Raw genomic sequence first — 57,671 nt, forward strand, 5'->3', positions numbered from 1 at the left:
TTGATCACCACCTCCTATGTGCTGCTGCAAGGCGTGTTCGATGCGCTACAGCCGCAAGCGGCGCTGCGCCTGGGTACATTTGGCGACACCCAGTTGCTGGACTTTCTGCCGCTGCCGGTCAATGCCATGGCCCAACAGCATCAACTGATTGCCGACACCGCCCTGGAACTGGCGCTGGCCGCCATCGAGAACACACAGTACCAGCCCGGCGTGCATGCCCTCGCGCGCACCTTCAAGCAGCGTATCGGCGAGGCATGACGTGAGGCTGATCGACACCCACACGCACCTGGACTTCCCGGATTTCGACGCCGATCGCACACAGGTGCTGGAACAGTGCCAGGCCTTGGGCGTGCAGCGCATGGTGGTGTTGGGCGTCTATCGGGATAACTGGCAACGGCTGTGGCAACAGTGCCTGGACAATCCATCGTTGTACGCAGCCTTCGGCCTGCACCCGGTGTATCTGCAGCAGCATCGCCCTGAACACTTGCAGGATCTGGGCGACTGGGTGAGCCGCCTGAAAGGGCACGACAAATTGTGCGCTGTGGGCGAGATCGGTCTGGATTACTACTTGCCGGAGCTGGACCGTGAACAGCAACAGGCATTGTTCGAGGCACAACTGGGGCTGGCGGCGGATGTCGACCTGCCGGTGCTGCTGCATGTGCGGCGCAGCCACGCCGAAGTGATCGCCACGCTCAAGCGCTACAAGCTCAAGCGCAGCGGCATCGTGCATGCCTTTGCCGGCAGCGTCGAACAGGCCCGCGAATACATCAGGCTGGGCTACAAACTGGGTCTGGGCGGTGCGGCGACCTGGCCGCAGGCGCTGCGCATGCATCGGGTGCTGCCACAGTTGCCGCTGGACAGCATCGTGCTGGAAACCGACGCACCGGACATGGCGCCGGCCATGTACCCCGATCAGCGCAACAGCCCACAACACTTGCCGGACATCTGCCGGGCCTTGGCGAAGCTGATGAACATCAGCCCCGAGCGACTGGCCGAAGCCTGCACAGACAACGCCCTGCAGGTGTTCGGCTGGTCGTGAGGGCCCTCAGAACAGCAGCGTCCACAAGGCAAAGCCTGCGTACCAGACGATCGCCGAACGCACCAGCAACTCCCAGATCAGGTTCAGGCTGGTCACCGCATTGGCACCGACTACCGGTATAGCCTTACTGGCCACTTCACTGGCTGCGCAGCCAGCACGGGCAATCAGTTGCGCGGCACTGATGTTCCAGTTGAGCAAGTCGTGCAGCAGTTCACGGTTGACGGCGGCGAAGTTGCCCACCAGCGCAAAGCTGGCGGCCAGCAGCCTGACCGGTACCCAGTCGAAGGCATGCCGCAACTGGCTGGCGCGCTCGGCGATGGCCGGGGTTGTGCTCCGCTCGGCGGCCAGCGCCAGCAAGCGATACGCCAGCGCTGCCACTGGCCCCAGCAGGAAGTACCAGAAGATCACCGCGAAAAAGCCCTGATAGGCCTGCCACAGCAAGTGTGCCTGCACACCGACCAGCAACTGCTCACTGTCGTCGGCCTTCACGCCCATGTCGCGCTCCGCTACATGCACCGCCGCTTGCGTGTCGCCACGCCGGCAGGCATCGCGAAACGGCCCTAAGGCGGTGATGACATCGCCACGCCCCAGGCTGTAGATCAGCACCAGCAGGTGCACCGGCAACAGCAGCCAGCCATACGCCACAGACCCGACGATCACCAGCGCCAGGTGCAACACCAGCACCGGCAGCACCACCAGCAGTGCCAGGATCAGCCAGGGCCGTGAGGCGGTACGCGGCGAAGCTTGCAGCCGGGCCAGTTCTTTCAGCCACGGACCGTCACGCTGGACCCGCTGGCGCAAGGCCGAAAACTTCTCGACCGCGATCAATAGCAACAACACCAGAAAACTCATTGCTCAACTCCCGTTTGCATCCTGCACAGTCAGTCGGAAACGCGCCCAGTCAAAGCACGGCCCTGGATCGGTCTTGCGTTGCGGGGCAATGTCACTGTGCCCGCAAATACGTTCTGGCGTGATCGACGGCCATGCCTTGCACAGCTGGCGAGTCAGCTCGCCGAGCGCTGTGTATTGCGCATCGGTGAAGGGCTGATCGTCAGTGCCTTCCAGTTCGATGCCAATCGAGAAATCGTTACAGCCCTCACGGCCCTCGAAGCACGAGACACCGGCATGCCAGGCACGCTCCAGACAAGAGACGAACTGGGTGACCTCGCCATCACGCTCGATGAGAAAATGCGCCGACACGCGCAGTTCGCTGATGCCTTCGAAATAAGGGTGGGCGCTGATGTCGAGGCGATTCTGGAAGAACGCCTGAACCTGCCCCGTCTTGAAGGTGGCCGGCGGCAGGCTGATGTTATGGATCACCAGCAACGAAATCTCCGCCGCCGGTCGCGCATTGAAATTGGGCGACGGGCAGTGCGCTACGCCGGCACACCAGCCGCTTGCAGAGTCGAGCTGCATGAGCACTCCCCGATGGACATTTGAATGGCCGCCAGTATGCCCGCGCCGTCAGGCAGCGCAACAGCGGCAAAACGCCCTTGATTTGTGCTCAAGCGCCCTTGCAGGCTCAGGCACCTTTGACCCGCCGCAGATTACCCATCACCGAGGCCAGTGCGCGATCGAACAGCAGCGCGTCGTCGAGCACCCGGATCGAGCCGCGACGAAACTCCACGGCCAGGCCCATGCGGGTTTTTTCCAGCACTTTCATGCCGGTGCGGTTGACGAAGATGTAACGCCCGCCCGGCTCAACGATGGCGGCCAGTTTGCAGCGCAGCTTGTGCTCTTCGTCTTCCTGAAGCTCGACCCAGCGGCCGACGCGCAACTGATCGACCTTTTGCAGGCCGCTGTCGTTTTCGGGCAAGGGCGACGTCGGCTCGTTGAACAGCTGCTCCTCGGGGGTAATCAGCACGATTTCTTCGGCGACATCGACCATCGCCGGGCGCTCGCCCTCCTGCTGGCGGGAGAAATGCTGGAAGGCCTGTACATGCAGCACCTCCAGCTGACTGAAGAATTCACTGGTGGCGAACGGGTCGAAGGCCGCGCTGGACAGGCCGTCACGCAGCACTTTGAGCAAGCCTGGCACACGCTCCAGCAGACGCTGGCGGGCTTCGGGCTCTTCATGCAGTTCGACGCTCCAGATCAGGTCGTCGACCGCATCGAGCCCGGTCTGCCACTCAGGCGAGGTGTCGCCATGCTTGAGGCAGATCAGCAACAGCACCTTGCTCCAGGCTTGCTGCAACAAGCGTACGACCACTTGCGGCAGGGTCTTGCCCACCAGGCGGCTGTTCAGTTCCTGCTGCACGCGTTGACGGGCAAGCTCGGCCCGCGCCCGGCCTTCTTCGGCGTCGCGGGTACGTTGTTCAAGCAATTCGCTGCGCCGGCGCTCGTCGCTGGTAAATGCAAGGAAATCGGCGAGCAGTTCGGAAAAGATCGCGGTGTCATCGACAAAATCGTTCAGCAGGCGCTGGACGATCTGCTCGACACGCAGGTACAGCGAGTCGCGCTGGTAATCGTCGCGCCCGCCCCACCCCAGCGCCGCGCTGGCAATCTCGTTGAGCAGGCGCCGGGCCGGATGGCTGCCACGACTGAAAAAACTCTTGTCGATGACCGCGACCTTGAGCATCGGAATCTGCAAGCGACCGATCAGGGCACGCAGCGACGGCGGCAGGTTACGGTCGTCGAGAATGAACTCGAAGAGCATGGCCACCAGGTTGATCACATCTTCATCGCCCACACCGACAATGCGCGACTTACCGCTTTTGACGCTGACCCGGGTCAGCAACTGCTCCAGTTGATCGCGCAGGTCGAAATCCTCGACCTCACTGGACGGCGGCACGTATTGCTGCAGGTGCGATAACAGGCGCAACAGGTCCTGACTGGAGATCGGCCGCACTTCGGCGTTGAGTTCATGGCGCGGGGCCAGATTGCCACGCAGTTGTGCAAGCAGTTGCTGCATGGCGCTAAAGACTTCGTGTACACCCTTGTCGAGCTTTTCCGTGGCCTGCGCCAACGCCGGATCGTCGAGTTGCGGTGCCGAACGCTGGCGTGGCGGGCGGTCGCTGACCCGGCGGGCCGGCAACGCTTTCATGTCGGGCAGGATGCCGGTGGCAATCAGCAAGCGATTGGCCTCGCCGTACAACTGGTCGGCATCGGCCAGCACATATTTCTCGAACAACTTGAGAATGATCAGCTTGACGCGAATCTCGACACCCAGGCTACGCCCGGCCTGCAAGAAAAAATCGCACAGCAGGGTCGGCCCCAGCGGGTTGCTCTGGTCCGTCAGGGTATGGGGCACCAGTTCATTCAGGCGCAGGGTCAGTTGACCCAAAATCTGCCCGTCACGACTCATGACCTTGGCAACCATGGCATCGACTGCCACGGTTTTTTCCAGATCGTCGTTGTGCACCAGTTCCAGTTTGTCGAAAGACACAGGCCCCGGCAGCACCGGCTCATCGGCGCGGTACTGGCCCAGAACCAGAAAGGCTTCGTAAAACTTGTCGATAAAGGCCCGCTCGATGCTCTTGCGCTTGAGACGCAAGTCGCGCATGGCTTCGAAAAAAGTGTTTTGCTCGGTGTTATTGCGGGCGCGATCGGCCATCTCGAAAAGGGTGTCGTCGGCATTGTCGAACAACACCTGCAAAGCATCCTTGAGCTGCTGGGCCGCCTTGTCGCGCACCTGCAACAAGACCACCGGCAAGCGTGCCAAAGGAGTTTGCGTCGCCTGCAAAGGGACGGCCCTGCTTAACGGCACAACTTTATCGTCGTTTTGCATCACACCTCCTGACAGGAAACAGCGCTATCCCGTCACAGGTGCGGCACAACCCCCCACCTGTGAAGCGACCGCCCGGGCAACGAACGTCAATCTCATGACGTCAATTACAAGTCGGATTATCTTGCAAAACATGTTTGCAATTCCAGTAGGAGTCCTTGCCTGTTTGCATAGACAGCAAGATTGTTGATCTGTCGCAAATAGCACGCTGAAACCGACAAAGTGTCGAGGGTAAAAATGGGCTTCAACCTGGCCCGGCGCCTGTAGAGGTGGCTTATACTCGGCCGACTTTGTAGTGGAGCTTGCTATGCCGAATGTACGACTTGCCGCCCTGACAGCCGAAATCGAAGCCAATGTGCGCCGCGCGCTGCTTGAGGATGTCGGCAGCGGCGATATCACCGCCCAGTTGATCCCCGAGGCGCGTCTGGCCAAGGCCACGATCATTTCCCGCGATGCCGCCGTGATTGCCGGCACCGCTTGGGTCGATGCAGTTTTCCGCCAGCTTGACCCGCGCGTCGCCGTGCACTGGCAGGTGGCCGATGGTGACCGGGTCAAGCCCGATCAGGCGCTGTTCCATCTTGAAGGGCCGGCCCGCTCATTGCTGACCGGCGAGCGCAGCGCGCTGAATTTTCTGCAGTTGCTGTCTGGCGTCGCCACCCGTGCGCAGTTTTTCGCCGACCTGGTGGCGGGTACGCAGGTGCGGCTGCTCGACACGCGCAAGACCCTGCCTGGCCTGCGCCTGGCGCAGAAATATGCGGTGACCTGCGGCGGCTGCGATAACCATCGCATCGGCTTGTACGACGCTTTCCTGATCAAGGAAAACCACATCGCCGCCTGCGGTGGCATTGCTCAGGCGGTGGTTGCCGCGCACCGGATCGCTCCCGGCAAGCCGGTGGAGGTCGAAGTCGAAAGCCTCGACGAACTCCAGCAGGCGCTCGATGCCGGCGCCGACATCGTCATGCTCGACGAGTTGAGCCTGGACGACATGCGCGAAGCGGTACGGCTGAACAACGGCCGGGCCAAACTGGAAGCCAGCGGCGGCATCAGCGAACAAACGCTGCGCACGATTGCCGAAACCGGTGTGGATTACATTTCCATCGGCTCGATGACCAAGGATGTGAAAGCGGTCGACCTGTCCATGCGCCTGAGTCTCTGACACGCGATGCCTGATAGCCGGGAAGGAGTAGCCAATTGCAACAATGGTTCGTAGTGAATGCCGGTAAACAGACCGGCCCGCTGGACGCGGCTGCGGCGCGCCTGATTGCCCGTGAAGCACCGGGCGCCTGGTGCTGGCGCCAAGGCATGGCCGACTGGCAGCCGATCTATCAGATCCCCGAGGTGCGGGCGGTGAAGAAAGACGGCGTGACGCCCTTTCCCGACCCCACGCCGGACATGATCCAGCCGCGCCCCGGTGCGCTGCCGCCCGGGGCTGCCCCCTCGCCTTCGCCCGCAGCCAATCCGCTGCCGCGCCCGTCATTCAGTCCCGATCCGCCGGCCTCCGGCGGTTATGGTTCGGCGGCGGCCACCGACGGGGTGGATTTCAAGCTGTTTGGCACCGAAACCCAGTTCGTCGAGCTTGAGCTGGACCGTGGCGAAAGCGCCGTGGCCGAAGCCGGGGCCATGATGTACAAGACCTGCGATGTGCAGATGGAAACCATCTTCGGCGACGGCAGCAGCCAGTCTTCGGGTCTGCTGGGGTCACTGTTCGGTGCCGGTAAACGCATGCTGACCGGCGAGAGCCTGTTCACCACGGTGTTTTCCCAACAGGGCTCGGGCAAGGGCCGCGTAGCGTTTGCCGCGCCCTACCCCGGCACCATCCTGCCACTGAACCTGCGTGATTTCGGCGGCAGGCTGATCTGTCAGAAAGACAGCTTTCTGGCCGGCGCCAAGGGCGTTTCGATCGGCATCCAGTTTCAGAAAAAGATCCTGACCGGCCTGTTCGGCGGTGAAGGCTTCGTGCTGCAAAAACTCGAAGGCGACGGCTGGGTGTTCGTGCACACCGGCGGCACGGTGCGCAAGATCGAGCTGGCGGCCGGCGAGTCGCTGGATGTCGACACCGGGTGCCTGGCGGCCATGACCCAGACGGTCGATTACGACATCCGCATGGTCGGTGGCATCAAGTCGATGCTGTTCGGCGGCGAAGGCGTGTTCTTCGCCAAGCTGACCGGCCCCGGCACTGTGTGGCTGCAAAGCCTGCCCTTCTCGCGACTGGCCGGACGCATGCTGGCGGCCCTGCCTAACGGCGGCGTAGGCCGTAGCGAGCGCTGATAAAGGCAATCAACTACAAGGAAAGACCATGCTGATTACCCAAGGACAACGCGTCCCGCTCTCGACCCTGATGACCGGCCAGGCACTGAACCTGACCATCGCCATCGACGCCCCGCACGTGATCGACTACGTGTGCTTCGGCGTGGATGCCAATGGCAAGCTGTCGGACGATCGCTACATGATCTTCTTCAACCAGCCGAGCAGCCCGTGCAACAGCCTTCAGCAAGTGCAAGGTGGAGAATTTCGCATCAACCTGGCCGGCCTGCCGGCCAGTATCGACCGCCTGGTGTTCACCGCCTCGATCGATGGCGCCGGGACCATGAACGATATCCGTGCCAGCCATTTCAGCATCAGTGAATCCTGCAGCGAAAAAGCACGCGGCGAGTTCTCCGGCGCCAGCTTTGCCGCCGAGAAAGCGATCATGGTCATCGACCTGTACCGCAAGAACGGCGAATGGCGCCTGGCGTCCAACCTGCAAGGCTACAACGCAGGCCTGGCCGCCCTGGTGGTGCACTTTGGCGGCGAGGTGGCCGACGAACTGGCGCCAGCGCCCGCTCCGGCAGCCGCGCCGTCCAGAATCTCGCTGGAAAAGAAAATCGCCGAGGCAGCACCGCAGTTGGTCAATCTGGCCAAGAAGGCCCAGATCAGCCTGGAAAAGGCCAAACTCACCGAAACCCGCGCGCGGGTCGGCCTGGTGCTGGACGCTTCCGGCTCCATGAACGGGCAATACTCCCAAGGGCACGTTCAAGAGGTGGTCAACCGGCTGCTGCCAATGGCGGTGCATTTCGACGATGACGGCGCGCTGGATTGCTGGGCCTTTGCCGCGCGCTCTGCGCAACTGACGCCGGTGACACTGAGCAACTTCCGTGACTACATCAAGACCGACCACGGCGGCTGGCGCGATTGGGAGTTGGGTTCGCGGATCAACAACGAGCCGGAAGTGATGCGCAAGGTCATCGACTTCTACAAGCGCTCGGACGACCGTACGCCGGTGTACATCCTGTTTATCAGCGACGGCGGCGTGTCGCAGAACCGCGAGATCATCAAGCTGATGACCGAGGCTGCGAAGCTGCCGATCTTCTGGCAGTTCGTCGGGCTGGGCGGGCGCGGCTACGGGATTCTGGAAAAGCTCGACGACATGGAAGGCCGGGTAGTGGATAACTGCAACTTCTTCGCCCTCGACCGGCTGGACGAGATTTCCGAAGAGAAGCTCTATGACCTGCTGATGGAAGAGTTTCCCGACTGGCTCAAGGCGGCCAAGGTGGCCGGGATTCTTTAAACCGACCGGCATAAAAAACCGCCATCGATGATGGCGGTTTTTTTTGATGCGCAATCAGCGTTTAGCCGATCGAAACACCGTGTGCTTCAGCCAGTGGCTTCAGGCCGCCGGCAAAGCCTTGGCCGATGGCCTTGAACTTGAACTCTTCGCCATGACGATACAGCTCGCCGAAGATCATCGCGGTTTCGGTCGATGCATCTTCCGACAGGTCGTAACGGGCGATTTCCTTGCCGTCGGCCTTGTTCAGGACGCGGATGTAGGCGTTGCCCACCTGACCGAAGCTTTGCTTGCGGGCTTCAGCGTCGTGGATGGTCACGGCGAACACCAGCTTCTTCACAGCAGCGTTCAGGCCGGTCAGTTTGACCTGTACGGCTTCGTCGTCGCCGTCGCCAGCGCCGGAGCGGTTGTCGCCCAGGTGCTCGACCGAACCGTCGGCAGACTTCTTGTTGTTGTAGAAAATGAAGCTGTTGTCGTCCAGCACCTTGCCGTTCTCGCCAACGATGAAGATCGAAGCGTCGAGGTCGAACTCGGTGCCGTCGGTGACACGTGGATCCCAGCCCAGACCTACAGTGATTTCGGTCAGGCCCGGGGCCTCTTTGGACAGGGAAACGTTACCGCCTTTACTCAGACTTACAGCCATTTGCGTGTTCCTTTGTTGAAGACAATAGGGGCCGAATCAGAAATTCAGACCGTAAGAATTGGCGACAGCGCGCAGACCACCGGCATAACCCTGGCCCACAGCGCGGAATTTCCACTCGCCGTTGCTGCGGTACAGCTCGGCAAACAGCATGGCCGTTTCGGTCGAAGCGTCTTCGGCCAGGTCGTAGCGCACGATTTCAGCGCCGCTTTTCTCGTTGACCACACGGATGAACGAGCCACCCACCTGACCGAAGTTCTGCTTGCGTGCATCGGCTTCGTGGATGGTGACCACGAACACGACTTTCTCGACATCGGCAGGGACGCGGGTCAGGTCGACCTTGAGCACTTCGTCGTCACCGTCGCCGGCACCGGTGCGGTTGTCACCGGTGTGCTCGACAGAGCCATCGGCGCTTTTGAGCTGGTTGTAGAAAATGAAGTCCGCGTCACTGCGAACCTTGCCGCTGGCGCCGATCAGAAAGGCGCTGGCGTCCAGGTCGAATTCCTGGCCATCGGTGGCACGCGGGTCCCAACCCAGTCCGATCAGGACGTTGGTCAGGCTCGGGTCGGTTTTGGACAGCGAAAGGTTGCCACCTTTTTGCAGAGTCAAAGCCATGATGGGTAATCTCCTTTTTCCAGTATTTATGCTTCTTTCGCCGGCTCATCGTCCTTGCCAGGGAACAGCAGGCTGGCAACGATACCGATGGCAAGCACGACCATGACCACGATCAGGCTGGTGTTGGCGCTGATGCTGTAGCCGTGGTGGAACAAGTGGTCGGTCGCATTAAGACCCAGTTTGATCGCGATGAAGAACAACAGTGCGATAACCGCTTTTTCCAGGTGAACCAGGTAGCGCTTGAGGGCTTCAAGCACGAAGTACAGGGTACGCAGGCCGAGGATGGCGAACAACATGGCCGAGTAAACGATCAGTGGCTCGCGGCTCACGGCGATGATGGCAGGCACCGAGTCGAAGGCGAACAGGACGTCGGAGATCTCGGCCACGACCACGCAGAGGAACAGTGGGGTCGCGAACAGCGTGCCCTTGGCAGCCAGGGTCATGCCGCTGTTTTCCGGCTTCTTGATTTCCTCTTCCAGCACCGAGCGGCGTACGAAGAAGTTGTGACCGTGCAGCTTGGGCCAGACCGGGAACAGCTTCTTGGCGAAGCGGTAGGCCATGTGCTGGGAGTAGTCGATCTCTTCGTCGTCGTCATCGCCGGCGCGCAGCATCATCACTGCGGTCCAGGCCACGATCAGCGCGAACACCACCTCGACCCATGGGCCCAGGGCCAGCAGGCCGGTACCGATGGCGACGAAGATGCCGCGGAACACGATGGCGCCCATGATGCCCCAGTACAGCACGCGGTGACGCAGGCCATCAGGGATCTTGAACCAGGCGAACAGGGCCATGAACACGAACAGGTTATCGACGCTGAGAACTTTCTCCAGCGCGTAACCGGTCACGAACAGAGTGGCGACTTCAGAGCCATGCTGGACATACAGGAAACCTGCGAACGCCAGCGAGATGGCCACCCAGAAGATCGACCACAAGGATGCCTGGGTCAGGGTGATCGGCTTGTTGCCCCGGTGCGAGACCAGGTCAATGATCATCGCGCCGATGGCCAGACCGATGAAGACGGCCATTGTGAGTGGAGGGAAGCCGATAGCAGTGCTGCTTTCCATTTAACTGAGTTCCTCAGGGAATAAAATTACAGGTCGAATTCGGAGGGGTTCAGACCCAGTTCCTGGCAGATGAGGCGGCATACCTGACGCTCGCTCTCGTCGAAGCTGCCGTCTGCACCGCCGATGGCGCAGCAGACACGCACCAGCAGGCGGGAAGCGTCTTCTTTTTTCTTGATCTTGCCAATGGTCTTCAGTGCTTCGGCACGGCCGATCTGCACATCGAACTCGAACTTGCTGCAGACATCATTGAAGGCGGTGATGACTTCCTTGATATCGAACGCCTTGAGTTCCTGAGAGTTCTGGATGAAGCCGGCCATTTTCTGCTTTTCGTTGGCGCTGATGTCGCCATCGGCAGCCGCGACCAGCGCGCAACCCGAAACGACCGCATCGAGGAACTCGCGGTTCTTGAACTTCGAGACTTCGGAAGCGAGCTTTTCGCGCGCCGCTGTTGCATTAGTTTTCAACCAACCCAGCATTTAAGACCCCCAAGAGGCGGCCAATGCCGCCCCGGATATTCATGATGAATGTTTATTTGGAACCGGCAGCCCAGCGCATGCCCCATCCGTAGGCCTTGTCCATGTTGCTGTGACCGTTGTGGAAGTCCACCCGGCGGCTCACCTTGACTGCACCGTTGTCGTTTTCAAGCAGCGCGATGGCACACATGCCCAGGCGCCCGCCCTCCTCGTTCAAACGCACCTCGATGGGCGGCTGGCCCGGTACGTAGATGGTGACCACGCCATCGGTCTCTTTCCAGTTGGGCGCGCCTTCATAAATGAAGGCGTAGACCAGGATGCGGCGAATCTGGCTCCAGTGCTGGCCGTTGATGTGCAGCCATTCACCTTCGCTGACGGAACCGGTGCGGTCATCGCCCATCAGCTTGATGTACGGTTCGCCATGCAGGCTGCCGAACGCATTGCCGAGTGCCTGGACCGCGCCCTTGTGACCATCCTGCAGTTCGAACAGGCAGCCTACATCAAGGTCGATTGCAGAGTTCTTGCGCATCGAAAAGAAACCGCCACCCTTGTTGTCGCTGCGACGGTTCCAGTTCAGGTTGACCCTGATCTCACCGAAACCGGCTGCGGTTTTTTCCAGGCTGATCGAGGAGCGGGTCTTGTCGAGGGTGATCTTGCTCAGGCTGACCGTCGATTTGACGGCCGGCGCCGGAGCGGGTGGCGCCGCCGGAGCAGGCGGTGGAACCGCTGCTGGAGCTGGAGCTGGAACTGGAGCTGGCGCAGGTGCCGGCTCGGGGGCCGCGACTTCAACACCGAAGTTCTTTGCCAACGGCTCCAGGCCACCGGCAAAGCCCTGGGCGACGCAGCGAAACTTCCAGGCGCCCTGGCGCAGGTAGAACTCGCCAAGGATCAGCGCGGTTTCCTGCATGCCAGACGTTGAAATAGGGGCTTCGAGGCCGCCAGTGATGGTCACCACCAGCCGCGAGACCTTGTCGAAACTGGCCTTGTTCTCGTAGATGGTCGCCGTCAGGGCGACCTTCTCGATGGCCGGGTCGAGCCGGCTGGTATCAAGGCTGAAACGCGCCTTGCCAGCCGAGCTGTCGGTCAGTTGCACGGCACCGCCGCTGACGCTTTTCTGACCGAAGAAACACATGTCCTGGTCGCCACGCACCTTGCCGGTACTGGTCAGCAGGAATGCAGAAACGTCGATGTCCGCGCCTGTCAGGGGCGAATAGTCGACATCGACCGTCAAGGATCCCGCCGCAACGGGCGCATTGGCACCTGGGACAAGTTGGGTCATGCGCGGATCGCTCCAATCGCCAGGTCGACCAGATCGTCAGCCGTGCGGCCGTTGGTGACCTGACCGACAGCGGTGAAGTCCCAGCCGCTGGCGGTACGCGACAGGTAGGACATGACCACGCCGGTGTGATGGCCTTTTTCCGACAGATCGAAACGGCCCAGCTCGTTGCGCGTGCCGAGGTCGACGATGCGGCAATAGGCGTTGGCGACTTTTTCAAAGGTCTGGCCAGTGAACGAGTTGACGGTGAACACCAGGTATTTCACGGTGCCCGGCAGGCGATCCAGATCGATGCTGATGGTTTCGTCGTCACCAGCGCCTTCACCGGTACGGTTGTCGCCGGAGTGCTGGATGGCACCGTCGCGCGATTGCAACTGACGGAACCAGACCAGGTCCAGAGGCTTCTTGTCGGCATCGAGCACGATGCAAGAGGCGTCCAGGTCGATGTCGCCGCCACCGCCAAGCAGTTTACCGAAGAAACCACTGGCTTTTTCCGGGTCCCAGCCCAGGCCCATGCTGACTTTTTTCAGGCCCGTGCCGGCGGTTTTCTCCAGCGAGATCGTCTGATTCTTTGCCAAAGTGAGTGCCATGTTTTCTCTCCCTGTATGCGGTAGTCGGATAAAAGCGTGACAGCGTTACCGCGTTGGCTCGTCAATGCCATCACGATTGTGTAACTTGGCGTTAACAGGCCCTTTGTAGCGGCCACGTCGCCATGAAGGATGAAAGTGTCGCCAGTGGGCATCCTGAGCGGCAGCGAGCAGCTCGTGATCGCCGCTGGTGTCGCCCCAGGCGCGCACGCGAAACTGGTTCAACGGACCATAAACGCCTTCAAGGCGCGCCACTTTAGAGTCGCGGCGGCAATTGCTGCCTTCGATCAGACCGGTCAGCTTGCCGTCGATGACTTCAAGAGTGGTGCCGATCAGTTGTACTTTCAAGCGGTTGGCGAAGGGCTGCAGGACGATTTCCGGCGAAGCTGAGCACAGCGTCACAATCGCGCCCTTGTCGATCTCGGCGGCCACCGATTCCAGGGCTGCCGGACGCATCAGGCGGTCCCACCAGGCCTGGCAGAAGGCTTCAGCCTTTTCCTGAACCCACTGCACCTCGACACCGCTTAGAAAAGCCTTGATCAAGCGCGCCTTGAGTTCGTCGCGACTGACCCGTCGCGCCAGAAAACCCAGGCTGGGCAGAACCATGCGTGCCATGCGCCGGGAAAAGGTCCGCTGGCCGAAGGCGAATTTGAGGAACGGTACAAAGCTGTCGTGCCGGGTCAGGGTGCCGTCGAAATCGAACACCGCCAGCAGGCGCTCCTGCACCTCAATTTCCAGATCGGGCTCTATCATTTAACTGACTGCCTCCGCGAGTCGAATGCTGGCATCCACGATCGGAGCGGATGCCGGCAGTACGCCATGCCACTTGGCGCGCTCCAGGATGTGGGTTGCCCATTTGTAGTGTGTGGCCGGCTCACACATCGCGTCGTTGTACTTGAACACCGCCGCAGCCGCAGAGTTCAATATCATCCGTGCAGAATTCATGTCATCGAGGCTGACGCGCAAGGCGTTCTGGATGACCGTGATCTGCGATGGATGAATGGCGGTCTTGCCGACCAGGCCATGCGAGATGTCCAGCGCCAGCTCCTGATCGAGAATTTCCGGCGTGGCCAGTTGCTCGAACACCGGCGCGGTGAGGGCAAAACCCTGCGACCCCATGACCCCGGCGAGCATGGGAATCACATAGCCCATGGGCGTGGAATACAGAGTCATGGCCGGGTTGCGGCGCAAGCCCAGACAGCCCATCAGGTCGTTGCCACCGATGCGCAAGGCAATGATGCGCTGATCCAGATTGGCTTTGAGTGCCTGGCCCAGCTCGACCATGGTCACCGGGTTGAATACCTCGGGAGTTTCCAGGGTCGGCATCAAGGCCAGGGCCTGGTTGGTCACCGCCTGCTCCCACTGGCGGATATTGCTCAGCGACAGCTTGGGCACCACAAAACCATCGACATGTTTCATCAGCGGCCAGTCGTTGAGCACGGCCGCCATGTGGGCATCGCGCGGGCGCACGAACAACAGCGGGCCGCCTTCGGGACGACCGCCATAGGCGTCGATGCGCAGCAGCACGTCGCGCAGGTTGTCCAGTGCGGTGTCGACATCGATGGGGGCCACGGCATCTTCGAGGCACACCACCAGCGAGCGCAGCTCGGGGATTCTTTGCGCGACCACCACTTCAAGAATGTCATCCCGGGTGGCCGGCATGTACAAGGTGGCCCCCAGGGCGTAAGGCGAGAATAGTGCCATCAGCTGAGGCTCCGAATGATGGTTGCCGCCCGATAGGGGCCAAGAGCGGCGCCGGCCTGTTCGACGGGGACGCCCGCCTGTTCGGTCAGATGCAGTAGCAATTGCACGTCTGCGTCGCGAAGGTCACGCACCAGCACGTGGTCCGGCACCCGGCGCATCACCGCCCGGGTCGCTTCGGCGATGCCGGGCTTGATGCGGTTCGGGTTATTCACTTCAAAGCGCTCGGCCAGTCCGTCGATGGCCTGGCCCGCTGCCGCTTGCAGTTCAAGGCGTTGGGCCACTGTCCAGGGTTCGACCGCAGCGACATCGCCCAGTTGCCGGCGCACACCGTCGACCTGCTCGATAAACGACCGGGTCACATCGAAAGGCTGCAAATGATCGTAAACCACACACCCGTGCAGGCCGCCGCCGGCCGGCCAGATCGAGCGCGAGACCAGACCGGACACGGTCGCGCCGAGAATACCGGACGGAATCACCCAGTCTTCGGCCGACGCCGCCAGCCACGCCCGACCACAGGGATCGGCGAGCACGACCAAACGTGGTTGCTCGGGAAAACGCGCATCACCGGCCAGGCTGCGGCTGATTTCACCACTGATTGCGCCCTTGCCGGTCCAGCCATCGACGAACACGATGGCCTGCGTACCGTGAGCCCGAATGATTGCATCGAGCGCCGTTTTGTCGATGCCCCGGTCGCGGATGATGCTGATACCGTAGTGATGCACTTCACGACCCAGATCGCGTAACGCCCGGCGCAACAGCACGCCCAACGGCAGGCCGGCGCGCACGAACGACACCAGAACAATCTCGGGGCCGGTGTAAATACGATTCAGCGCCTTGGCCAGCGCCAGCACATCGCTCGCCATGCGCTCGCCGTTCTGTGCCAGCGCACGCTCGAACAGGTCCTGATGCACCGGGCCGGGCGCTTTTTCCTGGCTGATCATTTCCGAGTAGTGCTTCTGTCGGGTCTGAATCAGGCGTTCCTTTTCTTCAACATCGGTCACTTCGATGTCGACGCTGCGCAACAGAAAATGCACGTCGTCCTGGCAATAACTGCCGCTGCCGACCGTGTCCAGGCCCTGCACAGGGCTACTCACCGGCGTGCTCCTGTACCAGCCGCGCCAACTGGCTACGTGCTGGCGTCGCCCACCAGTGGCAATCGTTCATGAAGCCGAGATCGGTAATACTGTCGCCAAAGCCCAGCACCGGACGCTCGCCATTCACGGCACGGTCGCGGCGCAGCAACTCCTGCACGGCGTGGCGCTTGGCCAGGCCATGGGGCAGGAAGGCCAGGTTATTGCCGTTGCCATGAATGTGCAGGCCTTCGAGCAAGCCGCGTGCCTGCACCTCGGCCAGCACCCGGTCGAGCACGCTGTCGTCGTTTTCGTTGTGTTTGGTCACCACGTAGTGGAACAGCCGGGCTTCTTCGACCACCCAGCCGCGCAACGAAATGCCCAGTTCCTGACCGATGGCCAGGGTCGCGGCACTCAGCTCGTGCAACCGCGCCTGGTAAGGCGCCAGGGTGTCCTGCATCTGTGCGTGCCAGTCCTGATCGAGCCGACCCGCCGCATCGAGCATCACCCCGCCATGGGAGCAGATGGCCCCGGCGCTGAACGGCAGCTTCACGCGGCTGTAGGCCTCGACACTACGTGCGGTGACCGGCACCACATCGGCATTGGCCAGCATCCAGTTGACGAACGAGCGCTGCACATTGGTCATGTAGCCGTTGGGATTACCGGTGATGTCCACGGTCGCCACATGCTTTTCGATATCGGCTGCGGTCTTGCGCGCGGTCTGGAACAGGGTGTCGTCCAGATCGACGAGGATCAGCGGGCGTTCGTTACTCATCACAGATAACCTCGGCGTTCAGCGCAGCGATCAGCTCGGCCGATACGGCCTGTGCCGGAGTTTCGGTACAGATCAGCACCCGGTCGAACTGACCGGGTTGCACGTTGTACAGGAAGTTGGGAATGCCCAGCCCGTAATTGTCGCCAAACGACAAGGCATGGCCGATGGCATGCCCCAGCGCAATCGGTGAACGGCTGGTGGAGCTGAAATGCACATCGGCGCCGGCCCGCTCCAGGCGTTCGGCGAGCAAAAAGGGCCGCCAGACGAATTCGCTGGTACCCACCACCAATACCCGCTCGCCCGGCGCCACGTGCAGGTTCGGCGCCAGCGTGTCGGCAACCGAGTACACGCCCAGACGACCCCAGTCGTTGGCAGCAGTCAACGGCCAGTCGCCAGCCGAGACGGTGCCGACTTCGGGCATGTCCGGCAGCGGCGCGCTGACGTCTTCGGCGAAATGGTAAGCGCCCTGTAACAGCGACACCTGATCGGTGGTCACCTCCATGGCGCGGCTGACTGCGCCTGCCGACCAGTCGGTGAGTACGCAGGTGACCACGCGCTCGATGTTGTTCAGGCCGGCATCGACCAGCGCGCGGTGCAGGTTGATGAAGGTCTTGCCGGTCGAGGCCTCGTCGTCGACCAGCACCAGCGAACGGGCGGCCAGCATCGACTCGCGCAGTTGCGCATCGACCGGCAGGTGGATCAGGTGCGCGCTGGCATGGCTGTGTTCTTCTTCGAAGCGGGCGAACAGTTCAGTGCCGGTCGGATGCCGGGTGCTGACCAGATACAGCGCATCGGACCGGGTCTGGCTGTAGGCACGGTGCACGCCGGCACCGAGGCCGACGGCGGTCTCGGCCATGCCGATGACCAGCACCGGGCCCGGCAGGTCGGCGGGAATCCTGTCGGCCAGGTCCTGAAAACTCTGGCGCATGACGCTGGGGCGAACCGGGATATGCCGACCCAGAACCCTGGATACGAACAGAAAAGCGCGTTTTGGATTGCGTCGTTCGGCAAAGCCGAACAGTGCGTCCGGAGCGATGGTCGAGGCCTGGACGGTTACGTCGAGGCGTCCGCGAAGCAGCTCGGCATGCAGCGAAGTCGATTGGGTGAGCGCCTGGCGGCTGTCCATCGTTTGATTCCTGATTGGTAAGGCTGGGTGGCTCGCCCGACAAGGGCGGTCAGCCACGAGACGCTTCGACCAGCCATAGAGACGACTGGGCGACACGCGAGATTTCGGTTGTGGTGTAAGTCTTGTCCGGTTGGCGCAGGGTGGTCGGTATACGACAGGCCTGCAAGAACGCCACCAACAGGGCGGACTTGACCGCAAAGTTCATGTTTTGTGCATCCGGCACGCTGGACGTCACCATCCCGACGACGGCACCGCCACTGTCGAACAGCGGGCTGCCACTGGAGCCTGGCTGAATGGGTGCGGTGAACTGGATCAGGCTGGCATCGCTGTGCAAGCCGAACAGGCTGGAAATACCCCCTTGGGTCACTTGCAGGCTGCCACCGGAAATCGAAGCCAGTGGATAGCCCAGCGCCACCACGTTATCGCCAGCTTCGCTGCCCGGCCCTTCGCGAAACGGCACCGAGGTCAACGGCGAGGCGCCTTGAACGCGCAACAGGGCAATGTCGTTGCGCCGGTCGACCACCACCGGCTCGACCTTGTAGCGCCCTTCCAGCGAACTGATGTACAGCACGCTCATGTCTTCGATGACATGCGCGCAGGTCATCAAGTGCGCAGGGCCTACCACAAACGCGGTGCCAGTGGCCGACTGGTGACGATGCGCGTCCTGGCCGCCGCCGTTGTTGCTGCCACGGCGTGGGTGAAAGTCACTGACCTCCAGGCCGATCTTGCGCCCGAACGCGGCCAGGCCATAGGCCGAGCCTTCGCTGAGGGCACGGAATTTCCATTGATCGTTGCGGCGGTAGAACTCGCCGATGATGATCGAGGCTTCGCCGTAGTCGCGCAGCTCGAGCGAGTATTCGATGTCGCTGTCGACCTGCAGGCTCAGGCTGCCTATTTCACTGATCGGGCCGGTCGCGGCATACACGTACACCATCAACAGTGCGCGGTCGCTGCCGGCCGGCAGGCTATTGAGGGTCAGTGTGCAACCGACGTCCTGCGGGCCACCGCTCCATTGCATCCACGATTGCTCTTCATGCAGCAATGCGGCGGGGCCGGTGGGCTGGCGCTTTTCGTTGACCGGCAGCAGGGCAACGGCTGCATATTCGCCGAAGATAGAGGCTTTGCCACTCTTCAGGTTCCAGGAACAACGTTCAGCAGCAAGGGCAACATTCGCGCCGGGGGCAAGAACTTTCATGCCGGTCCTCCTTGATAGGCTGAAGAGCAGGTTAATAGCAAAAATCTATTATCACGATGAAGCCAAAGCCCGTACAGCGACGGTGATGGCCTTGACGCGGATATTGTCTTGCCAATGTGTTTCCGGTTCTTTCAGGCCAAGACGGCGTGTGGCAAAAATGCCTGGCAGGTTGACCCCGGTTTCGCGTGTATAGCCAATCCCCCCGGAATAGCGCGGGTTGATTTCCAGCAAGTGCGGTGTGCCTTCGTCGTCATCGCGGGTCTGGACATTGACCAGGCCGTCACAGCGAAAATGCTCGGCGGCGCGCATCGCCAACTGCACCGCAGCACTGTCGCGCTCGAAGGTCTGGTGCAAGCCCTGCTTGCGTCGCCCGACAGCGGCAACCACCTTGCCCTGCTCGCACACCATGTCGACCGAGCACTCGCTGCCGGCCATGTACGGCATGACCAGCATGGGTGGCCGCTCGCCGGGCTGGCGATACGCCTGCAGATAGGCCTCGAAGCTGGTTTCGCGGGCATCGGGGTTGGCAAAGCAGCGAAAGGCATCGACCCCTTCCTTGAAGCGCCAGAAACCCTGGCCGAAGATACCGACGGTCGGTTTGATGCACACCTCGCCGCTGGCCGACAGGGTGTCATAGGCCTGTTGCAGTTGCTCGGCGTCGTTCGCCGTGATGCCGGGCACACACGGCAGGCCCGCGTGTTCGGCAGCGGCAGTGAAGCAGCTTTTGTCATCGACCAGGCGGAACGTCTCGGCGGACAGCCCGCCGGTGACCAGGTCCAGGCCGGCATCGACAAAACGCTGGCGATGACTTTCATAAAAACCGCCAATGCGGCCGGCAATCAATACCTTTACGCCCTGTTGCGTGGCGGTATCGAGAATCCACTCAAGGCGTTCGAGGTTGTCACGTGGCTCTTGCAGCGCCAGATCGGCAACCCCGGTAATCTCTTCGCGCGCTTGCCGATGCGAGGCAATAATGCGCACAGATGCCGGCAAAGCCTCGCGTGCGCCCATCATCACTTCACGCTGGCTGGACTGCCCTTCAAGGAACCAGATCATGCAACTCTCCGTCGTTCACAGCCATGCAGATGGCCTTGTCGAATTTTGTAATAACTGTTTTGCTTCAAAATGTTCGGATTAGGGCAAAGTCACGCAATTTTTCATAGGGGACAATGACATGAAGTGGCTCAAACGGTCGATCTGGCTGGTGGTTTTTCTCGTTGTAGGGGTTGGCGCGCTCAGCCTTCACTATCTGTTGCCGCGTCATGACGTGGTCATGATCACCGGCGTCGAGGTCAAGCGCATGGACGCCGACGGGGTGATCAACGCCGAGAACCCGGCAGACGGCCCGACCCGCGATGTGTATTTCATCAATACCGAGCACCCGGACAACAAGCATGTGGTGGTGTATCGCAACGAAGATACCGGTTGGAGCTTCCCGTGGTACTTCAAGTTCGATTCGGCCGATATCCAGGCCAAGGCGCAAGGTTACTCGCGTGACGCACAACAATTGGCAATTATTCGTTACTACGGCTGGCGCATTCAGATCCTGTCGATGTTCCCCAATGTGACCGCGATCGAATCCACGACCAGCCGTGACGAGCCGTTCCCCGTCTTCAACACGATTTTCTTCACCGTGCTGACGCTGCTGGTACTGATCGTTGCCCTGGCCGTGCGTCGCCGCCTGCGCAAGCCGCGTGTCGATGGCGTGGTGCGCTAAGCCCACCGTCACAATGCCATAATTGCGGGCACCGGCCAGCGCTGGGTGCCCGCTAACTGGTAAACTCCCGCGCCTCAATTCTTGCCCGAGGCGCTGTGCATGTCTTCCTTGAATCAGGCGCTCCGCGTCGCCCTCGACCATCGCCAGTCACTGCTGGCCGACCTGCATGCCCAGCATACCGATTGCTATCGCCTGTTCCATGGCAGCCAGGAAGGCGCAAGCGGGCTGACGATTGATCGTTACGGCCCGCAACTGTTAGTGCAAAGCTTCCATACCAGCCTGGAGCGCGATGCACTGCTTGATTTGCATGTGACAGTGCAGGCATTCCTCGGGCTGGAGCTGTTGCTGGTTTACAACGACCGCTCCAAAGGCAATTCGCGTATCGATCGCCAGGACAGCATCTATCAGGCCAGCGACGCGGCGCTGCAAGACCTGATCGGGCATGAATGGGGCTTGAACTACCGGGTACGCGGCCGGCATGCCGGGCAGGACCCGCTGCTGTTTCTCGACTTGCGCAATACCCGCGGCTGGGTAAAACGGCACAGCGCCGGCAAGCGTGTGCTGAACCTGTTTGCCTATACCTGTGGCGTTGGCCTGAGCGCGGCGGCCGGTGGTGCCAGTGAGGTCTGCAACCTCGACTTTGCCGAGGGCAACCTGGCCGTCGGTCGCGAAAACGGTGCACTCAACCCGCAACTGCCGCCCATGCAGTTCATTCAGTCCGACTATTTTCCGGCGATCCGCCAACTGGCCGGCCTGCCGGTGACCGCCCGGCGCTCGCAAAAACTGCCGGACTACCCACGCCTGCAACCGAGTCAATACGACCTGGTGTTGCTCGACCCGCCCGCCTGGGCCAAGAGTGCATTCGGCACCGTCGACCTGCTGCGTGACTACCAGAGCCTGCTCAAACCGGCGCTGCTGGCCACTCGCGATGACGGGGTGCTGATCTGCTGCAACAACCTGGCACGCGTCAGCATGGACGACTGGCGCGAGCAAGTGTTGCGTTGCGCTAACAAGAATGGCCGACCGGTTCGTGAGTGGCAGGTTATCCATCCGGCAGAAGATTTTCCGTCCATGGACCACCAGCCACCGCTGAAAACACTGGTTCTGCATTTTTAAGCCGACAAATATAAAGAATTTTCCTACACCTCTGGACGGCGTCGGCTTGTGAACCCAATGCGCATGCCATACTCCAAGCACCTCCGTTCAGAGAGAGACGTCGCCCCCAATGCCCAAAGTTCTCAAGCGTATTATTGGCACTCTGGTGGCCGTCCTGGTCCTTTACAGCCTGCTGGGCTTTTTCATCCTGCCCGGCATTGCCCTGCGCATCGCCAATCAGAAGCTGGCCGAATACGCCACGGTGCCGGCCAGAATCGAACGTCTGGAGCTCAATCCCTTCAGCCTTGAGCTGAGCGTCTGGGGCCTGAACATCGGCACACCGGGCAAAGAACAGGTAGCGTTTGAAAAACTCTACGCCAACCTGCAACTCGACAGCCTGTGGAGCGGCGCTCTGCATTTGCTGGATGTCGAGCTGGTCAAAGCGAAAACCGAGCTGTTGTTCGATAAAAAGGGCCAGCTCAACCTGAGCCAGCTGTTCAAAATGCCCGCCGCACAACCGGCACCTGAACAGGCGTCCCCCAGCGAGCCGTTCGCCTTGCGCATCGGGCGTATCAAGATGGTCGATGGGTATGTGCACTTTCGCGACGAGCGTCCCGGCGACCCTATCGAATTTTTGTACGACAAGCTGAACCTGGAACTGAAAAACCTCAGCACCCTGCCTGAAGACCACGCCGACGCGACGCTGGTCGCCATCGGCCCCGACGGAGGCCAGATCGATTGGGAGGGACGTATCGGTCTGTCGCCCATCGCCTCCGAAGGCACGCTGAAAATCACCGACAGCAAGATGAAGCTGTGGTGGCCGTATGTGCGCGACGCGGTGCCGCTGGCCTTGCAGGATGGCCGCCTGAGCCTGAGCACGGCCTACACCCTCAGCTTTGCCAAAGACACAGAATTGAAACTGACCAATACCCACGCCAGCGTGGCGGGACTGTCGATCAATGCCGCCGACGGCCGTTCGCTGGTGCGCTTGCAGCAACTGGACATCAGTGACAGCTCGCTGGACCTGGCCCGCCAGCAAGTGGTCATCGGCAAAGTGCGCAGCCAGAAGCTGGAAACCTGGGCCGCGCGCGAAGCCGATGGGCAACTGGACTGGCAGAAGCTGTTCGCCAGCCAGCCGAGCAAAAACGCCCCTGCCCCCGCCAAGCCGGCGGTCGACGAAAAAGCCCCCGAACCGGCCAAAAAGCCAGCACCGACTGCGCCGGGCAAACCCTGGCAAGTGCTGGTGCGCGATGTGCAACTGCGCAATTATCAGGTTCACCTGGCCGACCGCGTACCCGCCGAGCCCGTGGCACTGGAAATGGGGCCGCTTAACGTCGACCTGCAGAATTTCGACAGCCTGAACAAGTCGCCTTTCAAGGTACGGCTCGACACCGGGCTGGGCAAGCAAGGCAAGCTGACCGCCGCCGGCGACGTCAATCTGGCCCCGGTCAACGCCCGCTTGCAGGTCACCACCCAGGACATTGACCTGCGTGTGGCGCAGGCCTATATCAGCCCGTTCATTCGCCTTGAACTGCGCAGCGGCATGTTGGGCAGCGATCTGGTAGTCGATCTGCAAGGCACCGAGCCACTGGCCTTGAGCATCACCGGTAAAGCGCAGGTCAACCAGTTACATACCCTGGACACCCTCAAGCAGCGCGACTTCGTCAAATGGGAAAATCTCACGGTCGACGACCTCAGCTACAAGCATGGCCAAGGCCTGTCGATCGGCCGGGTCAATCTGCAGCAGCCGTATGCACGCTTCATGATCAACGAAGATCGCACCACCAACGTCGATGATCTGCTGATTCCGCAACCGGCCGACGCGAAACCAGAGCCGCGCGATATGCGCACCGTCAGCACCGAGAAGCCATTGGGTATCCATGTCGGCGAGGTGAATATCAAGGACGGCTCGGCGTATTTCGCCGACTTTACCCTGACCCCCAACTTCGCCACGGCCGTGCAGCAGCTCAATGGCCGCATCGGCACCATCGACAACCAGCAGACCAAGCCTGCGCCGGTCAATATCGAAGGCAAGGTCGACCGCTATGCACCGGTGACCATCAAGGGCGGCCTCAATCCATTCGACCCGATGGCCAGCCTCGACATCGCCGCCAGTTTCAAGCGCGTCGAATTGACCACCCTGACGCCCTATTCCGGCAAATTTGCCGGCTTCCGCATTCGCAAGGGCCGGCTCAATCTGGACCTGCATTACCTGATCACCAAAGGTCAGCTCAAGGCCGAAAACAAAGTGCTGGTCGAGCAACTGCAACTGGGTGAAAAGGTCGAAAGCCCGGATGCCGTGGACTTGCCAATTCGTCTGGCCGTGGCCTTGCTCAAAGATACCGAAGGGCGGATTTCGCTTGAACTGCCGCTTGAAGGCGACCTGAACAATCCGCAGTTCAGCGTCATGCCAATCGTCTGGCAGACCCTGCGCAACCTGGTTCTGCGTGCAGCACAATCGCCATTCAAGTTCATTGGCGGACTGGTCGCCGGCGGTGGCTCGCAGGATCTGGGCAATGTGCTGTTCGATCCGGGTTCCAGTACGTTGACCGTCCAGGCGCAGCAGGCACTGGACAAGCTGGCTGTCGGACTCAGTGAACGGCCGACCCTGCGCCTGGAGATCGAAGGCACCAGTGCTGCCGACAGCGACGGCCCGTTACTGGCCCGCCAGCGCCTGGAGCGCGAATACCAGTTCACCTGGTACAAGATTCTGCAACGCCGAGGTGACAAGGTGCCAGCGCGGGCCGGCTTGCTGGAGGTGCCGGAAGACGAAAAGGCGCCGATGCTCGATGGCATTTACCGCGCGCGCCTCAAACAGCAGCCGCCGGCGCAGTGGGCCGATCTGGGCAAGGAGGAGCGCCAGAACCAGCTACGCAATGCCGTGCTGCAGTTCTGGAGCAAAAATGAGGTACTGTTGCGCGAGCTGGGCCAGGACCGGGCCAGCAGCATCAAGGATTATCTGGTCGACAAGGGCAAGCTTGCAGACGAGCGGGTGTATTTCATCGATGCCCAGCTCGGCAAGGCTCAACCTGATGGCCGGGTGATCACGCCCTTGCACCTCGATAGCGAGTAGCCTCTTTGAACCATCGCCTTGTCCGTTTCGCCCTGTTGAGTGTGCTGGCTGGCGCCGGTATCGGCCAGGCACAGGCCTCGACCATGCGCTGCAACAGTCAGTTGATCAGCGTGGGCGATCATGCGTTCGAGGTGCAGAAGAAATGCGGACCACCTGCCAGCCAGGCGACGATAGGCTCCAGAGAAAACTTCAGCCGCAATTTCCGGCACTCCGAGCAGGTGTTGGTCGAAGAATGGATCTACGGGCCCGATCACGGCATGTACCGCTACCTGCGCTTTGAAGGCGGTCGCCTGACACGGATCGAGAGCAGGCGCGGCCAATAATCCCGCGTCCACAATAGAACAGGCCCCGACTCGAAAGCCGGGGCCTGTAATGACCACATCCATATGGTCGGTCGCATGAACCTTCTCTCATTCAGTCGAACACCTCCCTGGCGCTCGACTGTCTTTCAGAGGGTCATAGTCGATAATGCTTAGTCAGCTTTCAGGCCATCAGCCGATACAGCTGTAACGCCCTTGATGTTCTTGGCGATGCTGACTGCCTGTTTTTTCTGTGCTTCGGTCACTTTCACGTCCGAAGACAGGGAAACCACACCTTTGTTGGTTTCAACAGTGATGTCCGAGCCTGGAATGCCTTTCTCGGTCAGCAGATCGGCTTTGACCTTGGTGGTGATCCAGGTGTCGCTGCCTTCTTGCTTGGCATGATCGACGGTGTCAGCGGCAGCCAGCATCATTGGCGCCTGGGTAGCCTGGTTGGCGGTCTGGGCGAATGCGCCACCGGCCATGGTCAGAGTCAGGGCAGTGGCAGCAGCGATAGCGAACTTCTTCATACGATAACTCCTGTTTTTCTCAAAAACTGCGCTCACGTTGTAGCGCAGGGTTAACAGGTATATCGCAAGCGCTGTGCCAGTTTTAACCAAGGAATAAAACCCTTAAAAATCAATGAGTTGTATTTTTTTAAAAATTTCATCATCGTGCAGTTTGCCCGTTTGCTCTCGTGCACGCATGCAAGATGCAAGTTTTAAAAAGTTCCCTGTTTATCCCTCAAAATCCTGCGCTCAACGACGCCGTCAACGAGGCCGGCTCACCGGCATAGTTACCGGCACTGGCGATGGTTTCGATGTAGTCGCGATCGGTGACGTTGCGCGCATTCAGCGAGACCCGCACCTGATCGTTGATGTCGTAGAACAGGCTCATGTCGATGCGACCGTAGCCGCTGGCGCTGTAGCTGTTGGCCAGATTGCCCTGGCGCTTGCCGGCAAACACCACGCCAGCGCCCATGCCCAGGCCGCGTAACGCACCGCTCTGTAACTGGTAACTGGACCACAACGAGCCGCTGACCACCGGTATGCCTTCCAGCCGGTTGCCTTCTTCGAGCTGGGTGTCCTTGACCAGTTTGGCGTCGAGTACGGCGATGTTGCCGATCACATTCCAGCCCTCGCTTATTTCGCCGCTGACATCCAGTTCCAGGCCGCGCACGCGTTGTTCACCGGTCTGGATCGAATAGCTGCTGTCGGTGGAGTCAGTGGTCGACAGGTTCTGGCGGGTGATTTCGAACGCCGCCAGCGTGGCACTCAGGCGCTCGGGAATCAGGTCGTATTTGGCGCCGATTTCATACTGCTTGCCGGTTTCGGGGTCAAGCACACGGCCATTGCGGGTCAGGCGGTTCTGCGGCGCAAACGAGGTGCTGTAGCTGGCGTACAGGGCCAGGCGCTCGGTGGGCTGATAGACGATGCCGGCACGCGGCGAGGTGTCCGAAGGGTCGATATCGATGTCGCTGTAACTGCCGGTGGCGGTGTAGCTGCGATTACGCTGGTCGACCTTGTCCCAGCGCACGCCCAACAGTAGCTTCCATTGCTCGCTGAGGTCGATCTGGTCCTGCAGGTACAGCCCGTAGCTGCTTTGCCTGAAATCGGTGTCTTCGCCAAAGGTAAACGGGCCGGGTGCGGCGCCGTATACCGGGTTGTAGATGTCCAGCGGTGCCAGGTTGGCGCGCAGCATGGTCACCCGTCGCGTGCCCCTGACCGTCTCGACGCCGCCAAGCACTTGATGCTGCAAACCCAGCGTATCGAAATCGGCGATGGCTTCAAACTGGGCGCTCAGCGATCTGGCCGACTCATCGAAGTCGGTGGCGCGCCGCTGCGTGGTGCGGCCATCGCTCTGCAGGCTTTGCTGGGAGACGTTGAGCATGTCTTTGTTGGAGCGGTCCCAACGAGTCACTTGCCGCAAGGTCAGCCAATCGCTGGCGTCATGTTCGATACGCACCCAGGCGGCAGTCTTGTCGCTTTCGGCACGCGACCAGGGCTCTTCGAGAAACAGTTTCGAGCGCGAGTCGACCTTACCATTGATGGCCAGCAGGCCACGATCGTACTGGGCGTCGGTTTCAGTGTATTCCAGGCCCATTTCCACCCGCGTGTATTCGCTCGGCTCCCAGAGCAGCGTGGGGGCGATGAAACGCCGGTGACTGTCGCGATACAGGTCACGAAAGCTGCCTTCGGTCTGGGTGGCGATGGCCAGGCCGCCGGCCAGCGAATGCCCGGTGTCGAGCGGTCCGCTGACATAGGCCTGCAAGCGCCGAAAATCCCATGACCCCACCTGCGCCTTGACCTGCCCTTGAGCGGTATGGCTCGGTTTGCGGGTTACCAGATTGATCAGACCACCCGGATTGCCGCGCCCGTACAGCACCGAAGCCGGGCCCTTGAGCACTTCGACCCGTTCGATATTGCTCAGGTCGCTGAGGATTTCCGGGCGTACCACCAACGAGTTGGTCAGCATGCCGTCGACCGCATAGGTGGTGTTCTGGAAACCGCGAATGAAAAAGCTCTCGGTGGTGCCGCCATGGGTGTTGCCGCGCTGAATGCTGCTGACGTTGCTCAGCGCATCCCCAAGGCTGGTGAGTTGCTGGTCTTCGATGACCTGACGCGACACCACCTGAATCGACTGCGGGATGTCGCGCAACGGCGTGTCGGTCTTGGTCCCGGTGCTGCTGCGCGACACGCTGTAGCCTTCGACCGGGCCGATGGCGCGGCTACCGTCGTGCAGCCCGGCAATCGTCGTCGCGTCCAGTTGCAGGGCTGCACCTGGAACCGGCAGCGGCCGCAATGTCCAGGTATTGCCGGCCTGTGGCACCGCCTCCAGGCCCGTACCACGTAATAACTGGGCAAAGCCTTGCACGGTGCCCCACTCCCCATGTAAACCGGGGCTGCGCAGGTTGAGCGCCACGTTCGGGTCAATCGGCAGCGTGACCCCGGCCTTGGCGGCGAACGTCGCCAGGGTGTCGCTCAAGGCGCCAGCGGGAATGTCGTAGCTCTGAGTATGAGCCTGGGTTTGAGCCTGGGCCGGCGCGGTCAGGCCAATAGCGACGAGAACGGCCAGGCTAAAGATAGGGGTTGGGGTTGGCATGCAAGGGGTCCTGAGCACGTGATAATCCGGATTCAGCAGGGAGGACACGCCACAGGTAAAAAACACGACAGGGTTTTTCCGGTTTTTTTGCAGAACGTCAGGCAGGTTCCAGCGTGACCCAATAGCGCGTGACATAGCGCACCCTGACCGGCAGGGTCAGGGCAACCGCCGCCAGCGCAGTGTCGGTGTCCTGCAACTGGAAGGCGCCAGAGATCAGTAAATCGGCCACCTGCGACTCACAGCGCGTCCAGCCGCGCCGGTAGCGGCCCAGCTCACTGACGAAGTCGCCCAAACGCATGCGGTTGACGCGCAATACACCCTCGACCCAGTCGATGCCCTGCCCGCCGTCAGACAGCAACTGCACCTGCGTGTCGCTGATGAGTGCCTGCTGGCCGGCCAGCACCTGCAAGCCTGATACCGGGGCCTGATGTGGGACCGCCACGACCTTGCCCTCCAGCACCTGCAACCGGTCGTGATCGTCGAGCTGGCGAACCGAAAAGCGCGTGCCCAGCGGCTGGTAATTACCGCGCACCGACTCGACCGAAAAGGGTCTGGCATCCTGGCTGCCGGTACTGACGAAGAGCTCGCCCCGTCTCAGTACCAGCATGCGTTCGCTGGCGGTGTAGCGGATGTCGATGGCAGTGTCGGTATTCAGGCAAATCTCGGTGCCGTCGCTCAAAGTCATGGTGCGCCGCTCGCCGACGCGGGTGCTGGCATCGGCGGTCAGTGAAATGACTGTCGGGCTGCGCGCAGCAACGAATCCAAACGAGCCAATGACCACCATAGAGGTCAATGCCTTGAGTGCCGAGCGGCGCTTGAGGCTGGTGCTATGCGCCAGCGTCGTACGCCCCAGGGCCGGCGGAATACTGTGCAGTTGCTCGCTGAAACGGCTCGCCAGTTGCCAGGCGCGCTCATGGTCGCTGTGCGCCCGACGCCATTGCGTGCATGCCTGCTGATCATGCTCGGTGGCGGTCGGCGATTGCAGGCGCAGAAACCAGGCCGCGGCCTGTCGGGCGATCTTGCGATCAATGGGGGCGGTGTTGGTGCTCATGCGGCATGACCCGACGCCAGCACGATGCACTCTTCAAAGCCTTGCAGCAGGTAGCGCTGTACGGTGCGCACGCTGACACTCAGCACGTCGGCAATTTCTTCCTGGGTGTAGCCTTCGAGTTGCGACATCAGGAACGCCTGCCGTGCCTTGGCCGACAAGGCGGCCAGCACTTGATCGACTTCATGCAACGCTTCAAGAATGGCGGCCCGGGATTCGGCGCTGGGTGCTTCTTGTTCCGGCATGCTGGCCAGCGCTTCGAGCCAGGCCTCTTCCAGCGAGCGGCGGCGATACAGATTGGCCAGCAGGCGCTTGGCGATGGTCGCCAGGTAGGCACGCGGCTCACTCAGGTCATCGGCCGGGTACGGTGAGGTCAGCAGACGTACAAAGGTGTCCTGGCTCAGGTCGGCGGCATCGCAGCGATTGCCGACGCGACGGCTCAGCCAGCCGGTCAGCCAGGCATGGTGAGCGCTGTACAGCCGTTGAACGGGAGCATGATCGGCAGGCGTCGACATGGCGTGAATAAGCTTGGTGATGAGAATGTATCTCAGTTTATACAGTTCATCATCGTGCCAGCAATCGGCATGCTTCGCATGTGCGCCTGAAGGTGGCGCATAAAAAAATCCGCGACCATCACTGATCGCGGATTTTTCAGGCAACGCGGCGTCATGCAGACGCCGGCTGACGGGGTTACATCAAACGCCGGACGCTTTGGCAGCGGCTACGTCTTTGATCGACAGCTTGATACGGCCGCGGTTGTCCACGTCCAGTACCAGGACTTCAACTTCCTGACCTTCCTTGAGGATGTCGGTCACTTTCTCGACGCGGGCGTCGCTCAGCATCGAGATGTGAACCAGACCGTCCTTGCCAGGCAGGATGTTGACGAAGGCGCCGAAGTCGACGATGCGCTCGACCTTGCCGACGTAGATCTTGCCGATTTCGGCTTCGGCAGTGATGCCCAGAACGCGCTGGCGAGCAGCCTCGGCCGCTTCCTTGGTTTCACCGAAGATCTTGATCGAACCGTCGTCTTCGATATCGATCGAAGCCTTGGTTTCTTCGCAGATTGCACGGATGGTTGCACCACCCTTGCCGATGACGTCACGGATCTTGTCGGTGTCGATCTTCATCGCGATCATGGTCGGCGCGTTGGCCGACAGTTCGCTGCGCGACTGGCCGATGATCTGGTTCATCTGGCCGAGGATGTTCAGGCGAGCTTCCAGGGCCTGGCCCAGGGCGATCTCCATGATCTCTTCGGTGATGCCCTTGATCTTGATGTCCATCTGCAGCGCAGTGACACCCTTGGACGTACCGGCAACCTTGAAGTCCATGTCGCCCAGGTGGTCTTCGTCACCCAGGATGTCGGTCAGAACGGCGAACTTGCCGCCTTCCTTGACCAGGCCCATGGCGATACCGGCAACCGGCGCCTTGACCGGCACACCGGCGTCCATCAGGGCCAGCGAAGCGCCGCAGACCGAAGCCATGGAGCTGGAACCGTTGGACTCGGTGATTTCCGATACCACGCGAATGGTGTATGGGAATACGTCGGCGCCAGGCAGCATGGCCTGGATGCTGCGACGGGCCAGACGGCCGTGGCCGATTTCACGACGACCAGCGCCGCCCATGCGACCACACTCGCCCACCGAGAACGGAGGGAAGTTGTAGTGCAGCATGAAGCTGTCTTTTTTCTCGCCTTCAAGGGTGTCGAGCAGTTGCGCGTCACGGGCAGTACCCAGCGTGGCAACGACCAGCGCCTGGGTTTCGCCACGGGTGAACAGTGCCGAACCGTGAGTCTTGGGCAGCACACCGACTTCGATGTTCAGCGGACGTACGGTGCGGGTGTCACGGCCGTCGATACGCGGCTTGCCGTTGACGATGTTCTCGCGCACGGTGCGGTATTCGATTTCACCGAAAGCGGCTTTGACTTCGCTGGCAGTCGGGCTGCCTTCTTCGGCGGCCAGTTTGGCAACGATCTGCTCGCGCAGTTCGCCCAGACGGGCATAGCGGTCGGCTTTGACAGTGATGGTGTAGGCGTCGGAGATCGCGTCGCCGAACTCGGCACGGATGGCGCCCAGCAGCTCGGTGGCCTCAGCCTTTGGCTGCCAGTTCCACAGCGGCTTGGCGGCTTCGGCGGCCAGTTCCTTGACGGCGTTGATCACCACCTGGAATTCGTCGTGGGCGAACAGTACGGCGCCCAGCATCTGGTCTTCGGTCAGCTCTTTGGCTTCCGATTCAACCATCAGAACGGCTTCGGAAGTACCGGCCACGACCATGTCCAGGCTCGAAGCCTGCAGTTGCTCGTAAGTCGGGTTCAGCAGGTAGCCGGTGCTCTCGTGGAATGCAACGCGGGCAGCGCCGACAGGACCGTCGAAAGGAATGCCGGAGATGGCGAGGGCGGCCGAGGTACCGATCATGGCAGCGATGTCCGGATCGGTTTTCTTGCTGGTCGACACGACGGTGCAGACGACCTGGACTTCGTTCATGAAGCCTTCAGGGAACAGCGGACGGATCGGACGGTCGATCAGTCGCGAAGTCAGGGTTTCCTTCTCGGAAGGACGGCCTTCACGCTTGAAGAAACCGCCAGGGATCTTGCCGGCGGCGTAGGTTTTTTCCTGGTAGTGCACGGACAGCGGGAAGAAGCCCTTGCTCGGGTCCGCATGCTTGGCGCCCACTACGGTCACCAATACGCTGACGTCGTCGTCAACGGTGACCAGTACTGCGCCCGAAGCCTGACGAGCAATGCGGCCTGTCTCCAGGGTGATGGTCGACTGACCAAACTGAAACTTCTTGATTACCGGGTTCACGGTTTCCTACCTTATTTGCGACTTTTGGGGGAACTGGTTTCTTGCGAATTCTTGGGCCTGGCGGGGTATCGGCCCCTTCCACAGTCCAGATAAAACTTGAGGCTGGAAGCCTGCCAGGCTCACCGGTCGAACCGATGAGCCCAGGCAGGCAACCAACCTCAGATTCCTGCTCGCCGATGCGTGTCCGGTCTCATCGAAAAGACCCGCACAAGCCGAAGCAGGAGAAGCGCCACATCGCTATTAGCGACGCAGGCCCAGACGACCGATCAGGGTGCTGTAACGGCTTACGTCTTTGCCTTTCAGGTAGTCCAGCAGCTTGCGACGCTGGTTTACCATGCGGATCAGACCACGACGGGAGTGGTGATCTTTACCGTTGGCTTTGAAGTGGCCTTGCAGCTTGTTGATGTTGGCGGTCAGCAGTGCAACTTGCACTTCTGGCGAACCAGTATCACCTGGAGCTTGCTGGTAGTCGGTTACGATCTGAGCTTTATCTTCAACGCTGAGTGCCATGTGGGCAATCCTTCAAGTCTAAGGAAGCGTCCTGCAACAGACGCATCCAACAGGCCGAGGCTAATACCTCGTATTAAATAATGAGATGTGACCGTGCCTGTTGACAGCCACCCTCGTCCCTCGCTTCAACCGGACAAGCCGGTCGTTGCGCGGGTTTTCGGTCACTCTGACCGAATCAGCCGACGCGGCGCAATGCGCCCGTCTTCGCTCACTTCACCGATTCCGATGAAGCGTCCTTCGTGATCCTGCACCCGCACCATACCGAATTTCGGCGCGTCCGGGGCCCTGACTGGCTGACCATGCAACCAGTAGAACGCACTGTGTTCGGAAAACTTCAACAGTGGCCAGTCCTGCAACCCGCTGTCCGATGGCATCAGGAAGCGATCGATCGCTTCGTTGCCGCCGTCGGCATGGGCCTGTTCGAGCTCTTCCAGCGTGACCGTCTGGGCCAGCGTGAAAGGACCGGCCTGAGTGCGTCGCAGTTCAGCGACATACGCACCACAACCCAGTTGCTCACCGATATCTTCCACCAGGGTACGGATATAGGTGCCTTTACTGCAGTCCACGGACAGCCTGGCGGTGTCGCCTTCGCTCGCCAGCAATTCCAGGCGCGCAATAGTAACAGAACGCGGTTCGCGCTCCACTACTTCCCCTGCACGCGCCAGCTTGTACAGCGGCTGGCCATCGCGCTTGAGGGCCGAGTACATCGGCGGTATCTGGCTGATTTGACCACGAAATCGTGGCAAAGCCGCTTCGATATCCGCGCGACCAACGGTCACAGGCCGCTCCACCAATACGTCGCCTTCGGCGTCACCCGTGGTAGTGGTCTTGCCCAGTTGCATCAGGGTTTCGTAGGACTTGTCCGAATCGAGCAGGTACTGCGAGAACTTGGTTGCCTCGCCGAAGCACAACGGCAACACACCGCTGGCCAGCGGATCGAGGCTGCCGGTGTGCCCGGCCTTCTCGGCATTGAGCAGCCAGCGTACCTTTTGCAGGGCCGCATTGGAGGTGAACCCCAAGGGCTTGTCGAGCAGAATGATCCCGCTGACGTTACGGCGGATACGTTTGACCTGGGCCACCCGTTACTCCTTGGAATCGTCTGAGGCGGCATCGCTCTGATGCTGGCTGTCTTCGGCCACGGCACGCTCGATCAACGACGAGAGGTGAGCGCCACGCACCACGCTTTCATCGTAATGGAAGTGCAATTGCGGCACGCTGCGCAGTTTCATTTCGCGGCCCAGTTGCATGCGCAGGAAGCCGGCGGCGGTGTTGAGCACCTTGATGCTTTGTGCGATGGCTGCGGCATCGTCCTGGCCCATCACGGTCACGTAAATCTTGGCGTGACCGACATCGCGGCTGACATCCACGGCGGTGATGGTGACCAGACCGACGCGCGGGTCTTTGACTTCACGGCGGATCAGTTGCGCCAGCTCGCGCTGCATCTGATCGCCAATGCGTTGGGTACGGCTATATTCTTTGGCCATGCTTGATACCTGTTACTGACCCGGGCACAAACCCTGACGGTCTGAAAGCGGCAAACGCCCGGCCTGACGTAAGTCAGACCGGGCGTTGCGTTCAGCTCGCGACACGGTACAGACGCACCGTGTCCGAAGCCTGCGGTTTAGAGGCTGCGAGCAACCTGGACCTTCTCGAAGACTTCGATCTTGTCACCGACCTTGACGTCGTTGTAGCTCTTGACGCCAATACCGCATTCCATGCCGTTACGCACTTCAGCAGCGTCGTCCTTGAAGCGGCGCAGCGATTCCAGCTCGCCTTCGAAGATAACGATGTCTTCACGCAGTACACGGATCGGACGGTTACGGTAGACCGTACCCTCGATAACCATACAGCCTGCGATCGCACCGAACTTCGGCGAACGAAACACGTCACGCACTTCGGCGATGCCCAGGATGTTCTCGCGAACATCGCTGCCCAGCATACCGGTCAGGGCTTTCTTGACGTCTTCGATGATGTCGTAGATTACGTTGTAGTAACGCATATCCAGACCTTCCTGCTCGACGATCTTGCGCGCACCGGCATCGGCACGCACGTTGAAGCCGAACAGAACAGCGCTGGAGGCCAGTGCCAGGTTGGCGTCGCTTTCGGTGATACCACCGACACCGCCACCAATGACGCGGACCTGCACTTCATCGTTACCCAGACCACCCAAGGCACCTTGCAGGGCCTCGAGGGAACCACGGACGTCGGATTTGAGGACGATGTTGAGCGTCTTCTTCTCTTCCTGACCCATGTTCTCGAAGATGTTTTCCAGCTTGCCAGCATGTGCGCGAGCCAGTTTGACTTCGCGGAACTTGCCTTGACGGAACAGCGCGACTTCACGGGCTTTCTTCTCGTCAGCCAGTACAGTCATCTCGTCACCGGCTTCCGGCGTGCCGTCCAGGCCGAGAATCTCGACAGGGATCGACGGACCGGCTTCCTTCACAGGCTTGCCGTTTTCGTCGAGCATGGCGCGGATACGGCCGAAGTTCGAACCGATCAGGGCCATGTCGCCCTGGCGCAGCGTACCGTCCTGAACCAGAACGGTGGCTACCGGGCCACGGCCCTTGTCCAGACGCGATTCGACGACGACACCACGGCCAGGAGCCGATGGCGTGGCCTTGAGTTCGAGAACCTCGGCCTGCAGCAGAACGGCTTCGAGCAGTTCGTCGACACCGGTACCCATTTTCGCGGAGACCGGAACGAACGGCGTATCACCGCCCCACTCTTCTGACGTTACGCCGTAGATCGACAGCTCGCTGCGAATGCGATCCAGGTCTGCACCCGGCTTGTCGATCTTGTTCACCGCAACCACCAGCGGCACGCCAGCAGCCACGGCGTGCTGAACGGCTTCGATGGTTTGCGGCATCACGCCGTCGTCGGCCGCGACCACCAGGATCACGATGTCGGTCGCCTTGGCACCGCGGGCACGCATGGCGGTAAACGCCGCGTGACCCGGGGTGTCGAGGAAGGTGACCATGCCGCGCTCGGTTTCTACGTGGTAGGCACCGATGTGCTGGGTGATACCACCGGCCTCGCCAGCAGCGACCTTGGCACGACGAATGTAGTCGAGCAGGGACGTCTTGCCGTGGTCAACGTGACCCATTACGGTCACAACCGGAGCACGGGAGAAGGTTTCACCTTCGAATTTCAGGGACTCGGCCAGCGATTCTTCGAGGGCGTTGTCGCTGACCAGCGTGACCTTGTGGCCCAGCTCTTCGGCGATCAGGTGAGCAGTTTCCTGATCCAGCACCTGGTTGATGGTCACTGGAGTGCCCATCTTGAACATGAACTTGATGACTTCTGCAGCCTTGACCGACATCTTCGCGGCCAGCTCGCCCACGGTGATGGTCTCGCCGATAGCGACGTCGCGAATGACCGGACCGGTCGGCGCCTGGAAGCCATGCGCATTGCGCTTCTTCAGCTTCGACTTGCCACGGCCGCCACGGCGGAAGCCGTCGCTTTCTTCATCGGTGGTACGCGGTGCAACACGCACTGCTGGCGCCTTGTCCTTGCTCGACGGACGATGCGGGGCGCTTTTGCGCTCGCCATCGCCACGCGGGGCACGGTCGTCGCCACCACGCGAAGGAGCCTTGTCCGGACGACGCTCTTCGCGCTTGCGCACTTCGATGGTCGTTGGTGCCGGGGCGCCGTTAGCGTTGGCAGCGCCAGACACATCACGTGCAGGCTCTGGAGCTGCAGCGCGCGGTGCCGGTGCTTCGGCAGGCTTGCTGGCCGGTGCCGGAGCCTGGGCCGCAGGTGCGGCAGCCAAAGGCTGACGACGGGCCTGGTCTTCACCACGACGCTTGGCTTCTTCAGCCTCGGCCTTTTGACGGGCTGCGTTTTCTACCGCACGGCGCTCTTCCAGCTCGCGCTTGCGCTCGGCTTCGATTTCTTCGGCGCTGCGCTGCACGAAGACTTTCTTCTTGCGTACTTCAACGCTAATGCTCTTGCTGCCGGCAACACGCAGGGTGCTGGTGGTCTTGCGCTGCAAGGTAATCTTGCGCGGCTCTTCCACTTTAGCCTTGTGGCTGCTTTTCAAGTGAGTCAGCAACGATTGCTTCTCACTGTCGGACACGTGTTCCTCGGCGGCGGTGTGCGGCAGACCTGCCTCACGCATCTGCTGCAGCAGGCGCTCTACCGGTGTTTTGACCTCATCGGCCAGTTGTTTCACCGTGACTTGCGTCATGCACTTCTCTCCTCAGGCCGCGCCTGTTACTCGAACCAATGGGCTCGGGCGGCCATGATCAACTTGCCGGCACGATCATCGTCAATGCCGTCGATGTCGAGCAGGTCATCTATAGACTGCTCGGCCAGGTCTTCGCGGGTAATTACGCCGCGCACCGCCAGTTCCATCGCCAAATCCTTGTCCATACCCTCAAGCGAGAGCAGGTCTTCGGCCGGATGGGCGTCTGCCAGCTTTTCCTCAGTAGCGATGGCTTTGGTCAACAAGCGATCCTTGGCACGAGCACGAAGCTCATTGACAATATCTTCGTCAAAGCCGTCGATGTTGAGCATTTCTTCCAACGGTACGTAGGCAATTTCTTCCAGGCTGGTGAAGCCTTCATCAACCAGTACCTGCGCCAGTTCTTCGTCGACTTCCAGCTCGTCGATGAAGTTGCGCAGAATGTCACCGGTCTCTGCCTGCTGCTTGGCCTGAATATCGGACTCGGTCATCACGTTGAGCGTCCAGCCGGTCAACTGACTGGCCAGGCGTACGTTCTGTCCGCCACGACCAATCGCTTGCGCCAGGTTGTCCGCGCCAACAGCGATATCCATTGCATGGGCATCTTCATCGACGATGATTGCCGCTACTTCAGCAGGGGACATTGCATTGATCACAAACTGTGCCGGGTTATCGTCCCACAGCACAATATCCACACGCTCGCCACCCAGCTCGCCGGAAACAGCCTGGACACGCGAACCGCGCATGCCGATGCAGGCGCCTTGCGGGTCGATGCGTTTGTCCTTGGAGCGAACAGCGATTTTTGCACGCGAACCCGGGTCACGGGAGGCAGCCATCACCTCGATCAGACCTTCAGCGATTTCCGGAACTTCGATACGGAAAAGCTCAATCAGCATTTCTGGCGCAGTACGCGACAGAATCAGCTGCGGGCCACGGTTTTCGGTGCGAATTTCTTTAAGCAGTGCCCGTACACGAACACCGACCCGGAATGTCTCGCGGGAGATGATGTCTTCGCGTGCCAGCAAGGCTTCGGCATTGTTGCCCAGGTCAACGATGACATTGTCACGCGTCACCTTCTTTACAGTGCCGGAAATGATTTCGCCCAACCGCTCGCGATAGGCGTCGACAACCTGGGCACGTTCAGCTTCACGAACCTTCTGCACGATGACCTGTTTGGCCGTTTGCGCAGCGATACGACCGAACTCGATGGACTCGATTTTTTCTTCGATCACTTCACCGGCAACAGCGCCCGGCTTGTGCGCCTGGGCCTGGTCTACCGCATATTGGTGTGCCGGATCGTCGAGGTCTTCGTCTTCGACCACAGTCCAGCGACGGAATGTTTCGTAATTACCTGTGTGGCGGTTGATTTCAACACGCACATCCACTTCATCTTCGTAGCGCTTCTTGGTGGCTGTAGCGAGTGCCAGCTCCAGCGCTTCAAAAATAACACCGGCCGGTACACCCTTTTCATTGGATACCGACTCAACTACCAGCAGTACTTCTTTGCTCATCGTACGCCTCGCCTTTCGCAAGCCATTGGATCCGCGGGATCCGCAGCATCTGGCACGTTTCAGTCAAACGCGGGAATAATGTTGGCTTTGTCGATCAGGTCGATCGGCAACAGATACTCGTTACTGTCGACCTGCACCACGACATCCTGCTCCTCCACCCCGCGGAGAACGCCTTGAAAGTTGCGCCGTCCCTCAAATGGAGAACGCAGCTTTATTTTCACTTGTTGCCCGGCGTGCGCCGCAAACTGCTCAATGCTGAACAGAGGACGATCCATGCCAGGCGAGGACACTTCCAGGGTGTATTCAGAGCTGATTGGATCTTCTACATCCAACACACCACTGATTTGGCGACTGACGATTTCGCAGTCATCCACCAGAATGCCGTCTTCTTTGTCGATATAAATGCGCAGCAGCGAATGCCGGCCTTGGGAAATGAATTCGATTCCCCAGCATTGATAGCCAAGCGCTTCAACCACTGGGGCCAGTAGGGCCTGCAACTGTTCCAGCTTGCTCGACATCTGAACCCCCTCGTGCATGCTTTAGAAATAAAAAAATGGGCAAAAGCCCATCACTGAAGACGCCGCTGAACACCGGCGTCATGTTCTGTACAGCTAGCAAAAAGCCCCTTAAAAGGGGCTTCGCTAAAACTGGTTGCGGGAGCTGGATTTGAACCAACGACCTTCGGGTTATGAGCCCGACGAGCTACCAGACTGCTCCATCCCGCGACAAAGCTGGGGCCGGATTATACGACTGATACCTTGGCAGGTCAATCGAACATCCGCCCACAAGAAAGCCCGCTAATGCGGGCTTTCCTGCTAATTGGTACCGAGAAGGGGACTCGAACCCCTACACCCTATGGGCACAACCACCTCAAGGTTGCGTGTCTACCAATTCCACCACCTCGGCATAACTCTTTTGGCGATCTCTACAAACACCGCCTGAAATCTGTATTACTGCAAACTTTTACTTCTGTGCTGGAGCGGCAGGAACATCAGCTGGAGTAGCGGCTGGCTTCTGACCTTCAAGCATCGGCACATCATCTGAGGCTGGCTTTTGCTTGATTTCCATTACAGCTGGATCTGGCAAACCGACCTGATCAAACTGCTGAGCTTTTTCTTTAGCAAAGTAGCCTAAGCCCAAGCTAGTTATGAAAAAACATGCAGCGAGTATAGCAGTAAACTTACTCAGAAAGGTAGCACTTCCTTGGCCTCCGAAGACAGTATTTGATGCACCCGCACCAAAAGAAGCTCCAGCCTCTGCACCTTTACCCTGCTGCATCAGAACCAGGGCAACAACACCCAGTGCACCCAGCAGATGAAAAACGACTACGACTGTTTCCAGCATTTTTTCAGTTTCCCGCGGCGCGACAGATCGCACCGAATTCATCTGCATTCAGGGAGGCGCCACCTACAAGCCCCCCATCGATATCCGGCATGCTGAACAACTCGGCCGCATTGGCCGCCTTGACGCTGCCGCCATATAGAAGCCGCACGCCTTGCGCGACTTCAGGATTCTCTTTTGCCAACTGCGCACGAATCGCTGCGTGCACGTCTTGCGCTTGCTCAGGCGTTGCGGTCAACCCGGTGCCGATGGCCCAGACAGGCTCATAAGCGATTACAGCATTGACCAGCGCTTCAATACCAAACGCCTTGATGACACTGTCAAGCTGCTGCCCGACCACTTCAAGCGTTTGTTGCGCCTCGCGCTGCTCCAGGGTTTCCCCGATACACAGCACAGGGGTCAGACCCGCAGACTGAACGGCAGCAAACTTGCGATTCAGCACCTCATCCGACTCACCCAGCAACAGGCGACGCTCGGAGTGCCCAACCAGCACCAGCTTGCAACCCGCATCGGCCAGCTGGCTCGACGCGATCTCACCTGTCAGCGCACCCTGGCCAGCCTGTACGGCTGCGTCCTGAGCACCGACGGCAATCGACGTTTCCCGAAGGCCGTCGATTACCAGACCCACATGCAGGCTCGAAGGGAAGACTGCAACATCGACACTGCCAGGCAGAGTCTGTGCAGCAAGCCCGTCGATCAGCTCAGCGACGCTGGCGCGGGTACCGTGCATTTTCCAGTTACCAGCTACCATCGTGCGACGCATGCTGTACCTCGTCGGTCAAAGTGGGCGCAGATGTTACCCAACACTGCAAAGGCTGGCAAGCCGTATCAAGCACAAACTTCAGCAACCAGTTTTGCCAGCTCTTCGGCATAACCGCGCACTTGCGCTTCATCCTCGCCCTCGACCATCACCCGCACCAGCGGCTCGGTCCCGGACTTGCGCAGCAATACCCGGCCACGCCCCGCCATTTCAGCGGTAACGCGGGCACAGGCGTCCTGTACGGATGGATGGGTAACCGGGTCGACGCCACCAGCAAAACGCACGTTGATCAGCACCTGAGGACACTTGCGCAGCGCCTGCCGAGCCTCTGCCAGGCTCTTGCCACTGCGACGCAGGGCCATCAGTACCTGCAGCGCAGCGATGATCGCATCGCCCGTGGTGGTGTGCTGCAGGCACACCACGTGACCCGAGTTCTCACCACCCAGCTGCCAGTTACGCTCCAGCAGCTCGGCAATCACATAACGGTCGCCGACATTAGCGCGCACGAACGGAATGTTCAGCTCGGCCAGTCCCAGCTCCAGCCCCAGATTGCTCATCAGGGTACCGACCACACCACCATTGAGGCGATCACGCTCATGCAGGTCGCGCGCAATGATGTACATCAGCTCGTCACCGTCGACGACCGCGCCCGTGTGATCGATCATCAAGACCCGATCGCCATCGCCATCGAAAGCGATGCCCAGGTCGGCCTTTTCAGCCACCACCGCCGCTTGCACGGACTCAAGGTGGGTCGAGCCGCAATTTTCGTTGATGTTGAGACCGTTCGGCTGGGCCGCCAGCACAGTGACCTGCGCGCCCAGCTCACGAAACACATTAGGGGCAATCTTGTAGGTCGCCCCATGCGCACAGTCGACCACCAGCTTGAGACCGGCAAAGCTGGTGCTGGTCGGCACGCTGCTTTTGCAGAACTCAATGTAGCGACCGGCCGCGTCGTTGATACGCGACACTTTGCCGAGCTTGTCGGACTCGGCAACGGTCATCGGCGCATCGAGCAATTCTTCGATCATCAGCTCGATCTCGTCGGGCAGCTTGGTGCCCTGCCCCGAGAAGAACTTGATGCCATTGTCATAGTGCGGATTGTGCGAAGCACTGATCACGATGCCGGCTTCGGCATGGAAAGTGCGGGTCAGGTAGGCGATGGCGGGAGTCGGCATCGGCCCCAGCAGCATGACATCAGCGCCCGCCGCAGACAAACCTGCCTCCAGCGCCGATTCGAACATGTAGCCCGAAATCCGCGTGTCCTTGCCGACCAGAATGCGGCAAGCACCCAAGCGACGAAACGCCATGCCCGCCGCCCAGCCCAGCTTGAGCATGAAATCGGGGGTAATAGGGTACTGACCGACCCGACCGCGAATGCCATCGGTTCCGAAATATTTTCTGCTGCTCATGGGTGCTCCACCGTGTTCTTATTCTGCCGATTCGACAGCTGCAATCATGCGCACTACATCGGCTGTTTCAGCGACGTCATGCACACGCAGGATTCGTGCTCCCTTGGTCATCGCCAAGGCAGCCAGGGCCAACCCGCCGTATAACCGCTCACCGACCGGGCGCTCCAGTACGGCGCCGATCATGCTCTTGCGCGACACGCCCACCAACAGAGGTCGACCCAATGCGTGCAAGGCTTCCATGTGCCGGAACAGACTGAGATTGTGCGCTACGGTCTTGGCGAAACCAAAGCCGGGATCAAGGATGATACGCCCGGAATCGATCCCTGCCGCTGCACATTCAGCCATGCGCGCCTTCAGGAAATCACCGACTTCGACCACCAGGTTTTCGTAGTGCGGATTGTCCTGCATATCGCCAGGCTCGCCCAGCATATGCATCAAACAGACCGGCAAACCGCTTTGCGCAGCAGCCTGTAACGCGCCAGGGCGGCGCAACGACCTGACATCGTTGATCAGACCCGCGCCGAGCCTTGCCGTTTCACGCATCACTTCGGGCGTAGAAGTATCGACCGAGATAATGACATCCAGCTCGCGGGCAACGCGCTCGACCAGAGGCGCGACGCGCTCCAGCTCTTCATCGACCGACACCACGGCAGCGCCGGGCCGGGTCGATTCGCCACCGATATCGATCAGGGTTGCCCCGGAACGCACCATACCTTCGGCATGGCGCATGGCAGCATCAAGCTGGGCGTATCGACCGCCGTCGGAGAAGGAGTCCGGGGTCGCGTTAAGGATGCCCATGACATGCGTCCGGGCCAAATCAAGAACCCGGTTGCCGCAAGGCAACCGGGTCGGGTACAGCGCAACTGTCATGTCAGGCCTTAATGGTCAGCAGCAGGGCCGCCGATAGGGGCTTCGGGACGGGAATCGGGAATCGGAGTACCTTTGGTACCCGAACCACCTTCCCAGTCACGCGGCTCGCGAGGCGGACGACCGGACATGATGTCGTCGATCTGATCCGCATCGATAGTCTCGTATTTCATCAGTGCCTCAGCCATGGCATCGAGCTTGTCACGGTTGTCGGTCAGCAACTGCCTGGCCGTGTCGTAGCAGTGGTCGATGATGCTGCGTACTTCCGAGTCGATCAACTTGGCGGTGTCACCGGAGAAACTGGTGTTCTGGCTCGAACCACGCCCCAGGAAACCCGAATCTTCGTCTTCGGTGTACATCAGCGGGCCAAGCTTCTCGGACAGCCCCCACTTGGTCACCATGTTCCGTGCGATCTGGCTGGCACGCATGATGTCGTTGGAGGCACCGGTGGTGACACCATCGAAACCCAGAGTCATCTCTTCAGCGATACGACCACCGTACAACGAGCAGATCTGGCTGTTCAGTGCACGCTTGGACAGGCTGTAGCGATCTTCTTCGGGCAGGAACATGGTCACACCCAGCGCACGGCCGCGCGGAATGATCGAGACCTTGTAGACCGGATCGTGCTCAGGCACCAGACGACCGACGATGGCATGACCTGCCTCGTGGTAAGCGGTGTTCTGCTTCTCTTTCTCGGACATGACCATGGTCTTGCGCTCGGCGCCCATCATGATCTTGTCTTTGGCCAGTTCGAACTCTTTCATTTCGACCAGACGCTTGCCGTTACGAGCCGCGAACAGCGAGGCTTCGTTGACTAGGTTGGCCAGGTCTGCACCGGAGAAGCCAGGCGTACCGCGCGCAATGACTGCAGGCTGAACGTCTTCGCCCATCGGCACCTTGCGCATGTGGACCTTGAGGATCTGCTCACGGCCACGGATGTCCGGCAAGCCAACGACGACCTGACGGTCGAAGCGGCCAGGACGCAGCAGCGCCGGGTCCAGTACATCGGGACGGTTGGTGGCGGCAATGACGATGATGCCATCGTTCATTTCGAAGCCGTCCATTTCAACCAGCAACTGGTTGAGGGTCTGCTCGCGTTCGTCGTGGCCACCACCCATGCCGGCGCCACGGTGGCGACCCACGGCGTCGATCTCGTCGATGAAGATGATGCACGGTGCGTGCTTCTTGGCCTGCTCGAACATGTCGCGGACACGGCTTGCACCGACACCCACGAACATTTCGACGAAGTCGGAACCGGAGATGGTGAAGAACGGCACCTTGGCTTCGCCCGCAATGGCCTTGGCCAGCAAGGTCTTACCGGTACCCGGTGGCCCCACCATCAGCACGCCGCGCGGAATGCGACCGCCCAGGCGCTGAAACTTGCCAGGATCACGCAGGAACTCGACCAGTTCGCCGACTTCTTCCTTGGCTTCGTCACACCCGGCCACGTCAGCCAGGGTCGTCTTGACCTGGTCTTCGGACAACAGGCGCGCCTTGCTCTTGCCAAAGCTCATCGGCCCGCCCTTGCCACCGGCACCGCCTTGCATCTGGCGCATGAAGAACATGAACACCGCGATGATGACCAGGATCGGGAAGCTGGCGACCAGCAACTGGGTCCAGATGCTCTGCTGCTCAGGCTGCTTGCCTTCGACCACGACATTGTTGTCGACCAGATCGCCGATCAGGCCATTGTCCTGAATTGCCGGGCGGATGGTCTTGAAGGTGTCGCCGTCACTGCGCTTGCCGGTGATGACATAGCCATCAACAGCGACCTTCTCGACCTTGCCGTCCTTCACCTGCTGGATGAATTCGGAATAGTTGAGGGTCTGCGGTTCGTTCGGGCTGGAGAAGTTGTTCATCACCGTCACCAGGACAGCCGCGATGATCAACCACAAGATCAAATTCTTTGCCATATCGTTCAATTAGCTACCCTCTGAAGCAAGCTCCACGCCGCAAGCGTGCCTCGCATGATAATCACCGCCCTAACTTACTACAGAACCCCCAATCGTGGCAGGCACCGTCTGTAACCCTTTGTGAAACTTTAGCTACGCGATGTTCGTTCAGGCGGCATTTTCATGCCATTTGAAAAAAGCTATCGCCAGGCCTCAAAAACGCTCGATGCTGGCCGAACCTTCAATACCGCGGAAACCACGGGCCAGCATGTACTGCTCGCGAGACCTGTCGCGTGACGACAGCGGCTTGCGCATCTGCACCTTGTCGAACAGGCGGCGAACGTCTTTGTGATAAACGTCGAAACCTTCGCCCTGGAAGATCTTGATCAGAAAATCTCCGCCGGGACGCAAGATACGACCCGCCAGATCCAGTGCCAGTTCGCAAAGGAACATGGCGCGCGGCATGTCGACCGCACTCAATCCACTCATATTGGGGGCCATATCGGAAATCACAAGGTCTACCTGTGTATTACCGACCGCTTCGAGGATTTGCGTCAGCACGGCGTCTTCGGTGAAGTCGCCCTGAATGAAGGTGACATCGCCGATGGCGTCCATCTCCAGGATGTCCGAAGCGATGAGGCGCCCCTGCCCGCCGATCAGCCGGCTGGTGACCTGCGACCAGCCGCCGGGCGCAGCGCCGAGGTCAACGACGGTCATGCCAGGACGAATGATCTTGTCCTTCTCCTGGATCTCCAGAAGCTTGTAGCTGGCACGCGAACGGTAGCCGTCCTTTTGCGCCATTTTCACGTATTTGTCGTCGAAATGTTCTTTCAGCCAATTCTGGCTGGACTTGGAAGGCTTCACTGGGCACCTCGAAAATAAACGGGTCACGATTAATAGGGCGGTCCCCGACTCGCTCGGGTAAACTGGCCGCCGTTTTTACCAGACCAGACGCAGGGGTCATTATGCCGCTCACTCAAGAGCAGAAGAAACAGTACAAATCCATTGGCCACCATCTGAAACCGGTTCTGATCGTGGCAGACAACGGATTGACCGAAGGTGTGCTCGCAGAGCTGGAGCGCGCGCTGAGCGATCACGAACTGATCAAGGTCAAGCTCAACATCCTCGACCGTGAAAGCCGCCTGCAAGCCATTGCCGGGCTGTGCAAGACAGGTTCTGCGGAGCTGGTGCAGGTCATTGGCAAGATGGCATTGATCTACCGCAAGAACCCCAAGGTCAACAAGAACCTGTCCAACGTTCATCGCGCCAGCTAAAACCGCTTTACGCAGGCTGCATTCGCCGCCTGACACTTGAAAGCAGGCCGCCCACCCGGAGTCTCCGGGCGGGCGGCCAAAGCGTCAGCTTACAGCAGACTCACAAGTCGCCTCAGATGTGGCGAACCTCGATGATCTCGTACTCGATCACACCACCCGGTGTTTTCACGACCACGACATCACCCTCTTCCTTGGCAATCAAGGCACGAGCAATGGGTGAGCCTACCGAGATCTTGCCCAGCTTGATGTCTGCTTCGTCTTCTCCAACGATCTGATAGACCACACTCTCGTCGGTTTCAACATTGGCGATTTCAACCGTCGTACCGAAAATTACCTTGCCGGTGTGCGCAATCGTGGTGACGTCGATCACCACGGCGTTCTGCATACGGCCTTCGATATCGCGGATACGCGCCTCGACCATGCCTTGCTGTTCGCGCGCGGCATGGTATTCAGCGTTTTCCTTGAGGTCACCCAACTCGCGCGCAGTACCGATGTCCTGGCTGAGCTTGGGGCGAACCACCTTGGTCAGGTGGGCATGTTCCTCTTCCAGGGCGCGAGCGCCCTGGACGGTCATTGGGTATTTAATCATCCTTTCAATCCTGCATGCAGGTCCTGCAGGCGACGTACGGTCTTCTCGGGACCGAACTTGAGCGCCTCACAGACAGCTTCGCCAGCCGCAATGGTCGTGGTGCAGTAGATCTTGTGCTGCAACGCATTGCGACGAATGGAGTAGGAATCAGCAATCGACTGACGCCCTTCGGTGGTGTTGATAATCAGCGTGACTTCGTCATTCTTGATCATGTCGACAACGTGCGGACGACCTTCGGTCACCTTGTTGACGCGGCGCACTTTCAGGCCAGCGGCCTCGATCAGCTTGGCAGTGCCTGCGGTCGCGACCACATCGAAGCCCAGACCGATCAGGTCACGGGCAACACCGGCCACCAGTGGCTTGTCGTCGTCACGCACGCTGATGAAGGCAGTACCGCCGGTCGGCAAGGTTTCGCTGGCACCCATCTGCGCCTTGGCGAAGGCTTCGCCAAAGGTATCGCCCACACCCATCACTTCGCCGGTCGACTTCATCTCAGGGCCGAGAATCGGGTCGACACCAGGGAACTTGGCGAACGGGAACACCGCTTCCTTGACGCTGTAGAAGTTCGGAATGATTTCCTTGGTGAAGCCCAGTTCTTTAAGGGTCTTGCCGGCCATGACGCGCGCGGCAATCATCGCCAGGGAAACACCGATGCACTTGGAAACGAACGGCACGGTACGCGAAGCACGCGGGTTGACTTCGATGACGTAGATGTCTTCGCCCTGCAACGCCAACTGCACGTTCATCAGGCCGACAACACCCAGCTCCAGCGCCATTTTCTTGACCTGCTCGCGCATCTCGTCCTGGATGTGCGCCGGCAGCGAATAAGGCGGCAGCGAGCATGCCGAGTCACCGGAGTGAACGCCGGCCTGCTCGATGTGCTGCATGATGGCGCCGATGACCACATCGGTGCCGTCGCAGACAGCGTCAACGTCCATTTCGATGGCGCAATTGAGGAAGTGGTCCAGCAGCACCGGGCTGTCGTTGGACACTTGCACCGCTTCGCGCAGGTAACGCTTGAGTTCGTCTTCCTGGTAGACGATTTCCATCGCCCGGCCGCCCAGTACATAGGACGGACGCACAACCAGCGGGTAACCGATCTTGGCAGCAGCACGAATCGCTTCGTCTTCGCTGCGCACGGTGGCGTTTGGCGGCTGACGCAGGTTCAGGCGCTCGACCATCTGCTGGAAGCGCTCGCGGTCTTCGGCACGGTCGATGGCGTCAGGGCTGGTACCGATGATCGGCACGCCGGCCGCTTCCAGGGCACGCGCCAGTTTCAGCGGGGTCTGGCCGCCGTACTGGACGATCACGCCTTTAGGCTTCTCGACTCGGACGATTTCCAGCACGTCTTCCAGGGTAACCGGCTCGAAATACAGGCGGTCGGAAGTGTCGTAGTCGGTGGAAACGGTTTCCGGGTTGCAGTTGACCATGATCGTTTCATAGCCATCTTCACGCAGCGCCAGGGCCGCATGCACACAGCAGTAGTCGAACTCGATGCCCTGGCCGATACGGTTAGGACCGCCGCCCAAAATCATGATCTTGTCGCGGGCCGACGGGTTGGCCTCGCACTCTTCTTCGTACGTCGAGTACATGTAGGCGGTGTCGGTGGCGAACTCGGCCGCGCAAGTGTCGACGCGCTTGTAGACCGGCAGCACGTCCAGCTTGTGGCGATGCGTGCGCAGGTTCTTCTCGGTCACACCCAGCAGCTTGGCCAGACGCGCATCGGAGAAGCCCTTGCGCTTCAGACGCAGCATCAGGTCACGATCGATGGCCGACAGACCCAGGGTCTTGACCTTCTCTTCGTCCTTTATCAGGTCTTCGATCTGCACCAGGAACCAAGGGTCGATCATGTTCATGTCGAAGATCTCTTCGACGGTCATGCCGGCGCGGAAGGCGTCGGCGACGTACCAGATACGCTCGGCACCCGGCACGGTCAGCTCGCGCTTGAGGGTACTCATGCTGTCTGGATGGCTCAGGTCGACCTTCGGGTCCAGACCGCAAACACCCACTTCCAGGCCGCGCAGGGCCTTTTGCAAGGACTCCTGGAACGTACGGCCGATGGCCATGACCTCACCCACCGACTTCATCTGCGTGGTCAGACGCGCGTCGGCATTGGCGAATTTTTCGAAAGCAAAGCGTGGCAGCTTGGTGACCACGTAGTCGATGGACGGTTCGAAGGACGCCGGGGTCTTGCCACCGGTGATGTCGTTCTGCAGTTCATCGAGGGTGTAACCGACAGCCAGCTTGGCGGCGACCTTGGCAATCGGGAAGCCGGTGGCCTTGGAAGCCAGTGCCGAGGAACGCGATACACGCGGGTTCATCTCGATCACGACCATGCGGCCGGTGTTCGGGCAGATGCCGAACTGCACGTTGGAACCACCGGTTTCAACGCCGATCTCGCGCAGCACCGCCAGGGAGGCGTTACGCAGGATCTGGTATTCCTTGTCGGTCAGGGTCTGGGCCGGCGCGACAGTGATCGAGTCACCGGTGTGCACGCCCATCGGGTCGAAGTTTTCGATCGAGCAGACGATGATGCAGTTGTCCTTTTTGTCGCGGACCACTTCCATCTCGTACTCTTTCCAGCCGATCAGCGATTCGTCGATCAGCAGCTCCTTGGTCGGCGACAGGTCCAAACCACGGGCACAGATTTCTTCGAACTCTTCACGGTTGTAAGCGATACCGCCACCGGTGCCGCCCATGGTGAAGGACGGACGAATGATGCACGGGAAGCCCAGCTTTTCGAGCACCGCGAAGGCCTCTTCCATGCTGTGGGCAATACCGGAACGCGGGCACGCCAGGCCGATGGCCTTCATGGCCTTGTCGAAACGCGAGCGGTCTTCGGCCTTGTCGATGGTGTCGGCATTGGCGCCGATCATTTCCACACCGAATTTCTCCAGAACGCCTTCGCGCTCAAGATCCAGCGCGCAGTTCAGCGCGGTCTGGCCGCCCATGGTCGGCAGTACGGCATCAGGACGCTCTTTTTCGATGATCTTGGCAACGGTCTGCCACTTGATCGGCTCGATGTAGGTGGCGTCAGCCATGGCCGGGTCGGTCATGATGGTGGCCGGGTTGGAGTTCACCAGGATGACGCGGTAACCCTCTTCGCGCAGGGCCTTACAGGCCTGGGCGCCGGAGTAGTCGAATTCGCAGGCCTGGCCGATCACGATGGGGCCGGCGCCGAGAATCAGGATACTTTTAATGTCTGTACGTTTTGGCATGGGTTGTCACTCAACTCCGCAAATCAGTCGGCAAGCCGTCTTGAATATTCATTGAGATGCCGGGTGGCAGCGACCGGACCGCTTTTGGTCCGGGGCCACCCTGGGCACCTGCTTACTTCATTTTCAAGGCAACCGGTCAGCGGCGCTTGGCCATGGCATCAATGAAGCGATCGAACAATGGCGCTACATCGTTTGGACCCGGGCTCGCCTCAGGGTGACCCTGGAAGCTGAACGCGCTCTTGTCGGTGCGTTCGATACCTTGCAGGGTACCGTCGAACAGCGACTTGTGGATGGCGCGCACGTTGCCAGGCAAGGTCGCCTCGTCCACGGCAAAACCGTGGTTCTGGCTGGTGATCATGACCACACCGGTGTCCAGATCCTGGACCGGGTGGTTGGCACCGTGGTGGCCGTGACCCATCTTGACGGTCTTGGCACCCGAGGCCAGGGCCAGCAACTGGTGACCCAGGCAGATACCGAACACCGGAATTTCGGTTTCCAGCACTTCCTTGATCGCCTGGATGGCGTAGTCGCATGGCTCCGGGTCACCAGGACCGTTGGACAGGAACACACCATCGGGATTGAGCGCCAACACGTCGCTGGCTGGCGTTTGCGCCGGGACCACGGTCACGCGGCAACCGCGCTCGACCAGCATGCGCAGGATGTTGACCTTGACGCCGTAGTCGAAGGCAACGACATGGTACGGCAGATCGGCAGCCGGGATTTCCGGATGGCTGTCGGTTTTCAGTTCCCAGACGCTGGAGCGCCACTCGTAGCGCTCTTTGGTGCTGACCACTTTGGCCAGGTCCATGCCCTTGAGACCAGGAAAACCGCGAGCCGCTTCGATAGCCGCTTCTTCGCTGATGTTGTCACCTGCCAGGATGCAGCCGTTCTGAGCGCCCTTCTCACGCAGGATGCGGGTCAGACGACGCGTATCGATACCGGCGATGGCCACGACATTGTTGGCCTTCAGGTAATCCTGCAGCGACAGCTTGTTGCGCCAGTTGCTGGCAACCAGCGGCAGGTCGCGGATAACCAGACCGGCCGACCAGACGCGGTCGGACTCGGCGTCTTCCGGCGTGGTGCCGGTGTTGCCGATGTGCGGGTAAGTCAGGGTAACGATTTGCTGGGCATAGGAAGGATCGGTAAGGATTTCCTGATAGCCGGTCATAGCGGTGTTGAACACCACCTCACCAACAGTCTGGCCGTCGGCGCCAATGGCTTCACCGCGAAAAATGCTGCCATCAGCAAGGGCAAGTATGGCTGGCTTAGTCAAGAAGACCTCCCGTAAATAAAGCCTGAAAGGGCGTTCGCAGGTTGTAAAAAAGCGGAATGACGTTTTGATACGTCACCCCGCTTTCTTATGGATTCATCTGCGCGCTTTTAGTGGACACACTAAAGCTGTATCTTACAGAAAAGGCCTGTTTTGGTCTACCACCAATACAGCACAGACTCTTCCCCAAAGACTTTCACGACTCAAGCAAGCCGCGAAAAACCCGCATCTTCGCCGATAACATCGGCCGATCAGCGCAGGTCGAGCACATCCTGCATGTCATAAAGACCTGGCGCCTTACCTTCGAGCCACAGTGCGGCACGCACTGCACCACGGGCAAACGTCATGCGACTGGACGCCTTGTGGGTAATTTCCACGCGCTCGCCATCGGCGGCAAACAGCACGGTGTGATCACCCACGATGTCGCCGGCACGGGTGGTGGCAAAGCCGATGGTTTGCCGGTCACGCGCACCGGTCTGACCTTCGCGACCATAGACCGCGACCTTCTCAAGGTCACGCCCCAGTGCATTGGCAACCACTTCACCCATGCGCAAGGCCGTACCCGAAGGCGCGTCGACCTTGTGCCGGTGATGCGCTTCGCTGATCTCGATATCGACCTCGTCACCCAGCACGCGAGCAGCGGTATCGAGCAGCTTCAGGCACAGATTCACACCAACGCTGTAGTTGGCCGCGAACACGACCGGAATCTCTTTGGCCGCCTCTGCCAGGCGCAGCTTTTCTTCGGCGGTAAAACCAGTGGTGCCGATCACAATCGCCTTGCCCGCCTTGCGACAGAACGCCAGGTTTTTCAGCGTGACCGATGGATGGGTGAAGTCGATCAGCACATCGAACTCTTCCGCCACCCGCGCCAGATCACCCGACAACGGCACACCAATACGCCCCTGCCCTGCCAGCTCACCGGCATCGGCGCCGACCAGCGTGCTGTCGGGGCGATCGATGGCAGCTGTCAACCCGGCGCCCGGCGCCTGGCCAACCGCTTCGATCAAAATCTTGCCCATGCGCCCGGCGGCGCCTGTCACAGCAATACGTCGCATACCCTGCTCCTGTGGATAACCTTATAAGTCGCCGAAGAAACGCTTCACACCCTCGAACCAGCCGCTGGCTTTGGGAGAATGCGATTCGTTGCCCTGCAGCGACTCACGGAACTCTTCGAGCAGTTCGCGCTGACGCTTGTCGAGATTGACCGGCGTTTCGACCGCCACGCGGCACATCAGGTCGCCAGGACCACCACCGCGCACCGGCGCAACACCCTTGCCACGCAGGCGGAACTGCTTGCCGGTCTGGGTGCCTTCAGGAATCTTCAGCTTGACGCGACCATCGAGGGTCGGCACTTCCAGCTCACCACCCAGCGCCGCATCGGTAAAGCTGATCGGCACCTCACAGAACAGGTGCTTGCCATCACGCTGGAAGATCGCGTGCTCGCGCACATTGATGACCACGTAAAGATCGCCAGCAGGGCCACCGTGCGGACCCGCCTCGCCCTCACCCGACAGACGGATGCGGTCGCCGGTGTCGACACCCGGCGGCACCTTGACCGACAGGGTCTTGTATTCCTCGATACGGCCTTCACCATTACAGGAATCGCACGGATCGGAGATGATCTTGCCGTTGCCATGGCAGCGCGGGCAGGTTTGCTGCACCGAGAAGAAGCCCTGCTGCATGCGTACCTGACCGATACCGCCGCACGTCGGGCAAGTGACCGGCGAAGAACCTTTTTTGGCACCGCTGCCGTCGCACGGCTTGCAGTTGACCAGCGTCGGCACACGGATATTCACGGTCGTGCCGCGCACCGCTTCTTCCAGGTTCAGCTCCAGGGTGTAACGCAGATCGCTACCGCGTTGCGGGCCGCCACGGCCACCGCCACCGCGTCCACCGCCGAAAAAGTCGCTGAACACATCGCCGAAAATATCGGAGAAATTCGCACCGCCCGCACCAAAGCCGCCACCGCCGCCCATGCTCGGGTCTACGCCGGCATGACCGTACTGGTCGAAGGCTGCACGCTTGCTGGCATCGGAGAGCACTTCGTAGGCCTCGTTGGCCTCCTTGAACAGCTCTTCGGATGCTTTGTCGTCCGGGTTGCGGTCAGGGTGATGCTTCATCGCCAGGCGGCGATAGGCCTTTTTCAGCTCTGCCTCACTGGCGCCTCGCTCAACCCCCAATACTTCGTAATAGTCACGCTTAGCCATATCTTCTTCCGCACTCTTGAGGACGTCCGGCCAAACCCTCCTGAGCCTGGCCAGACTCGTTGAGCCCAATACAGGCCCGGACCCAACTCACGTCAATTCAACGATCCTGGTCTTCGTTCAACGGCCGAAAATGACCGAGAAAGCGGCTTTACGGGCCGCGATGCAGGAGCATCGCGCCCTTGCCGCCAGGTATTTGCCAGTAGATGGCAAACACCGAAAATTTCGTCTGTTCCAGACACGCCAACGCGGGAGCAAGCTCCCGCGCGGCGACATCCTACCAGCGACCGCAATGCTGCGGTCAACCGGCTTGCAAGTGAGCCTGCGCTTACTTGTTGTCTTTGACTTCTTCGAACTCGGCGTCGACGACGTCGTCAGGCTTGGCTGCGCCTTCGGCCGGCTTGGCAGCGGCTTCCGGGTTTTCAGCCTGCTCGGCGTACATTTTCTGCGCGATTGGCGCCGAAACCTTCGACAGCTCTTCGACCTTGGCTTCGATCAGCGCCTTGTCGTCGCCTTTGACAGCGGCTTCCAGGGCTACCAGCGCAGCTTCCACAGCCGTCTTCTCTTCAGCAGTCACCTTGTCGCCCGCGTCGGAGATCATCTTGCGAGTCGAGTGCACCAGCGCGTCACCCTGGTTACGGGCAGAGGCCAGCTCTTCGAACTTGCGGTCTTCTTCGGCGTTGACTTCGGCGTCACGCACCATCTGCTGGATTTCTTCCTCGGACAGACCGGAGTTGGCCTTGATCACAATGGACTGCTGCTTGCCGGTGGCCTTGTCTTTGGCGCCGACGTGCAGGATGCCGTTGGCGTCGATGTCGAAGGTCACTTCGATTTGTGGCACGCCACGTGGTGCTGGCGGAATCTCGGCCAGGTCGAACTTGCCCAGGGACTTGTTCTGGCCAGCCTGCTTGCGCTCACCTTGCAGCACGTGAATGGTCACGGCGTTCTGGTTGTCGTCGGCAGTGGAGAACACCTGGGATTTCTTGGTCGGAATCGTGGTGTTCTTCTCGATCAGCGCAGTCATCACGCCACCCATGGTTTCGATACCCAGGGTCAGCGGGCTGACGTCGAGCAGCAGAACGTCTTTGACGTCACCGGCCAGTACCGCACCCTGGATGGCAGCACCCATGGCAACGGCTTCGTCAGGGTTGACGTCTTTACGCGCTTCTTTACCGAAGAAATCGGTAACCAGCTTCTGCACCAGCGGCATACGGGTCTGACCGCCGACCAGGATCACGTCGTTGATCGCGCCGATGTCGATACCGGCATCTTTCAGCGCAACGCGGCAAGGCTCGATGGTGCGCTTGACCAGGTCTTCAACCAGCGATTCCAGCTTGGAACGGGAGATTTTCACGTTCAAGTGCTTGGGACCGGTCGCATCTGCAGTGATGTACGGCAGGTTGACGTCGGTCTGCAGGCTGGAGGACAGCTCGATCTTGGCTTTCTCGGCAGCTTCTTTCAGACGCTGCATGGCCAGCGGATCACCCTTGAGGTTGATACCGCTTTCTTTCTTGAATTCGTCAACGAGGTAGTCGATCAGACGGATGTCGAAGTCTTCACCACCCAGGAACGTGTCACCGTTGGTTGCCAGCACTTCGAACTGGTGCTCGCCGTCGACTTCGGCAATTTCGATGACCGAAACGTCGAAGGTACCGCCACCCAGGTCATAAACGATCACGGTGTGATCGCCCTTGGCCTTGTCCATACCGTAAGCCAGAGCGGCTGCGGTCGGTTCGTTGATGATGCGTTTTACGTCCAGGCCAGCGATACGGCCGGCGTCTTTGGTCGCCTGACGCTGGCTGTCGTTGAAGTAGGCCGGAACGGTGATGACCGCTTCAGTGACGGTCTCGCCGAGGTAGTCTTCGGCGGTCTTCTTCATCTTTTTCAGGATTTCAGCGGAAATCTGAGGAGGAGCCATTTTCTGGCCATTGACCTCGACCCAGGCATCACCGTTGTCAGCCCTGGAAATCTTGTAAGGCACCATCTGGATGTCTTTTTGAACGACTTCTTCGTCGAAACGACGGCCGATCAGACGCTTTACTGCGTACAGCGTGTTGTGCGGGTTGGTCACCGCCTGACGCTTGGCCGACTGACCGACCAGGATTTCGCCATCGTTGGCGTACGCAATGATCGACGGCGTGGTACGCGCGCCTTCGGCGTTTTCGATAACCTTGACGTTACCGCCTTCCAGAATCGAAACGCAGGAGTTGGTGGTCCCCAGGTCGATACCGATAATTCTGCCCATCTTTAACTCTCCAGAAACTTGTGTAGGGTTGCCGCAACCGGGTTCACAGATTGCGGTAGCACTTTTAACGCTTGACCTTTAAATGGGGGCTGGTCTGCCGATTTCAAGCCTGCTCGTCAATCGACGGTTTGGCAGGCGAAGGTGCCTTGCTGACCACGACCATGGCCGGGCGCAGCAGACGACCATTGAGCTGATAGCCCTTCTGAAACACTTTGAGCACGGTGTTGGGCTCGACGTTGGCATTTTCTTCCAGCGCCATGGCCTGGTGCTGATCAGCGTTGAACGGCTGACCATGCGGATCGACCGCTTCGAGCTGGTAACGCTTGAGCGTGTCCTGGAACATTTTCAGCGTCAGCTCGATGCCTTCGCGCATCGGACGGATACTTTGATCGTCCGGGCTGGACAGATCGAGCCCGCGCTCCAGGCTGTCGATGATCGGCAGCAAGTCGCCGGCAAATTTTTCCAGCGCAAACTTGTGCGCCTTTTCTACATCCTGCTCGGCACGGCGGCGGACATTCTGCAGATCCGCAGCCACGCGCAGAGACTGGTCTTGCGCGGTAGCCAGTTGCTCTTCGAGCACTTGCACGCGCACTGCCAGATCTTCACCTGCTGCCGATTGTGCAGCCTGGTCCTGAGCCTGCGTATCCAGATTCTGTTCGTCAGCCATAGATCTCTCCTTTCAAAAACGTCCGCGAACCCAGCTCGCGCTTCTGTCCCCCTATATGGGAACGGAATTTCTGGCTTCAAGGGGCAGGCATGCGGGAAGTTGAGGTTTGTATTGAAAAATTTCGCAGCAGAAACCCGGGCAATCGCGCAGTTAAATTACCAAAACAACTAAAAATTCAAAAAACCCAATCAAATCGAGCTAAAGGCAGGCATTGTCAGGCGCAAACAAAACACTGTATAAATAACCAGAAGAGCCATCTCGGAGCCACCTCATGCTGGTCCACCTTTCCGTACACAATTACGCCATCGTCGAGCACCTCGACCTCGAACTCGATCGAGGGATGAGCGTCATCACGGGCGAAACCGGTGCCGGCAAGTCGATCATGCTCGACGCCCTGGGCCTGACCCTGGGCGACCGGGCCGACAGTGGCGTGGTCCGGCCGGGAGCCGACAAGGCCGATATTCTGGCCACCTTCGACCTTGCCGACATTCCAGAAGCCCGGGCCTGGCTCGCCGAGCATGACCTGGACAGCGAGGGTCCGTGCATCCTGCGCCGGGTCATCACTGCCGAAGGCCGCTCGCGCGCCTATATCAATGGCACGCCCTGCCCGCAGGGCGACCTGAAGGCGCTGGGCGAATTGATGATCGACATTCACAGCCAGCACGAGCATCAATCGCTGCTCAAGGCCGAGACCCATCGCCGCCTGCTCGACGAATACGCCGGCGCCACCGACCTGGCCCGCCAGGTGCAACTGGCGTCGCAACGCTGGCGCCAGACCCGCCAGGAACTGGAGCGCCTCTCCAATTCCGGCGACGAACAACGCGCCCGCCACCAATTGCTCAGCTATCAACTCGAAGAGCTGGAAAGCCTGAGCCTGGGCGAAAACGAGCTGGAAAACCTTGAGCAGGACCACAAGGCCCTGACCAACGCCGAAAGCCTGCTCGGCATCTGCCGCCAGGTGATCGAGCAATGCAGCGAGAGCGATTCGGGCAACGTCCTGCATGCCCTGACCAACAGCCTCAACCGTCTGTCCGGCGTCAGCAACAGCTCGACCGCTCTTAACGAGGCCACCGAACTGCTGTCCAGCGCGCAGATTCAGGTTGAAGAAGCCATGGGCGAGCTCAATCGCTTTCTTGATCACTTCGACGCCGATCCAGCCCGCCTGCAACAGATCGAAGAGCGTCTGGACGCTATATATAGCCTGGCACGCAAGCACCGCATCCAGCCCAATGAAGTGGCGACCCTGCACCAGAAGCTGCTGGACGAAATCGAAACGCTCAATGCCAACGACGAATCCATCGAACGCCTGCAGAACGAACTGGCCGCCTTTGCCCGTCACTATCAGGAAAAAGCGCGGGAATTGAGCGATCTGCGACACCGTTCGTCGGGCGAACTGGCGCATGCCGTCGAGCAGGAAATCCATCGCCTGGGCATGCCGGGCGGCCGTTTCAGCATCGAGCTGAAAGCCCACACCGGTGGCGAGTTGCTGCCTTACGGCCTGGAGCAGGTCGAATTGCTGGTCAGCGCCAACCCCGGCCAGCCGCTCAAGCCACTGGCCAAGGTCGCCTCCGGCGGCGAACTGTCACGCATCAGCCTGGCCATTCAGGTCATTACCGCCCAGACATCGCGCATACCGACACTGGTATTCGACGAAGTGGATGTCGGCATTGGCGGCCCGACCGCTGAAATCGTCGGTCAACTGTTACGCAGGCTGGGCGACCGCGGCCAGGTCATGACCGTGACCCACCTTCCGCAGGTTGCAGC

At 60.3% G+C, this 57,671-nt stretch carries 51 protein-coding genes and 2 tRNA genes (2 of these 53 only partly in view); 11 read left to right on the forward strand and 42 right to left on the reverse strand.

Annotated features, from left to right (window positions below):
• Window positions 1-258: the final stretch of a catabolite repressor/activator gene (gene cra, locus ACYP2A_RS31025; protein ID WP_459749730.1), read on the forward strand. The gene continues 726 nt to the left of window position 1, outside the view; 258 of the gene's 984 nt are visible here — the last part of the coding sequence; its start codon lies off the left edge, out of view; the stop codon is at window positions 256-258.
• The gene (locus ACYP2A_RS31030) at window positions 215-1,039 is read left to right on the forward strand and encodes a TatD family hydrolase (RefSeq protein WP_459749731.1); all 825 of its coding nucleotides are present in this window, start codon (window positions 215-217) and stop codon (window positions 1,037-1,039) included. The genes cra and ACYP2A_RS31030 overlap by 44 nt, the downstream gene beginning before the upstream one ends.
• A 6-nt stretch (window positions 1,040-1,045) precedes the next feature.
• Here ACYP2A_RS31030 and ampE read toward each other — a convergent pair whose 3' ends face one another.
• From ampE to ACYP2A_RS31045, 3 genes are all read right to left on the reverse strand, one after another.
• Window positions 1,046-1,891 (reverse strand): regulatory signaling modulator protein AmpE, encoded by an 846-nt coding sequence (ampE, locus tag ACYP2A_RS31035; protein WP_459749732.1) that lies wholly within the window; start codon window positions 1,889-1,891, stop codon window positions 1,046-1,048.
• Between the two features lie 3 nt (window positions 1,892-1,894).
• Window positions 1,895-2,455, reverse strand: coding sequence for a 1,6-anhydro-N-acetylmuramyl-L-alanine amidase AmpD (gene ampD, locus ACYP2A_RS31040; RefSeq protein ID WP_459749733.1), 561 nt, complete (start codon window positions 2,453-2,455; stop codon window positions 1,895-1,897).
• Between the two features lie 106 nt (window positions 2,456-2,561).
• Complete coding sequence (locus ACYP2A_RS31045; protein WP_459749734.1) at window positions 2,562-4,766, reverse strand: DUF1631 domain-containing protein; 2,205 nt, start codon at window positions 4,764-4,766, stop codon at window positions 2,562-2,564.
• Between the two features lie 304 nt (window positions 4,767-5,070).
• Between ACYP2A_RS31045 and nadC the strand changes: the two genes are divergently transcribed.
• From nadC to ACYP2A_RS31060, 3 genes are read left to right on the forward strand one after another with little or no spacing between them, the layout of a single operon-like run.
• Window positions 5,071-5,919 carry a carboxylating nicotinate-nucleotide diphosphorylase gene (gene nadC, locus ACYP2A_RS31050; protein ID WP_459749735.1) on the forward strand — a complete coding sequence of 283 codons (849 nt, stop codon included), beginning with the start codon at window positions 5,071-5,073 and terminating at the stop codon, window positions 5,917-5,919.
• A 35-nt stretch (window positions 5,920-5,954) separates the two neighbouring features.
• Complete coding sequence (locus ACYP2A_RS31055) at window positions 5,955-7,031, forward strand: TIGR00266 family protein (RefSeq protein ID WP_459749736.1); 1,077 nt, start codon at window positions 5,955-5,957, stop codon at window positions 7,029-7,031.
• Between the two features lie 28 nt (window positions 7,032-7,059).
• Entirely contained in the window at window positions 7,060-8,310 is a 1,251-nt protein-coding gene (locus ACYP2A_RS31060; RefSeq protein WP_459749737.1) for a VWA domain-containing protein, read from the forward strand.
• Between the two features lie 61 nt (window positions 8,311-8,371).
• Here the strand turns inward: ACYP2A_RS31060 and ACYP2A_RS31065 are convergent, their stop codons facing one another.
• From ACYP2A_RS31065 to ACYP2A_RS31125, 13 genes are read right to left on the reverse strand one after another with little or no spacing between them, the layout of a single operon-like run.
• Window positions 8,372-8,950 carry a TerD family protein gene (locus ACYP2A_RS31065; RefSeq protein ID WP_459749738.1) on the reverse strand — a complete coding sequence of 193 codons (579 nt, stop codon included), beginning with the start codon at window positions 8,948-8,950 and terminating at the stop codon, window positions 8,372-8,374.
• A gap of 36 nt (window positions 8,951-8,986) precedes the next feature.
• Window positions 8,987-9,562 carry a TerD family protein gene (locus ACYP2A_RS31070; RefSeq protein WP_459749739.1) on the reverse strand — a complete coding sequence of 192 codons (576 nt, stop codon included), beginning with the start codon at window positions 9,560-9,562 and terminating at the stop codon, window positions 8,987-8,989.
• A gap of 26 nt (window positions 9,563-9,588) precedes the next feature.
• Entirely contained in the window at window positions 9,589-10,626 is a 1,038-nt protein-coding gene (locus ACYP2A_RS31075; protein ID WP_459749740.1) for a TerC/Alx family metal homeostasis membrane protein, read from the reverse strand.
• A 26-nt stretch (window positions 10,627-10,652) separates the two neighbouring features.
• Window positions 10,653-11,102 carry a tellurite resistance TerB family protein gene (locus tag ACYP2A_RS31080; protein ID WP_459749741.1) on the reverse strand — a complete coding sequence of 150 codons (450 nt, stop codon included), beginning with the start codon at window positions 11,100-11,102 and terminating at the stop codon, window positions 10,653-10,655.
• Window positions 11,103-11,154: 52 nt separating this feature from the next.
• The gene (locus ACYP2A_RS31085) at window positions 11,155-12,378 is read right to left on the reverse strand and encodes a TerD family protein (RefSeq protein ID WP_459749742.1); all 1,224 of its coding nucleotides are present in this window, start codon (window positions 12,376-12,378) and stop codon (window positions 11,155-11,157) included.
• Complete coding sequence (locus ACYP2A_RS31090; RefSeq protein ID WP_459749743.1) at window positions 12,375-12,965, reverse strand: TerD family protein; 591 nt, start codon at window positions 12,963-12,965, stop codon at window positions 12,375-12,377. Before ACYP2A_RS31090 ends, ACYP2A_RS31085 begins: the two co-directional genes overlap by 4 nt.
• A 45-nt stretch (window positions 12,966-13,010) precedes the next feature.
• Window positions 13,011-13,715, reverse strand: coding sequence for an HAD-IB family hydrolase (locus tag ACYP2A_RS31095; RefSeq protein WP_459749744.1), 705 nt, complete (start codon window positions 13,713-13,715; stop codon window positions 13,011-13,013).
• Complete coding sequence (locus ACYP2A_RS31100) at window positions 13,716-14,666, reverse strand: HpcH/HpaI aldolase/citrate lyase family protein (RefSeq protein ID WP_459749745.1); 951 nt, start codon at window positions 14,664-14,666, stop codon at window positions 13,716-13,718. It lies immediately after the preceding gene.
• Window positions 14,666-15,760, reverse strand: coding sequence for a cysteine protease StiP domain-containing protein (locus tag ACYP2A_RS31105; RefSeq protein ID WP_459749746.1), 1,095 nt, complete (start codon window positions 15,758-15,760; stop codon window positions 14,666-14,668). Before ACYP2A_RS31105 ends, ACYP2A_RS31100 begins: the two co-directional genes overlap by 1 nt.
• Window positions 15,753-16,511 carry an HAD family hydrolase gene (locus ACYP2A_RS31110; protein WP_459749747.1) on the reverse strand — a complete coding sequence of 253 codons (759 nt, stop codon included), beginning with the start codon at window positions 16,509-16,511 and terminating at the stop codon, window positions 15,753-15,755. Before ACYP2A_RS31110 ends, ACYP2A_RS31105 begins: the two co-directional genes overlap by 8 nt.
• Window positions 16,504-17,637: a phosphoribosyltransferase domain-containing protein gene (locus tag ACYP2A_RS31115; RefSeq protein ID WP_459749748.1), complete on the reverse strand. Its 1,134-nt coding sequence runs from the start codon at window positions 17,635-17,637 to the stop codon at window positions 16,504-16,506. The genes ACYP2A_RS31110 and ACYP2A_RS31115 overlap by 8 nt, the downstream gene beginning before the upstream one ends.
• Before the next feature lie 49 nt (window positions 17,638-17,686).
• The gene (locus tag ACYP2A_RS31120; RefSeq protein WP_459749749.1) at window positions 17,687-18,832 is read right to left on the reverse strand and encodes a trypsin-like peptidase domain-containing protein; all 1,146 of its coding nucleotides are present in this window, start codon (window positions 18,830-18,832) and stop codon (window positions 17,687-17,689) included.
• A 51-nt stretch (window positions 18,833-18,883) separates the two neighbouring features.
• The gene (locus ACYP2A_RS31125; protein ID WP_459749750.1) at window positions 18,884-19,888 is read right to left on the reverse strand and encodes an ATP-grasp domain-containing protein; all 1,005 of its coding nucleotides are present in this window, start codon (window positions 19,886-19,888) and stop codon (window positions 18,884-18,886) included.
• A gap of 118 nt (window positions 19,889-20,006) precedes the next feature.
• Here ACYP2A_RS31125 and ACYP2A_RS31130 point away from each other — a divergent pair, with 118 nt between their 5' ends.
• The 4 genes from ACYP2A_RS31130 to ACYP2A_RS31145 all read left to right on the forward strand — a co-directional run bounded on the left by ACYP2A_RS31130 (window position 20,007) and on the right by ACYP2A_RS31145 (window position 25,040).
• A complete protein-coding gene (locus ACYP2A_RS31130) occupies window positions 20,007-20,549 on the forward strand; it encodes a DUF1523 family protein (protein ID WP_459749751.1) in 543 nt (180 codons plus the stop codon).
• Between the two features lie 99 nt (window positions 20,550-20,648).
• Window positions 20,649-21,665: a class I SAM-dependent rRNA methyltransferase gene (locus ACYP2A_RS31135; RefSeq protein WP_459749752.1), complete on the forward strand. Its 1,017-nt coding sequence runs from the start codon at window positions 20,649-20,651 to the stop codon at window positions 21,663-21,665.
• Between the two features lie 109 nt (window positions 21,666-21,774).
• Window positions 21,775-24,717, forward strand: coding sequence for a DUF748 domain-containing protein (locus ACYP2A_RS31140; RefSeq protein ID WP_459749753.1), 2,943 nt, complete (start codon window positions 21,775-21,777; stop codon window positions 24,715-24,717).
• An 83-nt stretch (window positions 24,718-24,800) separates the two neighbouring features.
• A complete protein-coding gene (locus ACYP2A_RS31145; protein WP_459749855.1) occupies window positions 24,801-25,040 on the forward strand; it encodes a DUF2845 domain-containing protein in 240 nt (79 codons plus the stop codon).
• A gap of 149 nt (window positions 25,041-25,189) precedes the next feature.
• Here ACYP2A_RS31145 and ACYP2A_RS31150 read toward each other — a convergent pair whose 3' ends face one another.
• From ACYP2A_RS31150 to rlmE, 19 genes are all read right to left on the reverse strand, one after another.
• A complete protein-coding gene (locus ACYP2A_RS31150; RefSeq protein ID WP_459749754.1) occupies window positions 25,190-25,546 on the reverse strand; it encodes a BON domain-containing protein in 357 nt (118 codons plus the stop codon).
• Window positions 25,547-25,760: 214 nt separating this feature from the next.
• The gene (locus ACYP2A_RS31155; protein WP_459749755.1) at window positions 25,761-28,118 is read right to left on the reverse strand and encodes a TonB-dependent siderophore receptor; all 2,358 of its coding nucleotides are present in this window, start codon (window positions 28,116-28,118) and stop codon (window positions 25,761-25,763) included.
• A 97-nt stretch (window positions 28,119-28,215) separates the two neighbouring features.
• The gene (locus tag ACYP2A_RS31160) at window positions 28,216-29,169 is read right to left on the reverse strand and encodes a FecR domain-containing protein (RefSeq protein ID WP_459749756.1); all 954 of its coding nucleotides are present in this window, start codon (window positions 29,167-29,169) and stop codon (window positions 28,216-28,218) included.
• Window positions 29,166-29,681: a sigma-70 family RNA polymerase sigma factor gene (locus ACYP2A_RS31165; RefSeq protein ID WP_459749757.1), complete on the reverse strand. Its 516-nt coding sequence runs from the start codon at window positions 29,679-29,681 to the stop codon at window positions 29,166-29,168. The genes ACYP2A_RS31160 and ACYP2A_RS31165 overlap by 4 nt, the downstream gene beginning before the upstream one ends.
• A 180-nt stretch (window positions 29,682-29,861) precedes the next feature.
• On the reverse strand, window positions 29,862-31,967 hold the full coding sequence (pnp, locus tag ACYP2A_RS31170; RefSeq protein WP_459749758.1) for a polyribonucleotide nucleotidyltransferase: 2,106 nt from the start codon (window positions 31,965-31,967) through the stop codon (window positions 29,862-29,864).
• A gap of 240 nt (window positions 31,968-32,207) precedes the next feature.
• The gene (rpsO, locus tag ACYP2A_RS31175; RefSeq protein ID WP_459749759.1) at window positions 32,208-32,477 is read right to left on the reverse strand and encodes a 30S ribosomal protein S15; all 270 of its coding nucleotides are present in this window, start codon (window positions 32,475-32,477) and stop codon (window positions 32,208-32,210) included.
• Between the two features lie 161 nt (window positions 32,478-32,638).
• Window positions 32,639-33,556, reverse strand: coding sequence for a tRNA pseudouridine(55) synthase TruB (gene truB / locus ACYP2A_RS31180; protein ID WP_459749760.1), 918 nt, complete (start codon window positions 33,554-33,556; stop codon window positions 32,639-32,641).
• 3 nt (window positions 33,557-33,559) lie between these two features.
• A complete protein-coding gene (rbfA, locus tag ACYP2A_RS31185; protein WP_459749761.1) occupies window positions 33,560-33,961 on the reverse strand; it encodes a 30S ribosome-binding factor RbfA in 402 nt (133 codons plus the stop codon).
• 137 nt (window positions 33,962-34,098) lie between these two features.
• Window positions 34,099-36,663, reverse strand: a complete 2,565-nt coding sequence (gene infB, locus ACYP2A_RS31190) for a translation initiation factor IF-2 (RefSeq protein WP_459749762.1) — start codon at window positions 36,661-36,663, stop codon at window positions 34,099-34,101.
• 26 nt (window positions 36,664-36,689) lie between these two features.
• Entirely contained in the window at window positions 36,690-38,171 is a 1,482-nt protein-coding gene (gene nusA / locus ACYP2A_RS31195; RefSeq protein ID WP_459749763.1) for a transcription termination factor NusA, read from the reverse strand.
• A 59-nt stretch (window positions 38,172-38,230) separates the two neighbouring features.
• The gene (rimP, locus tag ACYP2A_RS31200; RefSeq protein WP_459749764.1) at window positions 38,231-38,689 is read right to left on the reverse strand and encodes a ribosome maturation factor RimP; all 459 of its coding nucleotides are present in this window, start codon (window positions 38,687-38,689) and stop codon (window positions 38,231-38,233) included.
• Window positions 38,690-38,819: 130 nt separating this feature from the next.
• Window positions 38,820-38,896, reverse strand: a tRNA-Met gene (locus ACYP2A_RS31205).
• A gap of 95 nt (window positions 38,897-38,991) precedes the next feature.
• Window positions 38,992-39,077: transfer RNA gene (locus tag ACYP2A_RS31210), tRNA-Leu, on the reverse strand.
• Window positions 39,078-39,134: 57 nt separating this feature from the next.
• Window positions 39,135-39,515, reverse strand: coding sequence for a preprotein translocase subunit SecG (gene secG / locus ACYP2A_RS31215; RefSeq protein WP_459749765.1), 381 nt, complete (start codon window positions 39,513-39,515; stop codon window positions 39,135-39,137).
• A 4-nt stretch (window positions 39,516-39,519) separates the two neighbouring features.
• Window positions 39,520-40,275, reverse strand: a complete 756-nt coding sequence (tpiA, locus tag ACYP2A_RS31220) for a triose-phosphate isomerase (RefSeq protein ID WP_459749766.1) — start codon at window positions 40,273-40,275, stop codon at window positions 39,520-39,522.
• 65 nt (window positions 40,276-40,340) lie between these two features.
• Window positions 40,341-41,681: a phosphoglucosamine mutase gene (gene glmM / locus ACYP2A_RS31225; protein WP_459749767.1), complete on the reverse strand. Its 1,341-nt coding sequence runs from the start codon at window positions 41,679-41,681 to the stop codon at window positions 40,341-40,343.
• Window positions 41,682-41,699: 18 nt separating this feature from the next.
• The gene (gene folP, locus ACYP2A_RS31230) at window positions 41,700-42,551 is read right to left on the reverse strand and encodes a dihydropteroate synthase (RefSeq protein ID WP_459749768.1); all 852 of its coding nucleotides are present in this window, start codon (window positions 42,549-42,551) and stop codon (window positions 41,700-41,702) included.
• 8 nt (window positions 42,552-42,559) lie between these two features.
• The gene (ftsH, locus tag ACYP2A_RS31235) at window positions 42,560-44,461 is read right to left on the reverse strand and encodes an ATP-dependent zinc metalloprotease FtsH (protein ID WP_459749769.1); all 1,902 of its coding nucleotides are present in this window, start codon (window positions 44,459-44,461) and stop codon (window positions 42,560-42,562) included.
• 192 nt (window positions 44,462-44,653) lie between these two features.
• On the reverse strand, window positions 44,654-45,304 hold the full coding sequence (gene rlmE / locus ACYP2A_RS31240; RefSeq protein WP_459749770.1) for a 23S rRNA (uridine(2552)-2'-O)-methyltransferase RlmE: 651 nt from the start codon (window positions 45,302-45,304) through the stop codon (window positions 44,654-44,656).
• A gap of 101 nt (window positions 45,305-45,405) precedes the next feature.
• On the opposite strand from rlmE, the gene ACYP2A_RS31245 reads away from it, so the two are divergent.
• The gene (locus ACYP2A_RS31245; protein WP_459749771.1) at window positions 45,406-45,714 is read left to right on the forward strand and encodes a YhbY family RNA-binding protein; all 309 of its coding nucleotides are present in this window, start codon (window positions 45,406-45,408) and stop codon (window positions 45,712-45,714) included.
• Between the two features lie 112 nt (window positions 45,715-45,826).
• Here the strand turns inward: ACYP2A_RS31245 and greA are convergent, their stop codons facing one another.
• The 7 genes from greA to grpE form a co-directional block, all read right to left on the reverse strand.
• Complete coding sequence (greA, locus tag ACYP2A_RS31250) at window positions 45,827-46,303, reverse strand: transcription elongation factor GreA (RefSeq protein WP_459749772.1); 477 nt, start codon at window positions 46,301-46,303, stop codon at window positions 45,827-45,829.
• On the reverse strand, window positions 46,300-49,521 hold the full coding sequence (carB, locus tag ACYP2A_RS31255) for a carbamoyl-phosphate synthase large subunit (protein ID WP_459749773.1): 3,222 nt from the start codon (window positions 49,519-49,521) through the stop codon (window positions 46,300-46,302). The genes greA and carB overlap by 4 nt, the downstream gene beginning before the upstream one ends.
• Before the next feature lie 136 nt (window positions 49,522-49,657).
• Complete coding sequence (gene carA / locus ACYP2A_RS31260; RefSeq protein WP_459749774.1) at window positions 49,658-50,794, reverse strand: glutamine-hydrolyzing carbamoyl-phosphate synthase small subunit; 1,137 nt, start codon at window positions 50,792-50,794, stop codon at window positions 49,658-49,660.
• 248 nt (window positions 50,795-51,042) lie between these two features.
• Entirely contained in the window at window positions 51,043-51,846 is an 804-nt protein-coding gene (gene dapB, locus ACYP2A_RS31265; RefSeq protein ID WP_459749775.1) for a 4-hydroxy-tetrahydrodipicolinate reductase, read from the reverse strand.
• 21 nt (window positions 51,847-51,867) lie between these two features.
• On the reverse strand, window positions 51,868-52,998 hold the full coding sequence (gene dnaJ / locus ACYP2A_RS31270; RefSeq protein ID WP_459749776.1) for a molecular chaperone DnaJ: 1,131 nt from the start codon (window positions 52,996-52,998) through the stop codon (window positions 51,868-51,870).
• Between the two features lie 325 nt (window positions 52,999-53,323).
• A complete protein-coding gene (dnaK, locus tag ACYP2A_RS31275) occupies window positions 53,324-55,240 on the reverse strand; it encodes a molecular chaperone DnaK (RefSeq protein WP_459749777.1) in 1,917 nt (638 codons plus the stop codon).
• Between the two features lie 103 nt (window positions 55,241-55,343).
• Window positions 55,344-55,907: a nucleotide exchange factor GrpE gene (gene grpE, locus ACYP2A_RS31280; RefSeq protein WP_459749778.1), complete on the reverse strand. Its 564-nt coding sequence runs from the start codon at window positions 55,905-55,907 to the stop codon at window positions 55,344-55,346.
• A 271-nt stretch (window positions 55,908-56,178) separates the two neighbouring features.
• On the opposite strand from grpE, the gene recN reads away from it, so the two are divergent.
• Window positions 56,179-57,671: the 5' portion of a DNA repair protein RecN gene (gene recN / locus ACYP2A_RS31285; protein ID WP_459749779.1), read on the forward strand. Its footprint extends 181 nt past the window's final position; the window shows 1,493 of its 1,674 coding nt (coding positions 1-1,493); it begins with the start codon at window positions 56,179-56,181; its stop codon lies beyond the right edge, outside the window.

The sequence above is a fragment of the Pseudomonas sp. 3A(2025) genome, assembly GCF_054589175.1.

What these genes read in the sequence shown, in the direction of transcription:
- infB (WP_459749762.1), bottom strand. Translation starts at nt 36,663, where the DNA reads ATGACGCAAGTCACGGTGAAACAACTGGCCGATGAGGTCAAAACACCG.
- ACYP2A_RS31045 (WP_459749734.1), bottom strand. Translation starts at nt 4,766, where the DNA reads ATGCAAAACGACGATAAAGTTGTGCCGTTAAGCAGGGCCGTCCCTTTG.
- ACYP2A_RS31150 (WP_459749754.1), bottom strand. Translation starts at nt 25,546, where the DNA reads ATGAAGAAGTTCGCTATCGCTGCTGCCACTGCCCTGACTCTGACCATG.
- ampE (WP_459749732.1), bottom strand. Translation starts at nt 1,891, where the DNA reads ATGAGTTTTCTGGTGTTGTTGCTATTGATCGCGGTCGAGAAGTTTTCG.
- ampD (WP_459749733.1), bottom strand. Translation starts at nt 2,455, where the DNA reads ATGCAGCTCGACTCTGCAAGCGGCTGGTGTGCCGGCGTAGCGCACTGC.
- glmM (WP_459749767.1), bottom strand. Translation starts at nt 41,681, where the DNA reads ATGAGCAGCAGAAAATATTTCGGAACCGATGGCATTCGCGGTCGGGTC.
- ACYP2A_RS31065 (WP_459749738.1), bottom strand. Translation starts at nt 8,950, where the DNA reads ATGGCTGTAAGTCTGAGTAAAGGCGGTAACGTTTCCCTGTCCAAAGAG.
- ACYP2A_RS31080 (WP_459749741.1), bottom strand. Translation starts at nt 11,102, where the DNA reads ATGCTGGGTTGGTTGAAAACTAATGCAACAGCGGCGCGCGAAAAGCTC.
- grpE (WP_459749778.1), bottom strand. Translation starts at nt 55,907, where the DNA reads ATGGCTGACGAACAGAATCTGGATACGCAGGCTCAGGACCAGGCTGCA.
- ACYP2A_RS31085 (WP_459749742.1), bottom strand. Translation starts at nt 12,378, where the DNA reads ATGACCCAACTTGTCCCAGGTGCCAATGCGCCCGTTGCGGCGGGATCC.
- ACYP2A_RS31030 (WP_459749731.1), top strand. Translation starts at nt 215, where the DNA reads ATGCCCTCGCGCGCACCTTCAAGCAGCGTATCGGCGAGGCATGACGTG.
- carB (WP_459749773.1), bottom strand. Translation starts at nt 49,521, where the DNA reads ATGCCAAAACGTACAGACATTAAAAGTATCCTGATTCTCGGCGCCGGC.
- secG (WP_459749765.1), bottom strand. Translation starts at nt 39,515, where the DNA reads ATGCTGGAAACAGTCGTAGTCGTTTTTCATCTGCTGGGTGCACTGGGT.
- ACYP2A_RS31075 (WP_459749740.1), bottom strand. Translation starts at nt 10,626, where the DNA reads ATGGAAAGCAGCACTGCTATCGGCTTCCCTCCACTCACAATGGCCGTC.
- rimP (WP_459749764.1), bottom strand. Translation starts at nt 38,689, where the DNA reads ATGTCGAGCAAGCTGGAACAGTTGCAGGCCCTACTGGCCCCAGTGGTT.
- ACYP2A_RS31090 (WP_459749743.1), bottom strand. Translation starts at nt 12,965, where the DNA reads ATGGCACTCACTTTGGCAAAGAATCAGACGATCTCGCTGGAGAAAACC.
- rpsO (WP_459749759.1), bottom strand. Translation starts at nt 32,477, where the DNA reads ATGGCACTCAGCGTTGAAGATAAAGCTCAGATCGTAACCGACTACCAG.
- ACYP2A_RS31070 (WP_459749739.1), bottom strand. Translation starts at nt 9,562, where the DNA reads ATGGCTTTGACTCTGCAAAAAGGTGGCAACCTTTCGCTGTCCAAAACC.
- folP (WP_459749768.1), bottom strand. Translation starts at nt 42,551, where the DNA reads ATGACAGTTGCGCTGTACCCGACCCGGTTGCCTTGCGGCAACCGGGTT.
- dapB (WP_459749775.1), bottom strand. Translation starts at nt 51,846, where the DNA reads ATGCGACGTATTGCTGTGACAGGCGCCGCCGGGCGCATGGGCAAGATT.
- rbfA (WP_459749761.1), bottom strand. Translation starts at nt 33,961, where the DNA reads ATGGCCAAAGAATATAGCCGTACCCAACGCATTGGCGATCAGATGCAG.
- nusA (WP_459749763.1), bottom strand. Translation starts at nt 38,171, where the DNA reads ATGAGCAAAGAAGTACTGCTGGTAGTTGAGTCGGTATCCAATGAAAAG.
- ACYP2A_RS31100 (WP_459749745.1), bottom strand. Translation starts at nt 14,666, where the DNA reads ATGGCACTATTCTCGCCTTACGCCCTGGGGGCCACCTTGTACATGCCG.
- ACYP2A_RS31140 (WP_459749753.1), top strand. Translation starts at nt 21,775, where the DNA reads ATGCCCAAAGTTCTCAAGCGTATTATTGGCACTCTGGTGGCCGTCCTG.
- dnaK (WP_459749777.1), bottom strand. Translation starts at nt 55,240, where the DNA reads ATGGGCAGAATTATCGGTATCGACCTGGGGACCACCAACTCCTGCGTT.
- ACYP2A_RS31145 (WP_459749855.1), top strand. Translation starts at nt 24,801, where the DNA reads ATGCGCTGCAACAGTCAGTTGATCAGCGTGGGCGATCATGCGTTCGAG.
- nadC (WP_459749735.1), top strand. Translation starts at nt 5,071, where the DNA reads ATGCCGAATGTACGACTTGCCGCCCTGACAGCCGAAATCGAAGCCAAT.
- ACYP2A_RS31125 (WP_459749750.1), bottom strand. Translation starts at nt 19,888, where the DNA reads ATGATCTGGTTCCTTGAAGGGCAGTCCAGCCAGCGTGAAGTGATGATG.
- ftsH (WP_459749769.1), bottom strand. Translation starts at nt 44,461, where the DNA reads ATGGCAAAGAATTTGATCTTGTGGTTGATCATCGCGGCTGTCCTGGTG.
- ACYP2A_RS31120 (WP_459749749.1), bottom strand. Translation starts at nt 18,832, where the DNA reads ATGAAAGTTCTTGCCCCCGGCGCGAATGTTGCCCTTGCTGCTGAACGT.
- ACYP2A_RS31155 (WP_459749755.1), bottom strand. Translation starts at nt 28,118, where the DNA reads ATGCCAACCCCAACCCCTATCTTTAGCCTGGCCGTTCTCGTCGCTATT.
- tpiA (WP_459749766.1), bottom strand. Translation starts at nt 40,275, where the DNA reads ATGCGTCGCACGATGGTAGCTGGTAACTGGAAAATGCACGGTACCCGC.
- ACYP2A_RS31165 (WP_459749757.1), bottom strand. Translation starts at nt 29,681, where the DNA reads ATGTCGACGCCTGCCGATCATGCTCCCGTTCAACGGCTGTACAGCGCT.
- ACYP2A_RS31060 (WP_459749737.1), top strand. Translation starts at nt 7,060, where the DNA reads ATGCTGATTACCCAAGGACAACGCGTCCCGCTCTCGACCCTGATGACC.
- ACYP2A_RS31095 (WP_459749744.1), bottom strand. Translation starts at nt 13,715, where the DNA reads ATGATAGAGCCCGATCTGGAAATTGAGGTGCAGGAGCGCCTGCTGGCG.
- ACYP2A_RS31160 (WP_459749756.1), bottom strand. Translation starts at nt 29,169, where the DNA reads ATGAGCACCAACACCGCCCCCATTGATCGCAAGATCGCCCGACAGGCC.
- ACYP2A_RS31110 (WP_459749747.1), bottom strand. Translation starts at nt 16,511, where the DNA reads ATGAGTAACGAACGCCCGCTGATCCTCGTCGATCTGGACGACACCCTG.
- ACYP2A_RS31135 (WP_459749752.1), top strand. Translation starts at nt 20,649, where the DNA reads ATGTCTTCCTTGAATCAGGCGCTCCGCGTCGCCCTCGACCATCGCCAG.
- ACYP2A_RS31115 (WP_459749748.1), bottom strand. Translation starts at nt 17,637, where the DNA reads ATGGACAGCCGCCAGGCGCTCACCCAATCGACTTCGCTGCATGCCGAG.
- ACYP2A_RS31130 (WP_459749751.1), top strand. Translation starts at nt 20,007, where the DNA reads ATGAAGTGGCTCAAACGGTCGATCTGGCTGGTGGTTTTTCTCGTTGTA.
- greA (WP_459749772.1), bottom strand. Translation starts at nt 46,303, where the DNA reads ATGATTAAATACCCAATGACCGTCCAGGGCGCTCGCGCCCTGGAAGAG.
- dnaJ (WP_459749776.1), bottom strand. Translation starts at nt 52,998, where the DNA reads ATGGCTAAGCGTGACTATTACGAAGTATTGGGGGTTGAGCGAGGCGCC.
- ACYP2A_RS31245 (WP_459749771.1), top strand. Translation starts at nt 45,406, where the DNA reads ATGCCGCTCACTCAAGAGCAGAAGAAACAGTACAAATCCATTGGCCAC.